The organism is Pseudomonas sp. LAMO17WK12:I10, from assembly GCF_900215185.1.
Lineage (GTDB): Bacteria > Pseudomonadota > Gammaproteobacteria > Pseudomonadales > Pseudomonadaceae > Aquipseudomonas > Aquipseudomonas chlororaphis.
This window is the reverse complement of record NZ_OBDX01000006.1, coordinates 56,366-112,181: the sequence shown is the minus strand read 5'-3', so window position 1 is coordinate 112,181 and position 55,816 is coordinate 56,366. Positions and strand designations below refer to the sequence as shown.

The following is a 55,816-nucleotide window of genomic DNA, read 5'->3' as shown; positions in this document are numbered from 1 at the left end:
GCGCCCGGCCCAGCGGCGAGCCCCAATTGATCAGGCCCTTGGCGACATCGGCCTGATCCTCTCCCACCAGTTGCACACACTGCTCGGTGCCGTGCTCGTCGGCGAAGATGACCCGGCTGCCGATCTGCACTTTCGACCGCGATGTCGCCTGGGGAACCACCTGGGCGCTTTGCAGGCGCTGGTTGAAGTAGCGCAGATCGCGCTCGATATCGGCCAGCTGCTGTGGGTCCGCCTGGTCGCCCAGCGCCGATTGTTCGTTGTGCCGGGTTTGCAGGAACGCGACCTTGGCTTGCAGTTCGCTCAGGCCCTGCGGGGTGACGTAGTTGGGCTGCGTGCTGATCTGCCGTTCCACTGGTTGGTCGGCCTGGGCGGCAGTCAGTTCCTCATTGACGAAGGCTCGGCTCATGGGCGTTTTCCCGTAATGGAGGTTTGGGCCATGGTCGCAGCCTTTTGGTTTCGGGCCATGCCTGAAAGCGACTTACTGTGAGCGATAGGCTCGCGCGGCGTCGCGGTCTTTTTCTTCTTGCCAGGCGCGTTCGCGTTCGTCCCAGTGACGTTCCCGATAATCGTTGCGGTCCTGGTTTTCCAGCATGGCCTGGCACTGGCGAAAGCCGTCGCTCCAGCCCTCGGCGTATTGCGGGTCCTTGAGGTAGCGCGGCACGTTCTTGCGAAATTCGCCGTTGATCGCCCCGGCGGCCTGGCGACCGCTGGCGCAGCCATCATCGAAGCCGTCGGCGAAGGCCGGTGGATAACCCTGCTTGAGCAACTGCTCGTGGGTCGTCTCACAACCGGTCATCAACGCCAGCAACGCTGCCACTACCGCATACCGCCACATCTCTGACTCCCACGCCGCTGAACGGCTGATAGAGAAAGTCTAGAAGGGGATTCGTCAGTGGTCTGTGAAAGCGCGGTAAGAATGCTACCGGGCGTCAGTAGTGGTACCACTTCAGTTCCAGCATCACCTCGTTTTCCGCCGTGGCCAGGTGGCTGAACTCGCGCTGGGCGCTCAGGCGCAGGCCCAGGTTGCGCGACAGCTCCCATTGCTGGTTGAGGCTCAGGCTGCGACGCACCTCGCCATTGGTGAAGTAATCGCCCTTGGCTTCGACGCTGAAGTTGCCCAACGGGTTTTTCCACAGCAGGCCGGTGTTGAAGCCGGCCGCCGGGGTGATGAAGCCGGCGAAATCGGCGTTGTGCTCGACGCGCACGGTGCCCAGGGCGAAGCCGAGCATGTTCTCGCTGAGCTGCCAGGTGCCGCCACCGCCACCGTTGACATGGCTGACCAGGGTTTCATCGTCGTGTTTGCCCGGCACCCGCTCCAGGCCGCCGGTGACCTGCCAGGACCAAGGTTGCAGCAGTTCGTTACGCGGCGTCAGCGAACGGATGGTCGCCAGGTCCAGTTGCTGCAGCTGCCAGTGGTTGCCTTCGTACTGGCGCAGTTTCATTTGCAGGATTTCGATCTGTGCGCCCAAGGGGAAACCTTCGGCGTTGTCATTGAGGTCGTGATAGGCCATGCGCAGCCCGTATTCGCCAAAGGCCTGGTCACCGCGGGTGCCCACGCCGACCTGCCAGGTGCGCGATTCATGGCCGTCTTCCGGCAGGCCAGGGCGCTCGATGGACAGTTCGGGCGGCGGGTTGCGATTGATCGCCCGCAACAGCTCGAAACTGCGCTGCGCCCGTTGCGGATCGCGCTCCTGGCCGTTGGCCCGGTAGCGCTCAAGGCGATAGGCCGCATCGATGATCAACGCCTGGCGGTCCCGTGGCAGGGCCTTGAAGGCGGGCTCCTGCAGCTGTTGCTGGTCGGCGCTGACCTTCAGCACCCATTGCTGTTCGTCGCTGCTCAACGGCTTGGCGCGCTCGAGCAGCTCACGTTCGCGGGACGGGCGGTACTCGATCTTCTCCACCAGGCCGGCTTCCTTCACCGCCTTGACGGTGTCGGTAGGAATCGCCGTCAACGGGAATTGCCCGGTCAGGCGCAGGCTCGGACGGGCTACTTGCAGCAGCTCGAGCAAGCGGTAGGAGCAGTTCTCGTCGAAGAAGAAGTAGTCGAACTTGATCTGCTTCAGTTCCCAGACGTGCTCGACCATGCGTTCGGTTTCGGCCTGGGTCAGGTTCAGCCGGTATTCCCACAGGTCGCGGTTTTCCAGGCTACGGTATTCCGAGAGCTTCTCCTGGTAGGGCACCAGGGCGAACAGGCCGGGATAGCCACCCATCAGGCCTTTCCAGGCATAGAGAATGCTGTTGTCCGAGCCTTCGATGTAGGCGCCGAAGTTGATCGCGTAGCTGAGCAGGGCGGTGTGGTTGCTTTGTACGTCGGCCTGGTCGATGCGCAGCAGGGTATGGCCGAACATCGACGACGGGCTGTTCAGGTAGGCCGCCGGGAAAATCATCACCGTGCTGTGGGGCGAGACGTCCTTGAACCACTGGTTGAACTCATTGCAGTCCACCGCCGGCAGATCGTTCAGGCTCAACTGGGCCTTGAGCCAGCGGGTGCGGGCGGGGTACACGCATTGAGCATGCTGGTTGCCGCTGCCGGCGGGGGCGTAGAGCGCGTCAAGGGTGGCCTTGAGTTCGGCGTCGGGGTGTTCGGCGCCGTCTTTGGCGAGGAAAAATTTCGGGTCGCTGACATAACTGCGCCAGCCACCGAGCTTGGCGGTTTCGTAGTGGCCAAGGGAAATCCAGAACGGATCGCTGGCCAGTTGCTGCAAACGTGAGTGGTCGATGTGTGGCGCGGCGGACAGCGGGGCGCAGACACAGAGCGCCAGGGAGGCAAGGCGTTTGAGCATGGTGGGCAACTTGAGTCGGAAAAAACAAAGACCCGGGAGGGGTCATGTCCGAAAAACAAAAGCCCGCTCCTCGAAAAGAGCGGGCGGGTCGAGATTAAGCCGGGGTGGCGTACTTGGCCAGGCGTGCATCGCTTTTCAGCACGGCCAGGGTGTTGGTGTGCACATCTTCCGCGGTCACGTCGGCTTTGCTGAAGATCTGCTGGAAGTGCTCGTGGGTGACGGCGGCGAAGTGCGCGCGGTCTTCGGGAGCGACGCCCAGGACCACGGCGTAGGTGGTCAGCGCTTCGCCTTCACCTTTGGCCATGTCTTCGGAGAGCTCGTTCATCATGCCATTCATGGCAAACCAGGATTTGCCGCCGTAAGTCAGCGCACTGTTGGTCGAGCAGCCGTTGGTGCCGGAAGTCATACCGAAGGTCGCGTTACCGGAGGTGCCGTTGGTGGTGGAGGCCAGGAAGTGAGCCGGAGTGCCGCGCTGTCCTTCGAACAGCAGGTTGCCCCACCCACAATCCGGACCGCCTGGCGCTTGGGCCATTGCATTGATGGAAACAGCGGTGAAGAGAGTACCGAGAAGAATCCGTTTCATAGCTTTGTTCTCTTTGTGTGCAAACCAATGGACAAGGGTTCTGGCCCATGTCGGCGCCAGTGGGCCGGTTATTAGTCCAGCCGCGCAGCTTGGAGTTTAGGCAGATTCCAAGGGTTCCGTGTTTTTTTGCATGACATTCCTTGAAATAGACGGTTTTTATGCTGTCTGCGTAGGGCCAGGGATCTATCCGCTTTCGCTGCGTAGCGCCTTGCCAGCCGCTGTACCCGGCGCCAGAATGCCCCATCTGCCCCGCCTGATGTAAGGAAGCCCGATGCCTGATCCTGTTGCTGCCAGCTTGCGTCTAGCGCCCGAAGCGCTGACCCGTCCGTTTTCCGCTGAACAGTTCAGCTTCTCGACCACCAATGATTTGGAGCCCTTTCGCGGTGTGCTTGGCCAGGAACGTGCGGTCGAAGCCTTGCAGTTCGGTGTGGCCATGCCACGCCCCGGTTACAACGTCTTTGTCATGGGCGAGCCCGGCACTGGCCGCTTCTCTTTCGTCAAACGCTACCTGAAGGCTGAAGGCAAACGTCTGCAGACCCCGTCCGACTGGGTCTACGTCAACAATTTCGATGAGCCGCGCGAGCCTCGCGCGCTGGAGCTGCCTTCGGGGGCCGCGGGTGCGTTCATCAGTGACATCAACGGCCTGATCGACAATCTGCTGGCGACCTTTCCGGCGGTCTTCGAGCATCCGTCCTATCAACAGAAGAAAAGCGCCATCGACCGCGCGTTCAACCAGCGTTACGACCGTGCCCTGGATGTTATCGAGCGCCTGGCGCTGGAGAAGGACGTCGCGCTGTACCGCGACAGCAGCAATATCGCCTTCACCCCGATGCTCGACGGCAAGGCGCTGGACGAGGCCGAGTTCGCGCAATTGCCCGAAGCCGATCGCGAGCGTTTCCATGAGGACATTTCCGCCCTGGAAGAGCGTCTCAACGAAGAGCTGGCGAGCCTGCCGCAGTGGAAGCGCGAGTCGAGCAACCAACTGCGTCACCTCAACGAAGAAACCATTACCCTGGCCTTGCAGCCGCTGCTGGCGCCGCTGTCCGAGAAGTACGCGGAAAACGCCGGTGTATGCGGCTACCTGCAAGCCATGCAGGTGTACCTGCTCAAGACCGTGGTCGAGCAACTGGTGGACGACAGCAAGACCGACGCTGTGGCCCGCAAGCTGCTGGAAGAACAGTACGGCCCGAGCCTGGTGGTCGGCCACCCGGCCAATGGCGGCGCGCCGGTGGTGTTCGAGCCGCACCCGACCTACGACAACCTGTTTGGCCGCATCGAATACAGCACCGATCAGGGCGCGCTCTACACCACTTACCGGCAGTTGCGTCCGGGTGCCCTGCATCGGGCCAACGGCGGTTTCCTGATTCTCGAAGCCGAGAAGATGCTCAGCGAACCCTTTGTCTGGGATGCCCTCAAGCGGGCCCTGCAATCGCGCAAGCTGAAGATGGAGTCGCCGCTGGGCGAACTGGGGCGCCTGGCCACCGTGACCCTGACCCCGCAACACATCCCGTTGCAGGTCAAGGTCGTGATCATCGGTGCCCGCCAGCTGTACTACACGCTGCAGGACCTGGATCCGGACTTCCAGGAAATGTTTCGCGTGCTGGTGGACTTCGACGAAGACATCCCGATGGTGGACGAGAGCCTCGAACAGTTCGCCCAGCTGCTGAAGACCCGCACTTCCGAAGAAGGCATGGCACCGCTGACCGCGGACGCGGTGGCGCGCCTGGCGACCTACAGCGCCCGGCTGGCGGAGCACCAGGGGCGCTTGTCGGCGCGTATTGGCGATCTGTTCCAGCTGGTCAGCGAGGCGGACTTCATCCGTCACCTGGCCTCGGACGAGATGACCGATGCCGGGCATATCGAACGGGCACTCAAAGCCAAGGCCACCCGTACCGGGCGGGTTTCGGCGCGGATTCTCGACGACATGCTGGCGGGGATCATCCTGATCGACACCGATGGCGCCGCCGTGGGCAAGTGCAACGGACTGACCGTGCTGGAAGTGGGCGATTCGGCCTTTGGCGTGCCGGCGCGGATTTCCGCCACGGTCTACCCGGGGGGCAGCGGTATCGTCGACATCGAGCGCGAGGTCAATCTCGGCCAGCCGATTCACTCCAAGGGCGTGATGATTCTCACCGGCTACCTGGGCAGTCGTTACGCCCAGGAATTCCCCCTGGCGATCTCGGCGAGCATCGCGCTGGAGCAATCCTACGGTTACGTCGATGGCGACAGTGCGTCGCTGGGCGAGGCGTGCACGCTGATCTCGGCCTTGTCGAAAACCCCGCTCAAGCAATGCTTTGCCATTACCGGATCGATCAACCAGTTCGGCGAAGTGCAGGCGGTTGGCGGGGTCAACGAGAAGATCGAAGGCTTCTTCCGTCTCTGCGAAGCTCGGGGCCTGACGGGCGAGCAAGGTGCGATCATTCCTCACGCCAACGTCGCCACCCTGATGCTCGATGAGAAGGTGCTGGCGGCGGTCCGCGCCGGGCAATTCCACGTGTATGCCGTGCGCCAGGCTGACGAGGCCCTGAGCCTGCTGGTCGGCGAGCCCGCGGGCGAGCCGGATGCGGATGGCCAGTTCCCGGAAGGCAGCGTCAACGCGCGGGTGGTGGAGCGCCTGCGGGTCATTGCTGAAATGGTCAGCGAGGAGGACCTAAAGGAAGCGGAAAAAGAGCAGGCGCAAGAGGCATTGGCGCAAACCAAGCCGGCATGAGCCTTGCCGCGACGAGGGCTTGGCCTTCGTCGCGGCGCCGGTCCGCTGGCGTCAACTTTCGCGAATAGACCATTCGGCGCCTGTTCAGCCGGTCAACTTTGCTTCTCAGGCTTTTCTTCCTATTCTCAGGCAAGGAGAACGACAGTCGTCACTGGATCGAAACAGTCTTCACATGAGGGCTGAATACCGGATCTACCGAGGGTCGCCGCCATGTCGCGCAACCTCTGCCTTACCCGCCAGTGTCTTGGCCTGGTTACCCGTATCGAGTGCAGTATCCGCCCGCTGGCGGGAGATAACGGAATGTGGACCCTACTGTTCGCGGCCGGAATGGCCGGCGAGCAACCTTCGGCCATCAAGGCCCAGGGACCTTTCTGTGGTCCCAGCGTGGCCGAGTCCATCCTTGATTCCATCGTCGAAAGCCTGACCACCCATGGTTATGAGTTGGCCGACGATCCGCAGATCTGGTGCTTGCACCTTCAGGCGCAACTACGGCAGATCAATGGCGAGCGCTGCCGTCATTGACGTAATCTCCCGTTAATCCCTACCGCTGAGTCCTACTCGGCGGGTGGTGGGTTCTCCAGCTTGTCGAGCTTGACCTCAAAGCCATATTCGACGGTGTTGAGTTCGCTGCGCTGGTAGGTTTCCAGCTCGGTGGGCTGCCCATAGAAATAATGCACGTCGAACAAGGCCGGGCCGCTTGCCGGCGCCTCATGGCTGACCGCAAGAATCTCCTTCAGGTACTGGCCGCTGGCGTCCTTGGCATAGAAGCGCCAGGCCTCGGACGGGAACTGGCGCTGGTCGACGATCAGCGCATTGCCCCGCAGCTCCAGGCCTTTGGGCAGCTGGCTGACGGGCAGGGCTTTCTTCTCGATGCTGGCCAGGAACAGCGGGATCGAACCGACGGCGTAAGCCGGGGTTTCCGGGAACAGAGTCAGGTCGTAAGTGATCGAGCTGCGCATCGGATCGACCTCGACTGCCTCCGATGGCAGTTCGATGGGCTCGCCACGTTTGCCGTTTTCGTTCTGGGTGAAGAAGGTCACGGGGCTGTCGCTGGTGGAGAAGGACGTGCCCAGCAACTCGTCATTGAAGGTTCTTGGGTGGTCGAACTCGATCCGCGCCGCGCTGGCGTCCTCGGTGGATTGATGAACGACCACGCTTTTCTTCAAGGTTTCTTGGTCGAGGTTGGCGCCCTTGAGGTAGTTCGGTGCCTGGTCGTCATACACCACTACCGGCATGGGCAGGGGCTGGATCTTGCTGTCGGTGGTCAGAGGGTCGAAGCGTCGCACCGGCAGATTGAGGTCTTTGCGGGTGATGGTGGCTGCGGAGAAGTCCAGCACATTGACTTCGAGCTTGTCGATCAGGCCGTTGAAATACACCTTGGTGTAATGGCTGTGCTGTTCGCGCTCGAAGGCTTTTCGCTCATTTTCAAGTTGCTGCTCGAACACTTGGCTCCAGGCCTTCTGTTTCTGCATTTCGCTGAGCTGTTTGGTGTAGAAGGCGATCTGTTGGCTGTTTTCGTTGATCGACCCGGAGCGCGAAAGGATCTGCCCGGTAGTGTCCCGTGCCTGCACCAGCAATGGGTTGAGCGGCGTCTCGCTGAGTTCGGGCGACAGTGGGGCGCTGTTGGTCAACTCGATTTCGGCGCTGTTCTTGTCCAGGGACAACAGTTTCACGCTGACATTCTTGTCGCTGCGTTGCTTGCCGATATCGGCCTTGCCCAGTTCGAAGGTGAGGACCTGACGTGGCGCGATCACTTCGGCCTTGCCTTGCAGCGTCACGGGTTGGGGCTGGTTCTTGTTTTCGACTTCCAGGCCTTCGATGAACGGGTAGGTCACCGTCAGGTCATCCGGGTTGGTCAGGTTGGAACTGGACGGGCTCAACTGGATGCCGGGATCGGTTTCCGACCATTCGGGCTGGAAGGCGATGACCTTGCCGTTGCTCAGGGTCACGGACTGCCATTCCAGGCCGTGGGGGAAGGGGAATTGCGCCGGCATGTTGAAGTTGAAGGGAAACACCGGCTGCAGGTCGGTCAGGTAATCGGAGTTGGAGGTCTTGCGCAGTACGAACAGGCCGTTGAGGTAGGTGTCGACCAGCGCCTGCGGGCTGGGGTAGTGCTGGAGCAGGGCCAGGGCGTCATCGCCGTATTCGGTCTCGATGGGCTTGTTCTGGAGCCGCAGTTGCGCGCGTTCGAGCAGTAAGAGCGAACCGCCCAGGTCAGCGATGGCGTCCTTGAGCTTGGGGTCCTGGATAGCATCCAGGGATTGTTCGAACTGTGCGGTTTTCTGTTCCAGGCTGACTTGCTGCTTCTCGTCGCTGGGCGAGCAGCCGCTGCTGAGCAGTACCGCGATACACAGGCCGGTACCCGCCAAAGGCAATCGCAAATCCATTCTCCAGGCTTCCTGTCCGATGTCATTGAGCTGTTCACGTGCTTGCGACACTAGCAGAAAACGCTTTGACAGAGGCGCAGGTAATGGATTTCGTTGCGGTTTATGGGCTTTTGGGCGGCTGATATACTCGCCGCCGTTTTCAGACCTGTGTGAGATTCAATGGAACGTTTTATCGAGAATGCAATGTACGCCTCGCGCTGGCTGCTGGCGCCGATCTACTTTGGTCTGTCGTTGGGGCTGCTGGCCCTGGCCCTGAAGTTCTTCCAGGAAGTCTTCCACGTCATTCCCAACGTGTTCACCATGGCCGAGTCCGATCTGATCCTGGTGCTGCTGTCGTTGATCGACATGGCGCTGGTGGGCGGCTTGCTGGTGATGGTGATGATCTCCGGCTACGAGAACTTCGTGTCTCAGTTGGACATCGACGAGGACAAGGAAAAGCTCAACTGGCTGGGCAAGATGGACTCCTCTTCGCTGAAGATGAAGGTGGCCGCGTCCATCGTGGCAATTTCCTCGATCCATCTGCTGCGGGTATTCATGGATGCGAAGAACATCGAGCCGCAGTACCTGATGTGGTACGTGATCATCCACATGACCTTCGTGATTTCGGCCTTCGCCATGGGCTACCTGGACAAGCTGACCAAGCACTGATCGGCTGATCACCGCTGTAGCCGCGCCGCCCGGCCGTTGTGAAACGGACGGGCGGTGTCGTTTGTGGCTTGTGCTTTTACGGGTCGAGGCATATCCCTGTAAGGGTCAAGGGCTTGAACTGCGCGAGGTGCACTCATGAACCTGCACGAGTTGAATGCTTATGCCGTCGCCGGAAAAATCGACGAGCTGAACCTGATCTCCCTCGAGGGCGGCATCTATCTGCTCGAGGCGCGGATGCATGGGGCGGCCTATCCGTTGAGCGACGCCCACGGTCAGATGTTGCATCTGCGTTCGGTGGAGCATGCCCGGGAAGTGTTGCACGCCTTTCCCAAGCTGCCCTTCAACCTGATCCATGCTTCAGTGCATGACGAGATGTGCGGCCTCTCGGCCGGTACCGATGACAGCCTGCGGGTGCCCCTCGCCGTCCGCTCGGCCTGACAGGCGGGACGCACGTTCATCATCGCCATGGCATCTGTGCTAGTCTGCTCGCCCTTTTGGTTCCGGGCGTCCCGGGATGCGCTGTGTACGCACGGCGGATATCCGAGCCGTCCGCACAGCGGAGCAGTGTCATGTCCGAAGTAAATCTGTCCACCGACGAAACCCGCGTCAGCTACGGTATCGGCCGTCAGCTGGGCGACCAGCTGCGTGACAACCCGCCACCGGGCGTGAGCCTGGACGCCATCCTGGCTGGCCTGACCGACGCGTTCGCCGGCAAGCCTAGCCGTGTAGGCCAGGAAGAAATGTCCGCCAGCTTCAAGGTGATCCGCGAAATCATGCAGGCCGAAGCCGCTGCCAAGGCTGAAGCCGCTGCTGGCGCGGGCCTGGCTTTCCTGGCTGAAAACGCCAAGCGTGAAGGCATCACCACTCTGGCCTCCGGCCTGCAGTTCGAAGTGCTGACCCAGGGCGAAGGCGCCAAGCCATCCCGTGAAGACAGCGTGCGTACCCACTACCACGGCACCCTGATCGACGGCACTGTGTTCGACAGCTCCTACGAGCGCGGCCAGCCTGCGGAATTCCCGGTCGGCGGCGTGATCGCTGGCTGGACCGAGGCGCTGCAACTGATGAATGCCGGTAGCAAATGGCGTCTGTACGTGCCGAGCGAGCTGGCTTACGGCGCGCAAGGCGTTGGCAGCATCCCGCCGCACAGCGTTCTGGTATTTGACGTCGAGCTGCTCGACGTTCTGTAAGCCTCAGTTGCCGGGTTGAGCTTGCTCGTGATCCATACGCCGTGTTTGCGGTGTACGGATCGCGAGAAGGCTTGCCTTGGCAGAGGGGTCAGGTGGGGTCATAGACGTATTTTTGCGCTCAGGCCTTGCCCTTCAGCTGTTCCAGCAGGGCGCAAGGCCCGCGCATAGCAGAACAGAAACAGGTTGCGCACCAGTTCCTTGAGCACCACCGGCTCGCTGGAACTCAGGCCGTTGAGGTCCAGGTCGCCCTGATCCTGCAGCTCGTTCAAGGCTTCTTCTTCCAGTACCGCACAAACTTCCCCGGTTTCCCGATGCAGGATTCTCAGGTAAGGGTGTGGGCGGTCCAGCCATGCGTCGATCAAATAAGTCATGAGTCTCATCTCCTTGATGGGTTTCAATGAGAATAATTCTTATTCAATGAATAGCAAGTACCTATTGGCGGTTTCTGCTTTTTTCTGTGTGGAAATTGTTATGGGTCAAAAGGGCTGGCCTTTTGATATATAGCGGGAAATGAGGGGGAGTCTGGCGGGAGCGGGGAGGGCTTCACCCCGTGCCTGGCACGGGGCGATAGCCGGAATATCAGACCTTGCGGACGAACTCGGACTTGAGCTTCATCGGGCCGATACCGTCGATCTTGCAGTCGATGTCGTGGTCGCCATCGCACAGGCGGATGTTCTTGACCTTGGTGCCGACCTTGACCACCAGCGAGGTGCCCTTGACCTTGAGGTCCTTGATCACGGTGATGGTGTCGCCGTCTTGCAAGACGTTACCGACCGAGTCCTTTTTCACGGTTTCATCGGATGCGGCCTCGGCTTCGCCGTTGGCGGACCATTCGTGGGCGCATTCCGGGCAGACCAGTTGGGCGCCATCTTCATAGGTGTATTCGGAATTGCATTTCGGGCAGGGTGGCAACGTGCTCACTAAGACTCCTCGGATTCAGGAAGGCTAAAAAAGCGCACATTATATAGGGTTTTGCCCGGGGAAGGGGTATCGCGGGGGATTGGGCGAGAAAGCATCGCGAACAAGCCTGCTCCTGCGCAGGGCAGGAGCGGGCTTGTGTGCAATCGGATCTTAGTGGGTGCGGGCTACGGCGAATTCGCTCAGTTCCACCAGCGCGTCGCGGTATTCGCTCGGCGGCAGGGCTTCCAGGCAGGCGATGGCACGAGCGACATAGTCGCGGGCCAGTTGCGCGGTGTAGTCCAGGGAGCCGGAGGCTTCCACGGCTGCACGGATGCTTTCCAGGTCTTCGATACCGCCTTTCTGGATCGCCTGGCGCACCAGGGCAGCCTGTTCCGGCGTGCCTTCGCGCATGGTATAGATCAGCGGCAGGGTCGGCTTGCCTTCGGCCAGGTCGTCGCCGACGTTCTTGCCCAGGGTTTCCGCGTCGCCACGGTAGTCGAGCAGGTCGTCCACCAGTTGGAAGGCCACGCCCAGGTGATCGCCGAAGGCGCGCAGGGCTTCGCTCTGCTCTTCGGTGGCGCCGGCCAGGGCGGCGGCGCTGTGGGTCGAGGCCTCGAAGAGCATCGCGGTCTTGCCGCGGATGACTTCCATGTAGGTTTCTTCGGTGGTGCTGGCATCACGGACTTTCGACAGCTGCAGCACTTCACCTTCGGCGATGATGCGGGTGGCCTGCGAAAGGATTTTCATCACCGGCATCGAGCCCAGCTCGACCATCATCTCGAAGGAGCGCGAGTACAGGAAGTCGCCCACCAGTACGCTCGGGGCGTTGCCCCACATTGCGTTGGCGGTCGAGCGGCCGCGGCGCATGCCGGACATGTCGACCACGTCGTCATGCAGCAGGGTGGCGGTGTGCAGGAATTCGATGGTGGCGGCCAGCAGGCGCAGGTCGTCGCCTTCGCGACCCAGGGCCTTGCCACACAGCAGCACCAATAAAGGACGCAGGCGTTTACCCCCGGCCGAGGTAATGTAGTCGCCGATTTTCGATACCAGCGGCACTCGGGAGGTCAGCTGCTTCTTGATGATGCCGTCGACGGCGCTAAAATCGTCCGCCACCGCGCGATAGAAAGCTTGGGGTTGCATCAGCGACAGGTGCTCCAGAAGGGTTGCGCGGCATGCTAGGACCCACGTCCGGGGCTGTCAAGGCGCGATGGACGGCCCCTTGCATCGCCAAGACAGCTTGCGTACAATCGCGCACCCTGAACTTCCTGGGCAGCACCTGCCTTACGCAATTGCACTTGGGCCGTTCCAGCCCCATGCAGCCATGCCAGCCAATACCTCTTCTTATAAAGAGCTGGGTGAGCAGGATTATCGGAGAAATACCATGTACGCAGTAATCGTTACCGGCGGTAAGCAATACAAGGTCGCTGAAGGTGAATACCTGAAGATCGAAAAACTGGAAATCGCCACTGGCGAATCCGTGACTTTTGACCGCGTTCTGTTGGTTGCCAATGGCGACGACGTGAACATCGGCGCACCTGTTGTTGCTGGCGCAACCGTCAAGGCTGAAGTGATCTCCCAAGGTCGTCACGATAAAGTCCGCATCATCAAGTTCCGTCGCCGTAAGCACCACATGAAGCGTATGGGCCACCGCCAGTGGTTCACCGAGATCAAAATCACCGGTATTCAGGCTTAATTTCAGCCTAATTCCTCACTAGGAGAATTGAACTCATGGCACACAAAAAAGCTGGTGGTAGTACCCGTAACGGTCGCGACTCAGAAGCCAAACGCCTTGGCGTGAAGATGTATGGCGGCCAGGTCATCAAGGCCGGCAACATCATCGTGCGTCAGCGCGGCACCCAATTCCACGCTGGCTACGGCGTTGGCATGGGTAAGGATCACACCCTCTTCGCGAAAATCGAAGGCGTGATCAAGTTTGAAGTAAAAGGCGCCTTCGGTCGTCGTTACGTGAGCGTCGTCGCGGCTTAATTGCGCGATCGCTGGAAAAGCCCTGTCTCGCGACGGGGCTTTTTCGTTTGTGGGGTGAGTCTCTTGCAAAACTGTTTGTATGGGCTGCCAGCGCTGGATGTTACGGCCGTTGATCGGGGTCGCTGCGCTCATTTTTGCAAGAGTCTTATGTCTTAGTGTTTTTCGGCTCGCCCGTGCGGCGAGAGGCGTTTTGTTATGAAGTTCGTTGATGAAGTTTCGATCCGAGTAAAAGCTGGCGACGGCGGCAATGGCTGCATGAGTTTCCGTCGGGAAAAATTCATCGAAAACGGTGGTCCGAACGGTGGTGATGGTGGTGATGGCGGCTCGATCTACATGATCGCCGACGAAAACCTCAATACCCTGGTGGACTACCGCTACACCCGTCATTTCGATGCCGAGCGCGGCTCCAATGGCGGCAGTACCGATTGCACTGGCAAAAAGGGTGAGGATCTCGAACTGCGCGTACCGGTCGGCACCACGGTGATCGATGCCGGGACCCAGGAAGTGATCGGTGACCTGACCAAGGCCGGTCAGCGTTTGCTGGTGGTGCAGGGCGGTTGGCACGGTCTGGGTAACACCCGTTTCAAGTCCAGTACCAACCGCGCACCGCGCCAGACCACTCCGGGCAAGCCGGGTGAGCAGCGTGACCTCAAGCTGGAGTTGAAAGTGCTGGCGGACGTTGGTCTGCTGGGCTTGCCGAATGCCGGTAAGAGCACCTTCATTCGCTCGGTGTCCGCGGCCAAGCCGAAAGTGGCTGACTATCCGTTCACGACCCTGGTGCCGAACCTGGGCGTGGTCAGTGTCGACCGCTGGAAGAGCTTCGTGATCGCCGACATTCCGGGGCTGATCGAAGGTGCTTCGGATGGTGCGGGCCTGGGTATCCGTTTCCTCAAGCACCTGGCGCGTACTCGTTTGCTGCTGCACCTCGTGGACATGGCGCCACTGGATGAAAGCAGTCCGGCCGATGCGGCGGAAGTGATCGTCAATGAGCTGACCAAGTTCAGTCCGTCCCTGGCTGAGCGCGATCGCTGGCTGGTGCTGAACAAGTGCGACCAGATCCTCGAGGAAGAGCATGAGGCGCGGGCCAAGGAGATCGTCGATCGCCTGGAGTGGACTGGTCCGGTGTACGTGATCTCGGCTATTTCCAAAGACGGTACCGAGCGCTTGAGTCGCGACATCATGCGGTATCTGGAGGATCGTGCCGATCGTCTGGCGGCCGACCCGGCCTACGCCGACGAATTGGCCGAGCTCGATCAGCGTATCGAGGACGAGGCGCGTGCCCAGCTGCAGGCTCTGGACGACCAGCGTGCCCTACGCCGCAGCGGCGTGAAGAGCGTGCACGACATCGGCGACGATGATTGGGATGAGGAAGATGTGGATGACGAAGATGGTCCGGAAATCATTTACGTCCGCGACTGATTCGTTGCAGTAAACTACAAGCGCCGCTCACTGAGCGGCGTTTTAGTATCCGGGAAACGTAGCCACGAATAACTTTATGGGCGCGCTCGGTCGCGTGGCTCTCAAGCTAAGGTTGAAGAAGATGCGGAGTAAGGTGACAGGTGCGCAGCGCTGGGTCGTGAAGATCGGCAGTGCGCTGCTGACGGCGGACGGCAAAGGGCTGGATCGCGCGGCAATGGGTGTCTGGGTCGAGCAGATGGTGGCCTTGCATGAGGCCGGTGTCGAGCTGGTATTGGTTTCCTCCGGCGCGGTCGCGGCCGGCATGAGCCGCCTGGGCTGGACCGCACGACCGAGTGCGATGCATGAGCTGCAGGCGGCCGCGGCCATTGGCCAGATGGGCCTGGTGCAGGCCTGGGAGTCGAGCTTTGCCGAGCATGGCCTGCACACTGCGCAGATTCTGCTGACCCATGACGACCTGTCCGACCGCAAGCGTTACCTCAATGCCCGCAGCACCTTGCGTGCGCTGGTCGAGCTGAAGGTGATTCCGGTCATCAATGAAAACGACACCGTGGTTACCGATGAGATCCGCTTCGGCGACAACGACACCCTGGCGGCCTTGGTGGCCAATCTGGTCGAGGCCGATCTGCTGGTGATCCTCACGGATCGCGACGGCATGTTCGATGCGGACCCCCGTAATAATCCCGATGCTCAGCTGATTTACGAGGCGCGTGCCGACGATCCGGCGCTGGACGCAGTGGCGGGCGGCACGGGTGGCGCGCTGGGGCGTGGCGGTATGCAGACCAAGCTGCGCGCGGCGCGTTTGGCAGCCCGTTCCGGAGCGCACACCATCATTGTCGGTGGGCGTCTGGAGCGTGTGCTGGATCGCCTCAAGGCGGGTGAGCGCCTGGGTACCTTGCTGTCGCCTGAGCGCGGCATGCTGGCGGCGCGCAAGCAATGGCTGGCTGGGCACCTGCAAACCCGAGGCACCCTGGTGTTGGATGATGGTGCGGTGTCGGCCTTGTCCCAGGGCAACAAAAGCTTGCTGCCGGTGGGGGTCAAGCTGGTTCAGGGCAGCTTCCGTCGTGGCGAGATGGTGGTATGCGTGGCGCCGGACGGGCGTGAAATCGCCCGCGGCCTGGCCAACTACAGCGCCCTGGAAGCGCAAAAAATCATCGGTCAGTCCTCTGATGCGATTGTCGGTTTGTTGGGGTACATGGCTGAGCCCGAGTTGGTTCACCGTGACAACCTGATTCTGGTCTAAGGAAAAACCAATGCGTGTAGCAAAAGGGTTGTTGGGATTGCTGTTGGCGATGCCGCTGCTGGCCTGCGCTGAAGAAATCGGCCAGGTGTCGACGGTGTTCAAATTTGTCGGGCCTAATGACCGCATTGTGGTCGAGGCCTTCGATGATCCGAAGGTGGAGGGCGTGACCTGCTACCTGTCGCGCGCCAAGACTGGTGGGGTGAAGGGTGGGTTGGGTCTGGCGGAGGATCGCGCCGAGGCCTCCATTGCCTGTCGTCAGGTCGGCCCGATCAGCTTCAAGGGTGGGCTCAAGGATGGTGAAGAGGTGTTCAAGGAGCGCACTTCGCTGGTGTTCAAGACCATGCAGGTGGTGCGTTTCCTCGACAAGAAGCGCAATACCTTGGTGTACCTGGTTTATAGCGATCGGTTGATCGAGGGCAGCCCTCAGAATGCGGTGACGGCGATTCCGATCCTGCCTTGGGCGCAGACTCCGTAACGGTCTTCAGGGCTGGCTCCTGCAGTGGTTATTCCCTGTAGGGGCTGGCGGTCGATGTTCGGTTGCTGGCGATGGCGGTTTGGTGGTCAAGGCAGCAAATCGCAGGCAATAAAAAACCGACCCTGAGGTCGGTTTTTTAATAAGCGTGTCGCTTAGGCTGCAGCAGCAAGGTTCAGAGCCTTGATGTGGCCATTCAGACGACCTTTATGGCGAGCAGCTTTGTTCTTGTGGATGATGCCTTTATCGGCCATGCGGTCGATAACTGGCACGGCCAGAACATAAGCAGCTTGCGCTTTTTCAGCGTCTTTTGCGTCGATGGCTTTAACTACATTCTTGATGTAGGTACGAACCATGGAACGCAGGCTGGCGTTGTGGCTGCGACGCTTCTCAGCCTGTTTTGCACGTTTTTTGGCGGAAGGTGAGTTGGCCACCGTCGAGCTCCTCGAAAGACTTTTTGGGAAATAGCAAACAAAATAGGCCGCGAATCATGCCGATGAGTTGAAGTCTTGTCAAGGGCAGGTGATGCGTTCCGCTGAGTGGTTGGATCTGAAGAGGCGGGATATTTATTTCCGGCGCTTGACCTGTAAACTCGCGAGCTTTGGCTCTGTGCTGTTGCGGCGCGGAGTATCGCACAAGTGGGCGCATTGTTCGCCTGCTGTTTATCTACAGGCAAAAAACCTTTCCATGAACCTGCTCAAGTCGTTGGCCGCTGTCAGCTCTATCACCATGCTTTCCCGGGTTCTGGGGTTCGTGCGCGATACCATCATTGCGCGCACATTCGGCGCTGGAATGGCGACGGACGCCTTTTTCATCGCCTTCAAGCTGCCCAACCTGCTGCGCCGCATCTTCGCCGAGGGCGCCTTTTCCCAGGCCTTTGTGCCGATCCTGGCGGAATACAAAAGCCAGCAGGGTGAGGAGGCGACCCGTACCTTTATTGCCTATGTGTCCGGCCTGCTGACCCTGGTACTGGCGCTGGTGACGGCGCTGGGGATCATCGCCGCGCCCTGGGTGATCTGGGCCACGGCGCCAGGTTTTGTCGACACCCCGGAAAAGTTCACGCTGACCACCGATCTGTTGCGCGTGACCTTTCCTTATATATTGCTGATCTCGTTGTCCTCCCTGGCGGGGGCGATCCTCAATACCTGGAACCGCTTTTCGGTCCCGGCGTTCGTGCCGACGTTGCTGAACGTCGCCATGATCGTGTTCTCGGTATTCCTCACGCCTTATTTCGATCCGCCGGTCATGGCCCTGGGCTGGGCGGTTCTGGCGGGTGGCCTGGCGCAGTTGCTGTATCAGCTGCCGCACCTGAAAAAGATCGGCATGCTCGTGCTACCGCGCCTGAACCTGCGCGACACCGGGGTCTGGCGGGTGCTGAAGCAGATGCTGCCGGCCATTCTCGGGGTCTCGGTGAGCCAGATCTCGCTGATCATCAACACCATCTTCGCCTCGTTCCTGGTGGCTGGCTCGGTGTCCTGGATGTATTACGCCGATCGCCTGATGGAGCTGCCTTCAGGGGTTCTGGGGGTGGCGCTGGGCACGATCCTGCTGCCGACGCTGGCCAAGACTTACGCCAACAAGGATCGGCATGAATATTCGCGGATTCTCGATTGGGGCCTGCGCCTGTGCTTCATGCTGGTGCTGCCTTGCGCGCTGGCCCTGGGGATTCTGGCGGAGCCATTGACGGTGTCGCTGTTCCAGTACGGCCAGTTCAGCGCCTTCGACGCCTCGATGACCCAGCGTGCGCTGGTCGCGTATTCGGTCGGTTTGCTCGCGATCATTGTGATCAAGGTGCTGGCGCCGGGTTTCTATGCCCAGCAAAACATCCGTACCCCGGTGAAAATCGCGATTTTCACGCTGATCGTCACGCAACTGCTGAACCTGGCGTTCATCGGCCCGCTGAAGCATGCGGGCCTGGCGCTGGCGATCAGCGCCGGGGCCTGTATCAACGCGGGTTTGCTGTTCTATCAGCTGCGCAAACAGCAGATGTTCTTGCCGCAGCCTGGCTGGGGCAAGTTTGCGATCAAGCTGGTCGTTGCGGTGAGCGTGATGTCGGCGGTGTTGTTGGGGCTGATGCAGTTCATGCCGGCCTGGGATCAGGGGAATATGCTCGCACGCTTCCTGCGTCTGGGTGTGCTGGTGGTGGCGGGCGTGGTGGCCTACTTCGGCATGTTGGCGTTATTCGGCTTCCGTCTGCGCGACTTCAATCGCAAGGCGTTGCACTGAGGTCCTGAGGCACTTGGACGCCGGCGAGGCAGTGGTTTTGTCGGTTCGATCACTTTGGCGCGTGCTGTTGCCTGTCACCGGCCGTCGGGTGTGGTTATAATCGACCACTTTATGAGCAAGAAGCGCGTTATGCAGCTGGTCCGAGGCCTCCACAACCTGCGCCCCCAGCATCGGGGCTGTGTCGCCACTATTGGCAACTTCGACGGTGTTCACCGTGGCCACCAGGCTATCCTGGGCCGGCTGCGTGAGCGTGCGCTTGAGTTGGGCGTGCCCAGCTGCGTGGTGATATTCGAGCCGCAGCCGCGCGAATTCTTCGCTCCGGATACCGCCCCGGCCCGCCTGGCACGCTTGCGCGACAAGCTGCAGTTGCTGGCCGAGGAGGGCGTCGACCGGGTTCTGTGCCTGGCGTTCAACCAGCGCTTGAGCAAGCTCAGCGCCAGTGAGTTCGTCGAGACCATCCTGGTCGACGGCCTGGGTGTGCAGCACCTGGAAGTCGGCGATGATTTTCGTTTTGGCTGCGACCGGGTCGGTGACTTCGATTTCCTGCAAAAGGCCGGTATCACCCACGGGTTTACCGTCGAGGCCGCGCAGACCGTCGAGCTGGATGGCCTGCGCGTCAGCAGCACCCAGGTCCGCAATGCGCTGGCGGCGGCCGATTTCGTATTGGCCGAGCGTCTGCTCGGTCGCCCGTTCCGCATCGCCGGGCGGGTCCTGCACGGGCAGAAGCTGGCGCGCCAGTTGGGTACGCCAACCATCAATGTGCAGCTCAAGCGCCGTCGCGTACCGTTGTCCGGGGTGTACCTGGTCGATGTCGATATCGACGGCAAGACCTGGCCGGGCGTCGCCAATATCGGCGTGCGGCCGACGGTAGCAGGTGATGGCAAGGCCCACCTGGAAGTCCATCTTTTAGATTTTGCCGGCGATCTGTATGACCGGCGTTTGACGGTGGTTTTCCACCACAAGCTGCGTGAAGAGCAGCGTTTCGCCTCTCTGGAGGCGCTGAAGACGGCGATCAACGCGGATGTCGCCGCCGCCCGTGCCGAAGTTGCACGTATCCATAGCGCCAATCGCTAATGAAGAGCCTTAAATGACCGACTATAAAGCCACGCTAAACCTTCCGGACACCGCCTTCCCAATGAAGGCCGGCCTGCCTCAGCGCGAACCGCAGATTCTGCAGCGCTGGGACAGCATTGGCCTGTACGGTAAGTTGCGCGAAATTGGCAAGGATCGTCCGAAGTTCGTACTTCACGACGGTCCGCCCTACGCCAACGGCTCGATTCACATCGGTCATGCGGTCAACAAGATTCTCAAGGACATGATCATCCGCTCGAAGACCCTGGCGGGCTTCGACGCGCCTTATGTTCCGGGTTGGGACTGCCACGGTCTGCCGATCGAGCACAAGGTCGAGGTCACTCACGGCAAGAACCTGTCCTCGGACAAGACCCGTGAGCTGTGCCGTGCCTACGCCACCGAGCAGATCGAAGGCCAGAAAGCCGAGTTCATCCGCCTCGGCGTGCTGGGCGACTGGGCCAACCCGTACAAGACCATGGACTTCGCCAACGAGGCCGGGGAAATCCGTGCCCTGGCGGAAATGGTCAAGGGCGGTTTCGTGTTCAAGGGCCTCAAGCCGGTGAACTGGTGCTTCGACTGCGGCTCGGCCCTGGCTGAAGCGGAAGTCGAGTACCAGGACAAGAAGTCCTCGACCATCGACGTGGCCTTCCCGATCGCCGACGAAGACAAGCTGGCCGCCGCCTTTGGCCTGGCCAAGCTGAGCAAGCCGGCTTCGATCGTGATCTGGACCACCACTCCGTGGACCATCCCGGCCAACCAGGCATTGAACGTTCACCCTGAGTTCAACTATGCCCTGGTCGACGCTGGCGACAAGCTGCTGGTGCTGGCCGAGGAGCTGGTGGAGTCCTGCCTGGCTCGCTACAACCTGGAAGGCTCGGTCATCGCCACCGCCCCGGGTTCGGCGCTGGAGCTGATCAACTTCCGTCACCCGTTCTACGATCGTCTGTCGCCGGTGTACCTGGCTGAGTACGTCGAGCTGGGCGCTGGTACCGGCGTGGTTCACTCCTCGCCAGCCTACGGCGAAGACGACTTCGTGACCTGCAAGCGTTACGGCATGGTCAACGACGACATCCTCAACCCAGTGCAGAGCAATGGCGTGTACGCCACCTCGCTGGAGTTCTTCGGCGGCCAGTTCATCTGGAAGGCCAACCCGGCCATCGTCGACAAGCTGACTGAAGTCGGTGCGCTGCTGCACACCGAAACCATCAGCCACAGCTACATGCATTGCTGGCGCCACAAGACCCCGCTGATCTACCGCGCCACCGCGCAGTGGTTCGTCGGCATGGACAAGCAGCCAACCAGCGGCAACACCCTGCGCCAGCGTGCGTTGCAGGCCATCGAAGAGACTCAGTTCGTGCCGGCCTGGGGCCAGGCGCGCCTGCATTCAATGATCGCCAACCGTCCGGACTGGTGCATCTCCCGTCAGCGCAACTGGGGCGTGCCGATCCCGTTCTTCCTGCACAAGGAAAGCGGCGAGCTGCACCCCCGCACCGTCGAGCTGATGGAAGAAGTTGCCAAGCGTGTCGAGCACGAAGGCATCGAGGCCTGGTTCAAGATGGACGCGGCCGAGTTGCTGGGTGACGAAGCCCCGCAATACGACAAGATCAGCGACACCCTGGACGTCTGGTTCGACTCCGGCACCACTCACTGGCACGTACTGCGCGGCTCGCACCCTATGGGCCACGCCAGCGGCCCGCGTGCCGACCTGTACCTGGAAGGTTCCGACCAGCACCGCGGCTGGTTCCACTCGTCCCTGCTGACCGGCTGCGCGATCGATGGCAATGCGCCGTATCGCGAACTGCTGACCCACGGTTTCACCGTCGACGAGAACGGTCGCAAGATGTCCAAGTCCCTGGGCAACGTGATTGCGCCGCAGAAGGTCAACGACACCCTGGGCGCCGACATCATGCGCCTGTGGGTCTCGGCTACTGACTACTCCGGTGAAATGGCGGTTTCCGACCAGATCCTGCAGCGCAGCGCCGACGCCTACCGGCGTATCCGCAACACCGCGCGCTTCCTGCTTTCCAACCTGAGCGGTTTCAACCCGGCCACCGATATCCTGCCGGCCGAAGAAATGCTTGCTCTGGACCGTTGGGCCGTGGACCGTACCCTGCTGCTGCAGCGCGAGCTGGAACTGCACTACGGCGAGTACCGCTTCTGGAACGTCTACTCCAAGGTGCACAACTTCTGTGTGCAGGAGCTGGGCGGTTTCTACCTGGACATCATCAAGGACCGCCAGTACACCACTGGCGCCGACAGCAAGGCCCGTCGTTCGTGCCAGACCGCGCTGTTCCACATCTCCGAAGCGCTGGTGCGCTGGATTGCGCCGATCCTCGCCTTCACCGCCGACGAGCTGTGGCAGTCCCTGCCGGGCGAGCGCAACGAGTCCGTGATGCTCAACACCTGGTACCAGGGCCTCAGCGAGCTGCCGGAAGGTTTCGAACTGGACCGTGCCTACTGGGAGCGGATCATGGCGGTCAAGGTCGCGGTCAACAAGGAAATGGAAATCCAGCGCGCGGCCAAGGCCGTCGGTGGCAACCTGCAAGCCGAAGTGACCCTGTACGCCGAAGAGGCGCTGAGCGCCGACCTGGCCAAGCTGAGCAACGAGCTGCGCTTCGTGCTGATCACCTCCACCGCCAGCGTCGCGCCTTTCGCGCAGGCACCGGCGGATGCGGTGGAAACCGAAGTCGCCGGCCTCAAGTTGAAAGTGGTCAAGTCGAGCTTCGCCAAGTGCGCCCGTTGCTGGCACTGCCGTGAAGATGTCGGCGTGCACCCCGAGCACCCGGAAATCTGCGGTCGCTGCGTCGACAACATCAGCGGCGCAGGCGAGGTTCGTCACTATGCCTAATGCCACGGGCCGTTTCGGCCGTTTCGGCCGTCTGGGCTGGCTGTGGTTGAGCGTGCTGGTCCTGGTCATCGACCAGGCCAGCAAGCTGCACTTCGAAAGCTCGCTGTCGATGTATCAGCAGATCGTGGTGATCCCGGATTACTTCAGCTGGACCCTGGCCTACAACACCGGCGCGGCATTCAGCTTCCTGGCGGACAGCTCGGGCTGGCAGCGCTGGTTGTTCGCCCTGATCGCGGTGGTGGTCAGCGCGGTGCTGGTGGTCTGGCTCAAGCGCCTGGGGCGCAACGAAACCTGGCTGGCGGTCGCCCTGGCACTGGTGCTGGGCGGCGCGCTGGGCAACCTGTATGACCGCATCGCCCTGGGCCATGTGATCGATTTCATCCTGGTGCATTGGCAGAACCGCTGGTATTTCCCGGCGTTCAACTTTGCCGACAGCGCCATCAGCGTGGGTGCGGTGATGCTTGCGCTGGATATGTTCAAAAGCAAGAAAACCGGAGAAGCCGTTCATGACTGAACAGGTATTGGCTGAACAACGCATCGGCCAGAACACGGAAGTCACTTTGCATTTCGCATTGCGCCTGGAGAACGGCGACACGGTGGACAGCACCTTCGACAAGGCCCCGGCGACCTTCAAGGTCGGTGACGGCAACCTGTTGCCAGGTTTTGAAGCGGCCCTGTTCGGCTTCAAGGCGGGTGACAAGCGTAACCTGACTATCGAGCCGGAAAACGCCTTTGGCCAGCCGAACCCGCAAAACGTGCAGATCATCCCGCGTTCGCAGTTCCAGGATATGGAACTGTCCGAAGGCCTGCTGGTGATCTTCAACGATGCGGCGAATACCGAGCTGCCAGGCGTGGTCAAAGCTTTTGATGACGCCCAGGTGACCGTTGACTTCAACCATCCGTTGGCCGGTAAAACCTTGACCTTTGATGTCGAGATCATCGACGTTAAAGCGCTTTAAAGGCATCGCGAGCCGACTCGCGTCTACAGTCTCCATAAGGTTCCTGTAGGCGCGAGCAGGCCAGCGAGCAATCGCGAAGCGGTTGCACCGAATATTCCTTGCCCGCAAGACACGAGGCACAGCATGCAAATCAAACTCGCCAACCCCCGTGGCTTCTGCGCTGGCGTGGACCGCGCGATCGAAATCGTCAATCGCGCCCTGGAGGTCTTCGGGCCGCCGATCTACGTGCGTCATGAAGTGGTGCACAACAAATTTGTCGTCGAAGACCTGCGCGCTCGCGGCGCGATCTTTGTCGAGGAGCTGGACCAGGTGCCGGATGACGTCATCGTGATCTTCAGCGCCCACGGCGTTTCCCAGGCCGTGCGCAGCGAAGCGGCGGGCCGTGGCCTGAAAGTCTTCGATGCGACCTGCCCGCTGGTGACCAAGGTGCATATCGAAGTGGCGCGCTACAGCCGCGACGGTCGCGAATGCATCCTGATCGGCCATGCCGGCCACCCGGAAGTCGAAGGCACCATGGGCCAGTACGACGCCAGCAATGGCGGCTCGATCTACCTGGTGGAAGACGAGCAAGACGTCGCCGAGCTGCAGGTGCGCAATCCTGAAAAGCTGGCGTTCGTTACCCAGACCACCTTGTCGATGGACGACACCAGCCGGGTCATCGATGCCTTGCGCCAGCGTTTCCCGGCGATTGGCGGGCCGCGCAAGGACGACATCTGCTACGCCACGCAGAACCGTCAGGACGCGGTCAAGCAACTGGCCGACGAGTGCGATGTGGTACTGGTGGTGGGCAGCCCGAACAGCTCCAACTCCAACCGCCTGCGTGAGCTGGCCGAGCGCATGGCCACCCCGGCGTACCTGATCGACGGCGCCGAGGACATGCAACGCAGCTGGTTCGACGGCGTCGAGCGCATCGGCATCACCGCCGGGGCTTCGGCTCCCGAGGTGCTGGTACGGGGGGTGATCGAGCAGCTGCACGCCTGGGGCGCCACCGGCGCCGACGAACTGGCCGGCCGCGAAGAAAACATCACTTTCTCCATGCCCAAAGAGCTGCGCGTTCGCTCCCTGCTCTGATCAGCCCTGCCTGTCGCATAACGCCTGCGCGGCCTTGTCGCTGCGCAGGCTGACCCGCCCACTGCGGGAAAGCACCACCTGGTGCTGGCTCGTTCCCGGATCGGCCGCGCAGATGTGCAGCGTTCCGGCCTGAAAGGCGCCGCTGGGCAGCTGCGGATCACCCAGGCCACTGAAGCGCACGAAATGCTCCACCGGACGATTGCCGACAATCGCCACCCGGGCGTCCCCCCGGCGTTCAAGCAGTACCGGGTTATCGCTGTCCTGCGAGCCCTCGCCGCTGATATCCAGAATGATCCGCCAGCCTTGGCTCCAGTCATCGTTCAACCCGTGAATCACGGTCCGCTGCTGACGCAGGATGGCTTCGGTGCGCGCATTGCGAATGCCGCTGGCAAGCATCTGTGCGGCATCCAGCCGGCGTGTCGACTGGAACAACTCCCCGAATGAGGCGGTGGCGAACAGCATCAGCAGGCTGGCAAGCGTCAGGCCCACGATTATTTCGATCAGGCCGAAACCCTTCTGCGACATGGTTCTCCCTCCATGGAGTGCGCCAGGTCCGGACAATCCTTGCCCGACCATTGAGCAAAACCTCAAACCCTCGGTCTATGAAGGTTCGAAGTGCCAGAGCCAGTTATAGCCGCTGGCCGCTCAAGGGGATGGCATGCGTCACCGTACAGAAGGCTTCACGCTGATCGAATTGCTGGTGACCCTGGCAGTTTTGGCGGTTTTGTTGACCCTGGTGGTTCCCGCGTTCAGTCAGATGGCGCAGCGCTCCAAGGCCGACAGCGACATCAGCGAACTGCTGCGCAGCTTGAATTACGCGCGTCTGGAGGCGATCGACAGCGGCTTGCCGGTTCACCTGCGCCCGGCCGCGGTCGATTCGGACTGGAGCCGGGGGCTGTCGATTTATCAAGGCGACGGACCGGCGACGAATGTATTGCGGGTTGTTCCCGCGGTCAGTCGCGGCGCCCGGCTGACGCTAACCTCTGAATTCGACAGCATTGGCTTCAACGCGTTGGGCGGTGTATCGGCAGCGGTCCCGCCGGTCATGACTTATGTGCTGGGCGAGCAACACAGGACGATCACGCTGTGCCTGAACGGACGGATAGCGGTAAACGGGGAGTGCAAATGACGGGCAGGAGCGTGCAGGCCGGAATGACGCTGATCGAGGTGCTGGTGGCGGTGCTGATTCTCGGCGTCGGCCTGCTCGGTGCGGCGGCGGTCCAGCTCAATGCCCTGCGCTACACCGACAGTGCATTGATGACCAGCCAGGCCAGCTTCATCGCCTATGACATGCTCGATCGCATCCGCGCCAACAGCGCTGCGGACTACACCGTGGCAGCTCCCGAGGCCGGCAATTTCGGCGTGGTTCGGGACCAGGACCTCTATGACTTCAAGCGCAATGTCGAGAGTTTTGGTGGGCCGACCGCCGAGGGCCATATCAGCCTCAAGCAGGGCGTGTTCACCATCAGCATCACCTGGGACGACGCCCGTGCCGCCCATTCTTCTGGCGAGCCTGCTGAAGGCTCCCGCAGTTTTGTCCTGAGCAGCCGGGTGGCAGTGGATCCAGGGAGCAAGCCATGAGACGCGGGAACAGCGGCTTCGGCCTGATCGAAATGCTGGTGGCGCTGGCGTTGAGCCTGATCGTGGCCTTGGGCGTGACGCAGATTTTCATCTCGGCCAAAGACACCTATGTCAGCCAGAACGCCTCGGCCAGCCTGCAAGAGGATGCGCGCTTCGTGCTGAGCAAGATGATCCAGGAAATACGCATGGTCGGCATGTTCGGCTGCCTGCAGAGCATCGCCGATGCCAGCATTGCCGCGGACTTCGCCGGTCATGCGCAAACGCCTATCCGCTGGGACAACGCCAACCACCGGCTGACGCTGGTCACGGCCGATATCGGCGACAGCGGTGGCACCCCGACCTGGACCGTGCTGAGCGATTGCCGCAATAGTGCCACCGCCTATACCGGTGCCCGCAAGGCCCCCTCGGGGCAGCAGGCGTTTGCGGTGCGGCGCCTGGTGTACAGCTTGAAGGACGATCAACTGCTGATGGGTACCGGCACTGGCTCCGGCCAGGCGGTGCTGGTGAACAATGTCAGCGCGTTCGACGTGTCGTTCGGCATCGCCAGCACCGCCACCGATGTCGCGGCCTCCAGCTATAGCCGTGATCCCGCAGACCCGGCACGGATTCGCAGCGTGCGCTTGAGCCTGACCCTGAGCGATCCCCAGGCGCGAGTGCGGCCGCAGACGTTCAATGTGGTGGCCGCCTTGCGCAATCGCCTGTTGTGAGGGAGTTGCCGATGACTTCGTATCGAACGGCTCCCGGGGCGCAGCGCGGCATGGCGCTGTTGATGAGCCTGGTGTTCCTGTTACTGCTGACCTTGATCGGCATTTCGTCGATGCAGAACGCGACCTTGCAGGAAAAGATGGCCGGCGGCCTGTGGCTGCGCAATCAATCGTTCCAGGCGGCGGAGATGGCCCTGCGTATCGGTGAGAGCGCGGTGCAGCAGGATAGTTATGTATTGGCGGCCTGTAGCGGCGGCCAGTGCGCGCCGCCCGGCGAGTCCGCGGCTGTCAGCGCCGCGGGCCACAACAGCCATTCGGGCGTGACCTGGATCGCCACCGATAACGGTTTTTACGCTGTGCAGAACCTCGGTACGACGCTGGGGGCAGTCCATGTGCCGAGCAACACTTCCGCGACCCTGTACCGGGTGACTGCTGTCGGGCTGGCCGGCCACTCGCGCAGCGTGCTGGAGAGCATTTATGCCAAGTATTGAAAGGCCTGGGGGATTGCTGGCTGGCGCTTTGCTGGGCCTCTATCTGAGTGCTCCGGCCTATGGCTTCAGCCCGGCGCAGGCACCTTTGGCGAATTCGGCGGCGGTGGCACCGAATGTGATGCTGCTGCTCGACGATTCGCAGAGCATGAACAGCATTGTCTATGCCCCGGGTTTCGATCCCGGGCTGGCGCGGGCGCCGGTCAGGCCGTGCCGGATGCAGGCGGGCGAATGCCTGGCCGGAGCCAGTCCGAGCGCGGATTCGCTTGCTCTTTCAACGCTGAGCCAGGCGGGCTGCGCCAGCGGTTATGTCGGTTTCTACCGCGACAGTGCCCGGCCAGAGTGCCTCAAGCTGCCTGATCCCGCGGGGAACGGCCGCACCCGCTATTCGGCTGCCTATTTGGCTTACCTGCTGGCCCTGGCCGACGGTCGCGACCGGGATTTCACCGATGGCTCGATTCCCGTTCAAGACCGGATGACCCTGGTGCGTGAGGCCGCCAGCAAGCTGGTGGCTGACAACCGCGCGCTGCGCATTGGCCTGGCGAGCTTCAACCCGCCAGCGGGCGGCGATTTGGCGCCGGGTGGGCGTATCGTGCGTGCCATCAGCGATCTGGCTCCGGTCGGCGATCAGGTCAGCCCGGCTCAGGCTGACGCTAACTACCAGGCATTGCTGTCCGCCATCGGCGGGCTCAGGGCCTCGGCCGAGGCGCCGCTGGCGGAAACCTATTACGAGATCAGCCGTTATTTTCGTGGCCTGACGCCTTACTACAACAGCACGCCCTCTACCTATGGCAGCCCGATCCAGTATCGCTGCCAGCGCAATTACGGCCTGGTGGTGACCGATGGCCTTCCCAGTTACGACCACAGTTTTCCCTCCCGTGAACCCCAGGGGGCGGGCAGCCTGCCAGATTGGGATGGGGTGCCCAATGACGGCATTGATCCTGGCGGCAACGAGGAGGGCAGCAGCCTGTATCTGGATGACATCGCCAAGCTGGCGGTGGATATCGACATGCGCGTGGCAGGCATGGATATCGCGGGGAAAAGCTGGGATTCGGCGGGCTTCGCGCAGCAGCACATGAACACTTACACCATCGGTCTCAACGCGCAGTACCCCATGCTGGCGGATGCGGCGAACTATGGCCGGGGCAAGTTCTACCCGGTGACCGACAAGGCGGGGCTCGACGCCGCACTGGCCTCGGCCCTGGGCGAGGTTTCGGCTTCCGCCGCCGAGGCGGGGAGCGCCACGGCGGGGGCCGCCGGGCTGGCCAGCGGTTCGAGTTATTTCCAGGCGTCTTATGACCCCGTCGATTGGCACGGCACCATCAGGGCGTATGGCATCAGCCCCGCTGGTGCGGTCGACACCCGTACGCCGCTGTGGAGCACGGACTCGACCCTGGTTGCCGATGCGTCGCTGGGGATCTTCCAGACCTGGAACAGTGCCTCCCGAACCGCCGTTGCCTTGCGCCATGACCAACTGTCCGGCGCGCAGCAGGCCGCGCTCGCCCAGAACCTGCCGCCCGGCACCACCGCGGCCGATCTACTGGCCTGGAGCCAGGGGAGTAACCGGGCCGGGCTCAAGGTGCGTACCCGATTGCTGGGGGACATCGTCAACTCGCCGCTGGTCATGGCGACGCCGACCGCGCAGGACGCCGCCGACCTGCAGGGCGACAGCGACTATAGCGCCTACCTGGCGAGCAAGGCCCAAGGCATGACCCCGAGCCTGCTGGTCAACGCCAATGACGGCCTGCTTTCGCTGATCGACCCTGAGAATGGCCGGCGCCGCTACGCCTATATGCCCTCCAGTGCCTTGCCGCTGCTGCATCACATCGCCGACCCCGGCTACGTCAACGGGGAACGTCACCGGTTTTTGGCCGATGGCCCGGTGGCGGTCTTCGATGCCCAACTCGGCACAGCCTGGGCAACCCTGGCGCTGGCGGGCACCGGGGCCGGCGGCAAGGTGTTTTACGCGGTGCAGCTGTATGGCCAGGCCGGCAATACGCCGCAGGCGCTGTGGGAAATCGCCGCGCCTGAGGTTGCCGATAACAGCCACCCGTTCAATGACCTGGGTTATGCCTACGCCCGTCCGGAAGTGGCACGCTTGGCCGACGGGCGCTGGGCGGCCTTTATCGGCAATGGCTATGGCAGCCATTCCGGGGTCGCTGCCCTGTATGTGGTGGATATTCGCGATGGCTCGCTGATCAGGAAAATCCCGGTCGATGGCAATGGGCAGGAGAACGGCTTGTCCTCGGTGAAGGTGTGGGTGGACAGCCAGAATGTGGTCCAGGCGGCCTATGGCGGCGATCTCCAGGGCCATCTGTGGAAGTTCGATTTGAGCGGTTCGGCGCCGGACAGCTGGGGCCCGGCCTTTGGCGGTGCTCCGTTGTTCAGCGCTCCGGGTGGCGCGAGCCAGCCGATCACCGCGCAGCCGTTGCTGGTGGATCATCCCGAGGGCGGCAAGCTGGTGCTGTTCGGCACCGGCAAGCTCAGCGAGCTGGCCGACAAACGCAGCAAGGATGCCCAGGGCTTTTACGCGGTCTGGGATGCCCCGGCTGGTACGGGCAGCATCACCGTGGCTGACCTGCAGGCGCAAGCGATCACCGGGCTGTTTGCCGGTAGCGCGGGCTCCTATATCACCAGCACCCAGGCGGACGTCAGTTATCCGGCCGAGCAGGGCTGGTACCTGCCGCTGGGGGAGGCGTCGAGTGGCGAGCGGGTCATCAATCAGGCCACGCTGGTGGCGGGTCGCATTGTCTTCAGCACCGCCGCTGTCGAGGCGGGCGACCCTTGTTCCAGCGCGGGCAACGGCAAATTGGTCGAGCTGGACGCATTCAGCGGTAAGATGCAGGGCGACGCGGTGCTCGACACCAATGGCGATGAAGTGGTCGATGGCCTGGATACGCCTTCCAGCGGTGTCATCTTTACCGGCGGCATTCCTGCGTTGAGCGCTGTGCTTAACCGCGCTACCCGCAAAATCGTCAGCGATTCCGGCGGCGGTATTGCCTCCCTGGTCGAGAAACCGGGCGGTGGCAGCCGTCGCATCATGTGGCGACAAATACAGTAAGTGAGAGTGAGGCATGCGTAGATCCAACCAAGGTTTTACCCTGATCGAAATCATGATCGTGATTGCGATCATCGGGCTCGTCGTCACCCTGAGCCTTCCCAGCATCACCGAGTACGTGAAGAAAACCCACCGCACGCAAATCGCCGGCCTGCTGTCGGAACAGGCGCAGAGCCTCGAGCGGTTTCATTCCAAGGGCGGTGTCTACAGCAACGCCCCGGGCCTCAGCGCCGGCAACGACGACTACAGCATCACGCCAGTCCTGGCCGACCAGAGCTTTACCCTGACCGCGACGCCGAAAACCGAGAGCATGATGGCCGGCGACAAATGCGGCGAGTTCACCCTTAGCCACACCGGTGCCATGGGCAACAACAATATGGCCGACGGGGTGACCAGCAAGGATTGCTGGGGGCGCTGAACAACCTTCTCGGGCGCTGGCGGCGCCCGGTGTTTTCATTTCCTGGACTGGACTATGGCAAAGCAACAGCAAGTGGTGATTGTCGGCGGTGGAGTGATCGGCCTGCTGACCGCGTTCAACCTGGCATCCGCCGGGCAGCAGGTGGTGCTGCTCGAACGCTCGAATGTCGGCCAGGAATCCTCCTGGGCCGGCGGCGGGATCGTCTCGCCGCTGTACCCCTGGCGCTACAGCCCGGCGGTCACCGCGCTGGCGCATTGGTCGCAGGATTTTTATCCACAGCTGGCCGAGCGCCTGTTTGCCACGACCGGTGTCGATCCCGAAGTGCACACCACCGGCCTGTACTGGCTGGACCTCGACGACGAGGCCGAAGCGCTGGCCTGGGCCCGGCGGGAACAGCGGCCATTGAGCGCTGTGGATATCTCGGTGGCTCATGACGCGGTGCCGGTGCTGGGCGGCGGTTTTTCGCGGGCGATCTACATGGCCGACGTGGCCAACGTGCGCAATCCGCGCCTGGTCAAATCGCTGAAGGCCGCCCTGTCGGCCCTGCCGGCGGTAACCCTTCACGAACAGTGTGAAGTCAGCGGGTTTATCCGCGAAGGTGAGCGAGTGCTCGGGGTGCAGACCTCCCTGGGCGAAATCCGTGGCGATCAGGTGGTGCTGGCGGCAGGGGCCTGGAGCGGCGAATTGCTCAAGAGCCTGGGGCTGGCGTTGCCGGTGGAGCCGGTCAAAGGCCAGATGATCCTCTACAAGTGCGCGTCGGATTTTCTTTCCTGCATGGTCCTGGCCAAGGGGCGTTACGCGATTCCCCGGCGCGACGGCCACATCTTGATCGGCAGTACCCTGGAGCACGAAGGCTTCGACAAGACCCCGACCTCGTCGGCCCTGGAAAGCCTGAAGGCTTCGGCCATCGAGTTGATCCCGGCGCTGGCGCAGGCCGAGGTGGTGGGGCATTGGGCGGGCTTGCGTCCGGGCTCGCCCGAGGGCATTCCCTATATCGGCCCGGTCCTGGGGCTGGAGGGGCTGTGGCTGAACTGCGGGCATTACCGCAATGGGTTGGTCCTGGCGCCCGCGTCCTGCCAGCTGTTCGCCGACCTGATGCTGGGCCGAGAGCCGATCATCGACCCGGCGCCTTATGCGCCCAGTGGGCGAATTTAATCCAGGCCGAGTTTCTTCAGCCGGTAGCGCATAGAACGAAACGACAGGCTCAAGCGCTGGGCCGCCGCCGTGCGGTTCCAGCGGGTGTGCTCCAGGGCCTGGAGGATCAGCCGGCGCTCGACTTCTTGCAGATATTTCTCAAGGTTGATTACCTGTGCCGGTCCGGGCGTGATGGCCGGGTGGGCGCCGTTTGGCGTCAGGCGCAGGTCGCGTGCTTCGATCCGCCGGTTCTCGCACAGGGTGTGCGCCCGTTCGAGCAGGTTCTCCAGTTCGCGCACGTTACCGGGAAAGTCGTAGCCCTGGAGCGCTTGCAGCGCGCTTGGCTGAAGCCGTGCCAGTTGTTGGCCGTTACCCTGCGCCAGGCGCTCGAGAATGGCGGTGGCCAAGGGTTCGATATCAGCCTTGCGCGCCCGTAGCGGTGGCACCGGCAACTCGATCACGTTCAGGCGGTAGTAGAGATCCTGGCGAAAGCGCCCGGCATGCACTTCCGCCAGCAACGCCTTGTGGGTGGCGCAGAGAATGCGTACATCGACCTGGACCTCCTGTTGCCCGCCGACGCAACGTACCGCCTTCTCCTGCAGCGCGCGGAGCAATTTGACCTGCATCGCCAGCGGCAGATCGGCCACCTCATCGAGAAACAGCGTGCCGCCGTGCGCCGCCTGGAACAGGCCGGGCTTGTCTTCGATAGCGCCGCTGAAGCTGCCTTTGCGATGGCCGAAAAACTCGCTCTCCATCAGTTCCGGTGGGATGGCTCCGCAATTGACCGGCACGAAGGCGTGTCTGGCCCGAGGACCCAGGTCGTGGATCGCGCGGGCGACCAGTTCCTTGCCGCTTCCGGACTCTCCGCTGATATAGACCGAGGCCTGGCTCCGGGCCAGTTTGCCGATTTGTCCGCGCAGTTTGTGCATGGCGGCCGAATCGCCGAGCAATGGACCGGTAGCAGGGTTCGGTGGTATCGATCCAGGCAGGGCGCCATTCAGCAGCTCGCGCAAGCGTGCCAGGGCCACGGGTTTGCTCAGGAAGTCGATGGCGCCGGCCTTCAGGGCGTGGATCGCGGTTTCCTGGCGGGCGCAGGTGCTGAGTATTGCCAGCGGCATTCGCAGCTGGCGGCACTGGATATGCTCGAGTAATTCCAGCCCCGTGCCGTCGGGCAAATGCAGGTCGCTCAGGCACAGGTCGAAGCCTTCCCGCGCCAGCCAGTGACGCGCTTCGCCCAGGGTGCGGGCGCTGCGGGTATGGCGTTGCATCCGGCCGAGGCTGATTTCCAGATATTCGCGGATGCCTGGATCGTCATCGACGATCAGGACTTTTTGTCGTGGGCTCATGCCGCTTACTGCTTCATCCGTGAGCGAAAGAGGTGCGGGAGCACCCGCCATCCTGGCGTGTCGTGAAGTCTAGGCAGGCTTGAAGTCGTTCGCCCCACTCAAGGGCGGGTAGGGCGGGGTCGTTTGGTCGGGTTCAGGATGATGCGCAGGGTAATAGCCCCGATTTGCCGAGGGTTGCCGGCCGGAAGTGGGACGATGCTGAAATGGTGGATTTTTTGTAGCGAGTTATTCAGCGGTGCAAACCATGTGCTTTTGGCGTCATGTGCACCGCTGTCGGTCGAGGTTCAGCGATCGCGGGAGATCGGACCTTGCTCCAGGTGCGCCTGGCTGCAATACCACTGCTGCTCGAGGGGCAGCGCCCGGTCGCGGGGCAGGTGCACGCCGCAATGGGCACAACGCACCATGGGCGTGGTGCTGGGTTCGCGGGGCGCAGCGGTGCCGGAGGCGGGCTGCTTGAATTTGCGCCAGAGCCATACCGCAGCGGCAATCAGGGCGATCCAGAACAGTAGACGAAGCATGGTAGCCAGCTATGTGAGTGAGGAACCGGCAGTTTAGCCAAGGTCATGCCGGGCGCACAGTGCAATCAGCGCTGAAATCCACGGACAAAAAAAGGGAGACTCGAAAGCCTCCCTTTTTTGTAACCGCGGCGGTGTCAGTCGAACACGCCGAAGGTCATGTAGCTGAACCACGAGCGGTCGCTGTTGTTGCCTTCGGCTTCGTGCTGCTCTTCTTCGACAGCGTCGCCATTGGCGTCTTTAGGCTTGAGCTCGGCCGGAATCGCGTCCTTGGCATCCTGGTATTGCTTCATCACGTCCTGGTTGGCGCGGGTTTCTCCCGGCGGCAGCGGTGGACGGGACTCGATCAGGCCCAGGGTGGCCTTGCTCAGCCAGGAGCGGTTGTCCGCCTCGGCGACCCGTGGCACGAACTGGCCGTCGACCAGGGTCGGGTGATCGGGGTAGTTGAGCTTCAGGGTTTCCAGGCTGGTGGCGGCCAGCTCGTCCAGGTGCAGACGCTGGTAAGCCTCGGTCATCACCGCCAGGCCATCGGCCACCGACGGGGTTTCCTGGAAGTTTTCCACCACGTAGCGGCCACGGTTGGCGGCGGCTACATAGGCCTGACGGGTCAGGTAGTAGTCGGCCACGTGGATTTCGTAGGAGGCCAGCAGGTTGCGCAGGTAGATCATGCGCTGCTTGGCGTCCGGCGCGTAGCGGCTGTTCGGGAAACGGCTGGTGAGCTGGGCGAACTCGTTGTAGGAGTCGCGCGCGGCACCCGGGTCACGCTTGGTCATGTCCAGCGGCAGGAAGCGCGCCAGCAGGCCGACGTCCTGGTCGAAGGAGGTCAGGCCCTTGAGGTAGTAGGCGTAGTCCACGTTCGGGTGTTGTGGGTGCAGGCGGATGAAACGCTCGGCGGCGGACTTGGCGGCCTCCGGCTCGGCGTTCTTGTAGTTGGCATAGATCAGTTCGAGCTGTGCCTGATCCGCATAGCGACCGAACGGATAACGCGACTCCAGGGCCTTGAGCTTGGCGGTGGCGCTGGTATAGCTGTTGTTGTCCAGGTCGGTCTGCGCCTGCTGGTACAGCTCGACCTCGCTCAGGTTTTCGTCAACGACTTCCTTCGATGAGCAAGCAGCGGTCAGTGCGAGGATGGCGATCAGCAGCAGGTGTTTCACTTGCATGGCGGCTTGCGTCCCTATGACGGCCGCTGTCTTGGGCGGGGCCGTCCTGTTATGATGAGCGCCCCGTTGAAAAGCCTCGGGGCAAAAGACGCCGTATTTAACCACAAGCGCGCAGCCGAAACCAAAGGCTGTGCCGACGCCTAGTCTGAGCATGTCCGATAAAATTGAACTTCGCGCAGAGGTGCCGTCCGAACTGGGCGGCCAACGCCTCGATCAAGTCGCCGCCCAATTATTCGCTGAGCACTCGCGCTCGCGCCTTTCCGCCTGGATCAAAGACGGCCGCCTGACTGTGGATGGAGCGGTTATCCGCCCGCGAGACATCGTCCATGGCGGCGCGGTTCTTGAGCTGACCGCCGAGCAGGAAGCTCAGGGAGAATGGATCGCTCAGGACATCGAACTGGATATCGTCTATGAAGACGACGACATCCTGGTGATCAACAAGCCTGCCGGCCTGGTGGTCCACCCCGCCGCCGGTCACGCCGATGGCACGCTGCTCAATGCCCTGCTGCACCATGTCCCGGACATCATCAACGTGCCGCGCGCCGGCATCGTCCATCGTCTGGACAAGGACACCACCGGTCTGATGGTGGTGGCCAAGACCATCCAGGCGCAGACCCAACTGGTTGCCCAGTTGCAGAGCCGCAGCGTCAGCCGCATCTATGAATGCATCGTGATCGGCGTGGTCACCGCCGGCGGCAAGATCAACGCCCCGATCGGCCGGCATGGCCAGCAACGCCAGCGCATGGCGGTGATGGAAGGCGGCAAGCCGGCCGTCAGCCACTACCGCGTGCTGGAGCGTTTCCGTTCCCACACCCACGTCCGGGTGAAACTGGAAACCGGGCGGACCCACCAGATCCGTGTGCACATGGCCCATATCAACTATCCGTTGGTCGGCGATCCGGCCTACGGTGGTCGTTTCCGCATTCCGCCCGCCGCGAACCCGACCATGGTCGAATCCCTCAAGCACTTCCCGCGTCAGGCGCTGCATGCGCGGTTCCTTGAGCTGGACCACCCGACCACCGGCGAGCGCATGAGCTGGGAATCGCCGCTGCCGGAAGATTTCGTCTGGCTGCTGACCCTGCTCAAGCAGGATCGCGAGGCTTTTGTCGGATGAGTGACTGGCTGATTCCTGACTGGCCCGCGCCGGCCGGGGTCAAAGCCTGCGTCACCACCCGTGCGGGCGGCGTCAGCCTGGCGCCGTTCAACAGCCTCAACCTGGGCGATCATGTCGATGACAACCCAGAGGCGGTGGCCGAAAACCGCCGTCGCCTGACCGATCGCTTCTCTATAAAGCCAGCCTGGCTGAAACAGGTTCACGGTATTGATGTGGTCGAGGCGGATCCGTCCGTCGTCGCCACCGCCGATGCCAGCTGGAGCGCCACGCCCGGCATTGCCTGTAGCGCCATGACCGCCGATTGCCTGCCAGCGCTGTTCTGCGACCGTGCCGGTACTCGGGTGGCAGCGGCCCATGCCGGTTGGCGTGGGCTGGCGGCCGGGGTGCTGGAAGCGACGCTCGATAGCCTGAAGGTTGCACCTGAGGATGTACTGGTCTGGCTGGGGCCGGCCATTGGTCCGCAAGCCTTCGAGGTCGGGCCGGAAGTGCGTGAGGCTTTCGTCCGGCACTTGCCACAGACCGAGCAGGCCTTTGTGCCGAGCCACAACCCTGGCAAGCTCATGGCTGATATCTATATGCTGGCCCGCCTGCGCCTGGCGGCATGCGGCGTCACCGCCGTGTATGGCGGCGGTTTCTGCACCGTGAGCGACCCGCGTTTCTATTCCTACCGGCGCAGCCCGCGCACCGGGCGCTTCGCTTCCCTGATCTGGCTGGAACGCTAGACTCTTCTGACCTGTGTCAAGCTCGCAAGGCTTGAATCTTCCAGAATCGACCGCATCTACAGGGGTATCTGGCAGGTTTCTCTATTTAGGTGTGTCCATCGCTCCGACCTGCTCAAAAGGAAGGTGACTAATGCGTATAGACCGATTAACCAGCAAGCTTCAGCTGGCGTTATCCGATTCTCAATCCCTGGCGGTCGGCCTCGACCATCCGGCCATCGAGCCGGCGCACTTGATGCAGGCGCTGCTCGAACAGCAGGGCGGCTCGATCAAGCCGCTGCTGATGCAAGTGGGCTTCGACGTGAACAGCCTGCGCAAGGAGCTGAGCAAAGAGCTCGACCACTTGCCGAAAATCCAGAACCCCACCGGCGACGTGAACATGTCGCAGGATCTGGCGCGCCTGCTGAACCAGGCCGATCGCCTGGCGCAACAGAAAGGCGACCAGTTCATCTCCAGCGAGCTGGTGCTGCTGGCGGCCATGGACGAAAACAGCAAGCTCGGCAAATTGTTGCTGGGGCAGGGCGTCAGCAAAAAAGCGCTGGAAAACGCCATTAATAACCTGCGAGGCGGCGAGGCGGTGAATGATGCCAACGTCGAGGAGTCGCGTCAGGCCCTGGATAAATACACCGTCGATCTGACCAAGCGCGCCGAAGACGGCAAGCTCGACCCGGTGATCGGCCGTGACGACGAAATCCGCCGGACCATCCAGGTGCTGCAACGTCGGACCAAGAACAACCCGGTGCTGATCGGTGAGCCTGGCGTGGGTAAAACCGCGATTGCCGAAGGCCTGGCCCAACGCATCATCAATGGCGAAGTGCCGGACGGCCTGAAAGGCAAGCGCCTGCTGTCCCTGGACATGGGCGCGCTGATCGCTGGCGCCAAATACCGTGGCGAGTTCGAAGAACGCCTGAAATCCCTGCTCAACGAGCTGTCCAAGCAGGAAGGGCAGATCATTCTGTTCATCGACGAACTGCACACCATGGTCGGCGCCGGCAAGGGCGAAGGTTCGATGGATGCGGGCAACATGCTCAAGCCAGCCCTGGCTCGGGGTGAGCTGCACTGTGTCGGCGCCACCACGCTCAACGAGTACCGCCAATATATAGAGAAGGACGCGGCCCTCGAGCGGCGCTTCCAGAAAGTCCTGGTGGACGAGCCGAGCGAAGAAGACACCATCGCCATCCTGCGCGGCCTGAAAGAGCGTTACGAGGTGCACCACAAGGTGGCGATCACCGACGGCGCGATCATTGCCGCGGCCAAGCTCAGCCATCGCTACATCACCGACCGGCAACTGCCGGACAAGGCGATCGACCTGATCGACGAAGCCGCCAGCCGTATCCGCATGGAGATCGACTCCAAGCCGGAGGTCCTGGACCGCCTGGAACGGCGCCTGATTCAACTGAAGGTCGAATCCCAGGCCCTGAAGAAAGAAGACGACGAAGCGGCGATCAAGCGCCTGGAGAAACTCCAGGAGGAAATCACCCGCCTGGAGCGCGAATACGCCGATCTGGAAGAAGTCTGGACCTCGGAGAAAGCCGAAGTGCAGGGTTCGGCGCAGATCCAGCAGAAGATCGAGCAGTCCCGCCAGGAGCTGGAAGCCGCGCGCCGCAAAGGTGACCTGAACCGCATGGCCGAGTTGCAGTACGGGGTGATCCCGGACCTGGAGCGCAGCCTGCAGATGGTCGACCAGCATGGCCAAAGCGAGAACCAGCTGTTGCGCAGCAAGGTGACCGAAGAGGAAATCGCCGAAGTCGTGTCCAAGTGGACCGGTATTCCGGTGTCGAAGATGCTCGAAGGCGAGCGCGACAAGCTGCTGAAGATGGAAAGCCTCCTGCACCAGCGTGTCATTGGCCAGGACGAAGCCGTGGTGGCGGTAGCCAACGCAGTGCGGCGTTCTCGCGCCGGGTTGTCCGATCCGAACCGGCCAAGTGGTTCGTTCATGTTCCTCGGCCCGACTGGTGTGGGTAAGACCGAGTTGTGCAAGGCGCTGGCCGAATTCCTTTTCGATACCGAAGAGGCGATGGTACGGATCGATATGTCCGAGTTCATGGAGAAACACTCCGTGGCTCGCTTGATCGGTGCGCCTCCAGGCTACGTCGGCTACGAGGAGGGCGGTTACCTGACCGAGGCGGTGCGGCGCAAGCCTTATTCGGTGATCCTGCTGGACGAGGTCGAGAAGGCCCATCCGGACGTGTTCAACATCCTGCTGCAGGTGCTGGAAGACGGTCGCCTGACGGACAGCCACGGGCGTACCGTGGACTTCCGTAATACGGTGATCGTCATGACCTCCAACCTGGGCTCGGCGCAGATCCAGGAGCTGGTGGGGGATCGCGAAGCACAGCGGGCGGCGGTGATGGATGCGGTGTCGACCCATTTCCGTCCGGAGTTCATCAACCGGATCGACGAAGTGGTGATCTTCGAGCCGTTGGCCCGGGATCAGATCGCCGGCATCACCGAAATCCAGCTGGGACGCCTGCGCAGCCGCCTGGCCGAGCGCGAGCTCAAGCTGGAACTGAGTGGCGAGGCCTTGGACAAACTGATTGCCGTGGGTTACGACCCGGTCTATGGCGCACGTCCGCTGAAACGGGCGATCCAGCGCTGGATCGAGAACCCATTGGCGCAGTTGATTCTGTCCGGCAGTTTCCTGCCGGGGGCCACTGTGACGGCCAAGGTGGAAAACGACGAAATCGTCTTCACCTGAGCCCGATAGGGCGTCGTTGTGAAGGAGGCCTCGCATTGCGAGGCCTTTTTTTGCATAGGGCGTTGAACTGTAAGGCAAAGGCTTGTAAAGTGCGCCCCGCAGTACGTCGCCCCAAGGCTTTTTCCTCCCTGAGGAAAAAACTGAAATAAGTTGCAAATCATTGTCTTGAAAGCAATTTAGGGGGTTGACAGGGGTTTTTAAGATTGTAGAATAGCGCGCCTCAGAGACATGAACGTAGCGATACGGACCAGGTCGACGAGGAGGCTTCTAGAGATAAAAGCCTGCTGTAAAGGTTGTAAAATTGAAATGTTCAGTTCCGTGATAGCTCAGTCGGTAGAGCAAATGACTGTTAATCATTGGGTCCCAGGTTCGAGTCCTGGTCACGGAGCCAATTTCAAGCCGGGGTATAGCGCAGTCCGGTAGCGCGCCTGCTTTGGGAGCAGGATGTCAGGAGTTCGAATCCCCTTACCCCGACCATATTTGGGTCGTTAGCTCAGTTGGTAGAGCAGTTGGCTTTTAACCAATTGGTCGTAGGTTCGAATCCCACACGACCCACCATTTTTGAAACCAGTTCGCTGGAATCGAATCTTAAGATCAGACGCCAAAAGCTCTGTTCGCAGAAGGCGCCTTTAAAAGGTGCCTTTTTTTTACCGGGGTATAGCGCAGTCCGGTAGCGCGCCTGCTTTGGGAGCAGGATGTCAGGAGTTCGAATCCCCTTACCCCGACCATACTGAAAATCCTCGTATCGAAAGATACGGGGATTTTTTTTGCCCGGAATTTGGTGCCGGTTGTGTCTTGTCGGTTCTGCCCAGGTTCGACAGCAGCTCCGCGCCCCAGAACCCTTTGTCGAGCAGCGTCACCGAGTGGTCGGGAATCCGCTGCAAAACTCGTCGGCCAAACGCATTTCACTGCGTCGGTAAGGGCTCATTGTGCATCCAGGATCACGTGCGAACGCACGTTCATCAGCGCCACCAGGCGCAGCATAGGAAACGGTGTCTGATGGTCGCTTGCAGTGTTCCCGAGCCGAAGTGATCTCAACGCTCGGGCGTCCACAATGCGCAGCAGCGCACCGTCCACTACAAAGACCGGCAGGTCATGCCTGGCATCATCGTTATAGCGCTCTACGCCCCAATGGTTGCCCGGTCTTGCGCAATAACCACTCAACAGGACCGGCGCCGAGCCGTTTACGAGCTTCGGTTGCCCGCTGCGAGCCAGCAAATGGTCAGAAGCCAGGCCTTGGGCGCGGATATTCAAATGTCTGGCCACCTCATGAACCGGCTCGTCACGAAATAACGCCACGCCGAGCACCCGCCAAAGCACTTGATCGGTGGGCAGAGAATATCGGCGAAGGGTTGCCTGGCTGGAGAGATTCAGCGCAGACGCCATTCACTCTATGGGGATATGTCGCAGACGTTGAAAAGGTCGCCGAGGTCGAGCAGGTCCTGTTGAGCAGATATAAAAAATCCGATGCCAGAAGTCTGGCATCGGATTTTCTAGAAAGCCCGGCATGAGCTCAAATGCTTAAGTGAAGGGCATTACGATAATTCGGGGCATTTTTATTGGGGGATTTGGATTGGCCCCTTCCCCTTGCCGGCCCTCATTTCGCCGCCATCCGCTGTCTGGTGGGCATATTCGGTATAGATGAGGTGAGTAGAGGGTTCTGGGTCATGTATTGGCTGAGAGCACTGGCTTGGCCAGGCTCATGCCAATTAACCTGATGTGGGAGTGATCGCCTATGTCCGTGGCCAGCCCCTCGTTGCGAAGGGCGTTTACGGTACTCACAAGACCCGGCAAAGGCCGTCCACGCGTTCGTAAGCCAGCTCCTTGTTTGTTGGGGGGAGCTTGTAGTCCACCATGCAGCTGCCTTCGGCCCAGCGAATCTCCAGCCGGCCCTGGTCGGGAACGCCAAAGACCAGCAGGCGCGACAGGTTGTCGACCATGCCCAGGGGGTTGCCTTGTTCGTCGTAGCCTTGGGCGCCGAAGGGGATTGGATCGCCCTTGTCCGCGCGCAGCACGAATTGCAGGCGACGACCGGTTTGTGCGGCATAGGTGGCCTTGACGATGGCGCCACGGGTTGGCACCAGCACCTTGGAGGTTTCGTTGATCTCGGTGTCGGTACCCAGGGTCTGGGTATCCAGGTTCAGCCAGTTGTAGCGATAAGGCTGCATATAGGGCACCACCGCGTAACCCTTGCCATTGGTGCGTACGGCGTTCCAGCCGGATACACCGACGCCGTCGACGTCCGGGACTTCCAGCAGGCCGAAAGTCTCGCCAAGCGGCTGGCCGAGGGTAACGCCGCCGCTGTGCACCAGCAGCGAGCCAGACGCGCCCAGGTCGATATGCTTGTCGTCACGGCCCTGGTTATAGCCACCACGCAGCTTGGCGACGGGGGTGTCCCAGTCCAGGCTGGCGCCGGCCGTACTGCCGTTTCTTTTGCTGTGGCCTGCCTGTGCCGAGTAGCTGAGGGTCGCCTGGTCGTCCAGGTAGCCGGACACATTCGACTGCAGCGAGGAATCGCCTTTGCTCGAGCTGATGGCGTTGCTGGAGAGGCGGTGAGAACTACCCCGGCCTCCCAGCGGCATGCTGACACTGGCGGTGAGTTGCGTATCCGAACCACCGTTCATGGGATCGCTCTGGGTGCGTGACACCGCCAGGTTGTAGCTGACGCTGGCAATGCTGCTGCCATAACCAAATTGCCAGTTACGCGTACGGCCCTGCTGATTCCAGTAGTTGGTTTCATCCATGCTGAGGTACAACGAGCCTCGTTGTGACAGGCTCTGGTTCACCCGGAGGTTGATTCGGCTCTTTTGGGCGCTGAAGCCGGCACGGTTCTGATACATGAGGTCGTCCACGTGCTGGCTGAAGCTGCGATAGCCTTCGGTGGAATAGCGGTAGCCGGCCATGGTGAAGGTGGTATCGGTGGCGTTCAGCGTCTTGGAGTACAGGAAGCGCGCACTGTGACCCTTGTTGCTCCTGCCGTTCTGGGTCTTCGATTCACTGCTGGTGACGTCGAAGGAAATACCACCGAGGCTGGAGTTCACGCCTGCACCAATGTTGACGGCGCGATAGTCTTGCGCGAGCAGCGCGCCGCCATAACCGGTGAGGTTATCGGTCACACCGTAGACGGCTGTGCCCTGGGTGAACGACGGCGACGGTTGGTCGTTGGAGCGATATTCACCGGCGGTGACGCTATAGCGAAGGTTGCCGCGTCGGGTCATGACCGGCTGGTAGGCATAGGACTGCTGATATTCGCGTACCCGGCCATCCGCTTCGATGATCTTGATCTGCAGGTCGCCGTTGGAACCGCTGGGATAGATGTCAGTGAACTCGAAGGCGCCAGGCGGCACCGACGCGGAATAGATCACGTAGCCGTTTTGCCGTACTTCCACGGTGGCATTGGTTTCAGCTATGCCGCGGATCACGGGCGCGTAGCCGATCTCGTTGTCGGGCAGCATACCGAGGTCCGAAGCGATCTGTGCACCGCGAAAACGCACGCTGTCGAAGATCTCGCCAGGTGTGTACAGCTCGCCCAGGGAAAGCTTGCCTTTCAGGCGCTGGACGTCGCGCTCCAGATAGTTGCGGTTGCTCTTGAATTCGCTTTTTGTACCGGTACCGCCGGTCAGGGCGGATTCGTTGCGAAAGCGCCAGCCGGCGATATTGAAACCGTTGCGCAGGTTCAGGTTGTGGTAGTCGCTTTTCGTTCCCCGGTTAGTGTTGCGGTTGAAGTTGGCCTGGTAGTCGCTATAGAAGGCGGTGATGCCTTCGTCCCAAACCGACGGGTCGACGTAACCACGGGAATAGCGCTGGACGTACGCCTGCGGAATGCTGAACTGCAATGCCAGGTTGGTGACGTCGAAGTCCACCGCGGCGCCGGCGATCTGGGCGCTGACGTCGAACGGCTGCTCATCCTTGGCGTCCGCGGCGATGAGTCCATCCTGCTGGGCTTTGCCCGCGTTGAGTCCAAGCTCTTTGAGCAGCCCGAGCGAGATGGCGGGTTTGACCTGCCCGGAGGCGTCGGCGGCGAAGGTAACTTCCTGGCGCTTGATCAGCACATTGTTCAGGTAGAGGTCGACGCTGTAGGTACCTGGCGGAACGGCACTGCCTTTCTCAAAAAACTTGAGGTCCACCGGAGTGCCCTCCATTTTCAGAAAGGAGTCGGCGAACTCGGCTTCTGCGGCCGACAGCTTCGAGGCCAGTCCCAGGGCCACGAGGCAGGTCGCGCACGCCCGTCGGGCGATCCTGAAACTGAGCTCTCTCTGGAAAATGGGCATGCGGAATCCTTTCGATCATGCATCGGATGCCCGAGGCACTGACCTGATTAAAAAGTCGGATTAGGTAAAGCGATGCGCTCTAGCGAGCGACACGAGTGATGACTGTTTCCGTTAGTTGGAAAGTTTGCTGGTGACTCGGTCCAGCCCGCCGTAATCGTTGATGCTGTCGAATTCCACTGTTGTGGCTCCGGACCTCATGCCAGTCGAGCCTTTGATCTCGACTGTGCGTGTTGCCCCAGGTGCCAGCATTTCCACGGTGGCGGTGCTCGCTTCCTTACCATTGCGCAGCGTCACGCTGCCCCCGGCAAGGGTCACATGGAACGCGGAGGGGTTGGTCACTGAAAGCGCGGCCTTGCCGCCTTGTTCCACCAGCTTCCATTGCAGGCTCTTGGCTGCATTGGCGGTAGTGTCCGGCAGGTTGGCCGGGCGGTAGAACAGCTTCACGCGCTGGCGTATGGCAATTTGCAGTGCGTTCTCGGTCTTGGCTTTTTGCGGGATCTCCTGCACGGCCAGCCAGAACACGGATTCCTTGTCGGTCGGCAGCCCCTGGCCTTGATAGAGGATGCGCAGGACCTGCTGCTTGTTGCCTCCCAGGCGAACCAGAGGAGGGGTAATGGCGAACGGTACGTCGGTATTGGCCCCGTTTTTGTCTGGCTCGACCCAGGACTGGATCATGATGTCGTTCGAGCCCTGGTTTCTGACGAGGACGGATGTTTCCTTGGCTGGCGCAGCAAAGACGACGCGGGTGCCATCCAGCGTAATACCGGCACTGGCCATCGACGCGGAGAGTGTCATGGCGCTGGCAATTGCAATGCGCGCCAATAATGAGATTTTCATAGCGGCTCCAGGTCGGAGGGAGGGGGCAGGCCCCTCCCTTTGGTGCGGGTTACTCGTAGGTCAAGGTAAACGGCAGGGTGCCGTTCGCAGTACCTGGCTTGAGCGTATCGCCGTTCGCCACATAACCGGCGCGCAGGTCCAGTTTGGCGGTGTAGGTTTCTTTCCCTTCTTCGCCGGCTTTCACCAAGTCACCCGAGATGGTTTCGTTCGCGGCGATGTTCACCAGCTTGTTGCTGCCGTTAAAAATGCCGATGCCCACGCCCGTTGCGCCACCAGGAGTGAGTTTCAGCAGCGAGTTGTTCTTGCTGTCGATACCGGAACCACTGTTCGGGTCGAACTGCATTCTCACGGTCTTCAGGCCGTTCGCGGTGCCACCGCAGTCCAGGGTCAGGTTGATGCTCTTACCGCCAACGATGGTAGAGCCACCAGCATTGCCGGTGAGCGAGTCGGTGCTGACCTTGCCGAGGTCGACAGCGATGCTCTGCTTGCCCTTTTCACCGCCAACGCTGGTGCCGGTGCCGCCGTTGATGGCGCAGGATGCCGCGATGATTTCGCCCTTGAAGTCGATGGTGCCATCTGCCGCGAGAGCGGAAGTGCTGACCGCGCCAGCGATAGCCATGGAGACGATGCTTTTGAGAAGTTTGGACATTTTATGTACCTGCTAAAGTTGGAGGTGCAATCTTGTATCTTCACTTCGGTCGTTACAATAAGACCATTCTTAAAGTATTGAATGTTCTATGGCTTTGAATGGCGGCTAATACTTTTTTGCCTGATAGGATTTCAATAAGAAGATTCTTAAAAATTGATCGGGTGGGCATGAAGTTGTCGGAATGCCTGTCGGCAGCTAAACGGGATGGTCGCCGCAAAAATCTTCGATCCTTGTACATAAGTGACTGTTTTTCATAGGTTGATTCTTAGAGGTTTCAGGTTGGAGTCGAAGGTTTAAGCGTGTAGGGCAAACTATCAATGCAACTAGATAGAGCATGAGTGGCGTCTTGAATACTATCGGGTCAGCTATCTATATGCCGCAATAAGAGGTGGCGCGGAGGCAGGCGTATGTATTCGGTACGCCCGGGGGAGAGCAACTTTCGGATGTGGGGGCTAAGTCAGGTGGCTCTTCTATTTTAAAATTAAGACTAATCTTAAAGCTGCGTGGAAAGTTGGAAATTGAGTGTGAGAAGTCTCTGGGTACTTCGATCTTTAACTGCCTACCTGTTTGCCTGAGTCCGTGTTGAACAGGGCGCAAAAAAATGCCCCGATCGCTCGGGGCACTCTTGTCTTGGCCTACAGGCTCAGATTCAGTGCAGCTTGAGGCGTGGCTCGGTGCCGCGGCCGATCCGGCTGCCGAGCATCAGCATGGCGGTACGGAACGGGCCGTAGAGCGCCATCTGGTGCATGCGGTACAGCGACACATAGAACATCCGCGCCAGCCAGCCTTCGAGCATCACGCTGCCGGTCAGGTTGCCCATCAGGTTGCCCACCGCGGAGAAGCGCGACAGCGAGATCAGCGAGCCATAGTCGGTGTATTTGTACTCCGGCAGGGCCTTGCCTTCGATACGCAGTTTCAGTGACTTGGTCAGCAGCGATGCCTGCTGGTGAGCCGCCTGCGCCCGCGGTGGAACGTTGCGGTCGGTGCCCGGTTGCGGGCAGGCGGCGCAGTCGCCAAAGGCGAAGATGTTTTCGTCGCGGGTGGTCTGCAGGGTTGGCAAGACCTGCAGCTGGTTGATGCGGTTGGTTTCCAGGCCGTCGATGTCCTTGAGGAAGCCCGGGGCGCGAATGCCCGCGGCCCAGACTTTCAGGCTGGCGGCAATCACCTGGCCATCGGCGGTGATCAGGCTGTCGGCGGTGACTTCGCTGACCGCGGCATTGGTCATGACCTTGACCCCGAGTTTCTCCAGGGTCTTGTGCACCGGGCCGCCGATCCGCTCCGGCAGGGCCGGCAGTACCCGTGGGCCGGCCTCGATCAAGGTGATGTGCATGTTTTCCGGTTTGATCCGGTCCAGGCCGTAGGCCGCCAGCTCATGGGCGGCGTTGTGCAGCTCGGCGGCCAGTTCGACGCCCGTGGCGCCGGCACCGACGATGGCCACGCTGATCTGCTCCACCACATCGGTCTGCCCGGCATGGGCGCGCAGGTAGTGGTTGAGCAGTTGCTGGTGGAAGCGTTCGGCCTGTTTGCGCGTGTCGAGGAACAGGCAGTGCTGGGCGGCGCCCTGGGTGCCGAAGTCGTTGGTGGTGCTGCCCACGGCAATCACCAGGGTGTCGTAGCCCAGTTCACGAGCCGGCAGCAGTTCCACGCCGTTTTCGTCGTAGGTGGCGGCCAGCTGGATTTTCTTCTGTTGGCGATCGAGCCCGCTCATGCGGCCCAGCTGGAACTCGAAGTGGTTCCATTTGGCTTGGGCGACATAGTTGAGTTCGTCTTCGGAAGAGTTCAGCGAGCCGGCGGCCACTTCATGCAGCAAGGGCTTCCAGATGTGGGTCAGATTCGCGTCGACCAGCATCACACTGGCGGTACCGCGCTTGCCCAGAGTCTTACCCAGACGGGTAGCCAACTCCAGACCGCCGGCGCCGCCGCCAACGATGACAATACGATGAGTCATGGGGATATCTCGCAAGGCTAAAAGAAATCGGTACGGTTACCCGAGCGAGCGCGATGCAGCTCATAGCGTCAGGTAACTGATAAGTCGGCTCAGCAGGCCCAGGCCAATGGTGACGCTCACGACTATCACGAGGAGCATCCACGGCCGGAAGGGCCGGCGCTCGACTCGGTGCTGGGCCAGTTGCAGGTATTCTTCGACATGGCGTTGGTCGTCGGGGTTCAGGCGGCTGGTCATAAAAAGCCTCGTCAGCTAGACGTTGCGAAAAGTATGAAGGTTACAGCGCAGTGCCATCTTGTCGGGCTATGCGACATGGAGCGAAGCATAGCTGCTCGCGGATGCCGGCCTTGTCATCCCGTGAGCGATTGCGCTTTGTAACACTCGCGCGGTGTTTGCGCCATGCCACGAATGGCCGGGAAGGACCCGGGAAATTCCGCTCCAGCTGGCTTACAGGCTGATACCGACATCGAAGACGATGCTGCGCCCCAGGTTGCCACGCAGGAAGTCCGGCGCGTCGGGGTGGGCGAACAGCACGCGGGCGAAGGTCGGCCCGACCAGCGACAACGAGCGCCAGCCCTGGCGCAGGTATTCGGTCGGCGGCGGGAAGTGGCTGTTGAGGTCGAGCACTTCGCGCTTGAGGCTGGCGAAGGCGATGATGTCCAGCTCCCCCAGGTCCATGCCGCGTTCCTTGTAGTTGTGGGCTTTCTTGCGCAGGGTCGGGGCCAGCCTGAGCAACAGTTCGTTGGCCGGAATGCGCTTGGGCTTGGCCTCTCGCCGTACCAGCTGGCTGAGGGAGAAGGCACTGCGGCGCCGTTGCAACTCGTCGCGCCATTCGTCGTTGAGGCGGCGGCCTTCGTCCAGCACGAAGAACACCTCGAAACAGGCCTCGCGAAACAGTACGTCCGGCGGCTCCTGCCCGGCGGGCGTGAACTCGTCGGCACGGTAGGGGATGTTCAAGCCTTGCAGCAGGCGTTGGCAGACCCAACGCTCACGCTCCCATTTGCGCGCATTGGACAGGAACGCGTTGGCTTGTTCGGCCTGAATGGTGAGCAGGCGCAAGTAATCTGAGTCATCCATAGTCCAAGCTTAGCGTCCAAACGCTGATCCAAGAAATACACTCTGCCGGGTCGGCGGGGGCTGACTGCACTTATAACGGATAAGTGTGACATCAGGTCAACCCTCTGCCGCTCGTTCAGGCCCGCCAGGGTTTCAGCCAGAGCCCCAGGGCGATCAGCAGGAGCAGACCGGCCACTGTGCTGAGCCCCAGTTGCAGCCAGACATTCAATAGCGGATGCAACAGTAGCGCCGCCGCGCTCAGCAGAACGGCGCTGACTGCCCAGCGCACCGGCCAGTTGATGAGGGTGAGCAATTGCTGGCGCTGCATCAGCAACAGGTTGGTCAGGAGCACGCCGCCGAGGGCCGCCAGAGGAATTGCGGTCAGCCCCAGAACCAGCGGCAGGCCCGCCAGCAACAAGGCGTTGAGCAGGCTGCCGAGCAGTTCGCAATGCAGTGGCGTGCTGGTATCACCGGCGGCATAGGCATAACGCGCGAGCATGGCGTTCCAGGCACCAAATACCAACGACACGGCGAACCATCCCAGCAGCGTCGGCAGCGGGCCGTCGGCGCTCTGGGCGGGCAGCAGCCAGTGGATCAGCGCCGGGCTGGCGCCCACCAGGCCGAGCGCGGCTGGCAGGCTCAGCAGGGTGGCGGCGTCGAGCCCACGATGCAGCAGCCCCAGGCGCTGATCGCCGGACTTGCCGCTCATCAAGCCAAGCAGGACCTGGTTCAGGCTCATCAAGGCAATCAGCGGCAGGTTGATCAGCTTGCGCGCCAGGTTGACCCAGGTCACCACGCCTTCGCCCAGGTAGCTAGCGACCAGCCGTTCCACCAGTGCCAGGCCCTGGCTGGCCAGGTTGCTGGTCAACAGCGGGCCGAGGCGGCCGAGCAGTTCCCGGCCGGCACCGGCATCCCCGCGGACTTGCCAGGGGCGCCAGCCGGTCTGCCAGACCGCCGGCACCAGCGACAGGCACATCAGCAGGCTGCCGAGAAAGAACGCCAGCGAAAGGCCGGAACCAAGGCTCGCCTGGCCGTAGAAAAACAGGTAAAGCACCGGTGGCAGGTTGAACAGCAGCGAGCCTAGCCCCGGCAGGACAAAACGTTGCCGGGCGTGCAGCGGGATGCTGAACAGCGCGTGCATGAGCAGGCCGGGGATGCAGGCGGCCAGGCTGCGCAGGTTGGCGGCGGCTTCGGCCTGGGCTTCGCTGTCGAGCCCGGGGCCGATCAGGCGGATCCACAACGGCGCGCTCAAGGCCAGCAGGGCATACAGCCCCAGGCCCAGGCCCAGCAGGCGTGGGCACAGGCCGGCCAGCCAGGCGTGCTGGCGCTGGGCGTCGCGTTCCTGATAGAGCGGCAGGGCCGCGGCCGCGAGAATGCCGGCGGCCAGGGTCATGCGCAGGGCTTCGGGAATGAATACCGCGACCAGGAACGCATCGCTGCGGCTGCCCGCGCCCCAGGCCGCCACCAGCAGCCATTCGCGGGCAAAACCGGCGAGCAGCCCGGCGAGGGTCGCCAGGGTCAGCAGCAGGGTGCTGCCGAGCATCAATAGAACAGGGTGAACAGGCCTTTGCCACCCACCTTGTAGTTCAGGTCGTGAGGGCGCTCGCCCATGGGTTTGGCACCGCTGCCGCCAATGATCTTGTAGGGGGCAACGGCCTTGGCCACGAGGGTGTTGGCGGTCACTACGGCCCCGCGACCGATATGCGAGCCATGGGCGAGCAGCGCCCGGGTGGCGATCCAGGCGTAGTCATCGATGTAGATGGGCGCGGACACCGACCAGAACTCGGGGCTCATCGGGTCATGGCCGCCGGCGAGAATCAGCACGTGGGAGGCGATCGTCACATGATCGCCGATGATCAGCCCGGCCCGGGCATCGATCTGACAATGCCAGGCGATCACGCTGTCATCGCCGATCACCAGGTTTTCCACCCCCAGCACCTCGGTGTTGCGCCAGATGCTCGAGCCCTTGCCGATTTTCGCGCCGCCCAGGCGCAGCCAGGCGATGCGCACGTGATGGCTGGGGATCTTGTTGATCAGGATGTTGTAGGCCTGCTCCCAGGCCCGCAGCCAGCGGTCCTTGAGGGTGGCCAGGTTCTTGCCGTAGCGCGGCACCAGGGTGGTGGGGATGTCCCGCTTCAAACGGCCAAACAGGCGTCGGGCCAGGGGATGCTCGATGATCGGTTCGATATCCACCGCACAGATGCTGTAGCGCGCCTGCTCGCCGTCGCCCTCGACGAACAGCACGTCGTTGTTCAGCCCCCAGCTATAGGCCTCGAGCAGTTCATCGTGGCTGACGCCCAGCTCCGAGGCCAGGGCAGGCAGGCGTTCCGGCAGATCCGCAGAATGGAAAATACGATGTTTCATGCTTGGCGATCCTTGGGGTTGATGAGGGGGAGAGTGATGGCCGGGCGCAACCGGACCTGTTGCAGGCTCATGCCCATCAACAGCCAGAACAGACCGATCAACACGAAAGTGAAGCTGAAGTAGTGGTCGAACAAGCCCGTCAGCAAGGCCGCCAGCAGGCCGGAAATGCACCCCAGCCACAACGCGTTGTCGGCGGTCACCTGACGGATCGGCGCCAGCGGGCGCACCTCGCGCCACCACAACAGGGTGACGGCGATGAACAGCAGCATCCCCGGAATGCCGATCTTGTAGATGAAGTTCAGCCACAGGTTGGAGATGCCCGGCAGGTCGGTGCCCGGTACCGGCGGGTCGACCTTGAAGCCGATGCCCAGCGGGTAGCGCATCATCGCCTCGGGGAATTTCGCGTACTCCTCGAAACGCACTTCGGTACTGGCGTTGGTCGCCGAGAACATGGTCATCAGGCGTTCCTGCAGCGGCGGGTAGAACATCACCAGGGCCACTGCGAAAGCCGCCCCGAGGCCGATGATCCGGCCGCTGTAGGGCACGCGTTTGTAGGTCAGCCAGATCAGCACCAGGGCCAGGGCCAGGATCGCCCCGCGGGAAATACTCAGCAGCAGCCCCGCGCAACCCAGGATCGCCACCGCCAGCCCCAGGGCCCGGCGTGCACCGGTGCGGGTCCAGCCATAGAGCAGCGCCAGGGGAATGAACAGCACCAGCACGCCGCCAGTGAGGTTGGGGTGAACCCAGGGCGACGCCATGCGCTGGTAGTTGGCGGAGAAGATGTCCTTCACTGCTTCCGGGTGGGCGTACTTGAGGTCGGTGAGGATCGGGATCATTGACATCGCGTTGCGCGACTTGATGAACATGCCGATCGACAACAGCAGCATCAGCAGGGTGCCCAGCAGCAGGGCGATCACCAGTTTGTCGCGGTCGGCATCGGTACGCAGCAGCAGCGGCACCATGAACAGCAGCGACAGGTTCATCAGCCAGCGCACCCAGTTCACCGGGCCGTTGCCTTCGGCGTGAATGATCAGCATGCCCCAGACAAAGGGAATGGCGCTGAACAGCATCAGCCAGACCATGGCCCGCTCGGTGGGACGCCAGAGCATGAGATTGCGGGTCTTGCCGATGAACGATTGCCAGAACAGCCCGACCCACGTCAGGCCGAGCACCGCTTCACTGACCGTGGTGCGAATCCCCAGCTGCAGCGTGGTGTAGGGAATGCAGGTGGCCAGCACGGCGAAGATCAGCAGGCCCCACAGCGGCTTGCGGATCAGTGTCAGGGTCACGGCCAGGCCGATCACCACGAAGATGACTTTTGCCGGTGGCAGGGCCCACAACAGGATCCCGAAGATCAACCCCAGGGTCAGGCCAATGAATTTTCCTGGCAGCATCAGTGAAAGAGCCCTGTGAGCAAGGTATCGAGGCGCTGGCGGTGGGCCGGCTCGGCAAATTGCCGGGCCCAGTCGCGCAGGGTATCCGGATCGGGTCTGGCGCTGTCCTGCGCCTGCTCGATCAGCGCGTTGCGCAGGCTGGCGCGATCGCGGGCATTGAAGCGTCGCGCGCCGGGTGGCGTGACCTCGTCGAGCGCCGAACCCCTGGCCACCGCGACCGGCGTGCCCTGCCACAGCGCCTCGACCACCGGCAGGCCGAAGCCTTCGGCGTAGGAGGGCTGCCACAGGCAGTCGGCATGCCGGTACAGGGCCTGCAGCTGCTCGTCGCTGACGCCATTGACCCAATGCAGGCCGGGCAACTGGCTCAGGTTCGCGGGCAGGTCGCTGGCATGGCCGACCAGGACCAGCTCCGGTACTTGCGGGTTTTCCTGGCGGCAGCGCTGCCACTGCTCGATGAAGAGCGGCATGTTCTTGCGCGGCTCCCGTGTCCCGACGGCCAGCCAGTAACGCTCGGGCAGGCCCGTCGGCAATGGGCCGATGACGCCCTGGAATTCCGGTACCAGGTTGTGCAGCACGCGGAATTTCGGCCGCGCCCAGGGAAACAGTCGGGCCGCCTCGCTGCAGGAAAACCGCGAAGGGCACCAGACCTCATCGGCAATCCAGATCGACCAGGCGATCGACACGGCGTCGATCAGCCGATAGGCCATGGCCTTGAGCTGCGAGCGGTGGAAGTTGCGCTGGGTCAGCTGGAACAGGTCATGCAGGATCAGCACATAACGGGTGCCCGCCGGCTTGTGGCCGATGGGCAGGCCCATGTTGGCGGTGGCGATATACAGGTCGACCGACTGCTCGCGAATGGTCGCCGGCAAGAATTTGCGTTCGAAGCGCAGGCGCACGCCGGGGCGTTGCACGCCATCGAGAGGGCTCGGCCAGGCCGGGCAGAAGGCGGTCTGGCGTTGTTCATGCTCCAGTGGCGCTTCGCTCACCAGCAGCAATTCGGTGTCTTCACGGGCACGCAGGGCCTGTTCCAGGGCCTTGACCTGACGGGCGATGCCCGAGGAGGGAGCGACCGTGGCCGGACGATAATCGAGGGCTACACGCATGCGGGATGCTCCTGTGTGGAGGGCAGAGTCCGGTAGATCTGTTCCAGTTCGTCACCGGCCACGGCCCAGTCGTGATGCTGGCGGGCATACAGGCGGGCGGCGCCGGCCAATTGGGCGGCGAGGCTCGGCTCGCTCAACAGGCGAATCACGGCATCGGCCAGGGCCTGGGCATTGTCGCCTGCCAGGTAATGTTCCTCGGGGCGGATGGCCAGGCCCGAGGCGCCTTGCGCGGTGCTGACCAGCGGCAGGCCGGCGGCCATGGCTTCGAGCACCTTGAGCTTGGAGCCGCCGCCCTGGCGCAACGGCGCGATGAACAGCGCGCAACGCCGTTGCAGATCGGGCAGGTCCGGCACGAAGCCAACCCATTCGATGCGGCTGTCGGTCCAGCGTTCGGCCCAGTTGCTCGGCAAGGCATACCCGGCCACCGCCAGGCGCGCCTCGGGGCAGAGGCTCCAGACCCGCGGGAAAATCTCGTCGAGCATCCACTGCACGGCGTCCAGGTTCGGCGCGTATTCGTAGTTGCCGACAAACAGCACCCGCTGGCTCTGCGGGTCGGCCGAGACCGCGGCAAAGCTGCGGCTGTCGACGCCGTTGACCACCACCTCGACCGGGGTGCGGGTCAGCTGGCGCATGGTCCGGGCGTCGCTTTCGGTCACCGCGACCACCTGGCGGGCCGTGTCGAACGCCTTGCGTTCCCACTGTCGGCAGCGCCATTGGTCGTAGCGCACGAAGAGGCTGGCCCAGGCCGGGAAGCGGTCATAGGTCGCGCCGCCCAGGCTGGATTCGAGGTTGTGCTCGGTGAGCACGAAGTCCCGGCCGGCCCGCCGCAGCGGTTGCAGATAGGGTTGCAGGCTGTAGCTGTGCTCGACCTGGATCACATCCCAGGGCTCCTGCAGCAGGCTGTCGAAGCGCTCGCGCAAGGGGCGCGACACGCCGTTGACCGTGGTCAGCAGCGGCCACGGCGCGAACAGTCCGGCCAGTACCGTGACCGGGTGTTTCAGCGGGCGCCGGGGCACCACGATCAGGCGTTCCAGCCAGGGCTCGAGGGCGGCGCGGGTGGCGGCATCGGCCTCGGTCTTCGACTGCACCAGCAAGGTGATGCGGTGGCCCCGCTCGCTCAAGGTCCGCAGCAAGTGAAACTGGCGAGTCTTGCCACCGCTGGTCATGGGCCAGGGCAGGTAGGGGAGAATCCAGAGAATCTTCACGTACGGCACTCCAGGTCGAGATCGATTACCACACGAGAATCTGCAGGGACGATTTCACGGTCGGCTGGATGCCGTCCGCGGCCTCGAGACTGGCCCGGGTTCCGCTGAGCGGATCGTAGAGCTCGGCCTGGTGCACCTGGGGCAAGCGGATAGTGCCGCCCTTGGCGCTCCAGAACATCAGCAGGCGCTTACCGTCGTCGCGGGTCCAGGACACGCTGTAGAAGGTGTCGGGCAGGTTTGTAAGCTCTGGCGTCTTGCCGGGTTTGAGGCGCGCGCCGGTAATCTCGAGAAACCGCGCGAGCGCCTTGTACACCGGCTTGGGTTCGCCGTTGAGATCGAGCAGGCCGTAATGCTGGTCGCGGGCCGAGGCGCGCGAGTCGAGATCGGAAAGGGCGAAGAGAAAGATCCGCTCGTAGTCCTGGTCGCTCATCAACGCCAGGCGACGCAGGGTGTAGTCGGCCTGGCCGTCGACGCCGATCAGCCGCTGCATCTCCTTGGGCCCGGCGTAGCTCGACCAGCCCCACTCGGTGGCCCAGACCCTCTTCAGGCCGGCGCCGTGCAGCATGTCGTTGAGCTGCTTGCCGCGCAGCAGCACTTCGTTCTTGCCCGGCTCATCAGTTTCCGGGGTTTCCGAATACGGGTGGTAGGCGGCGACCATGCCCAGGCTCTGCACGCCCAGTTCGCCGAGTTTCTCGAACATCAGCGCGTTGCGCTGGGTCGGCATCTGGCTGTAGTAGGCCATGCCGCCCATGACCTGGATCTTGTCCGGCGCCACTTGGTTCAGGGCCTGATGGGTCGCCAGCAACAGCTCGCCGTAGCCCTTGGCATCGGGTTTCGGCCGCCAGTTGTTGGGTATGTTCTGCTCGTTCCACACCTGCCAGGCGTCGATGTCGGGGTAACGCTGGGCCAGCATGGCCATGCGCGTGGCGAAGACTTTCGGATCGCGCGGCGGGTACTGATCCTGGAACGGCCCGCCCTTGGGGGCGGTGGTCACGAAGGGCGCCGAGCCTACGAGGTAGAACAGCGACTTGAGTTTCGAGTCGCTCAGGGTCCGGTCCAGTTCGTCGAGGGTGCTGAGTTGATAACCCTCTTCGGTGGGTTCGAGCCGATCCCAGTGCAGGTCGACCCGCACCCATTGCAGGCCGAGCTGCTTATAGGCGGCGATCTGTTTGCGGTATTGCTGCGGGGTGAACCACAGGAAGTGCGCATTGACCCCCAGGTAGTCCTTCCACACCAGGGTGCGATCGGGGGCCAGGTTGATCGGCGTGGCATCGACCTGTTCGCTGAGCAGCAGGGCGCCGCCTACCGCCAGCGCGGCGACCAGTGGCAGATAGCGCAAAAGAGGGCGACGTTTAAGGCCTGCTCGGGTCTTCATTTCGATCGCTCCTTGCACACTTCATTGAACAGTTCGGCAAAACGGCGCGCGGTCGCGCTCCACTCGCGTTGTTGCCCGGCCTCGCTGGCCCGCGCGGCCCACTGGCGGGCCAGTTCAGGCTCCAGCACCAGGCGGCTCAGGTGCTGGCTCAGCGCTTCGACATCGCCTTGCTGATAGGTCACGCCATTACCG

The 55,816-nt window shown here is 62.1% G+C and carries 52 protein-coding genes, 4 tRNA genes and 1 pseudogene (2 of these 57 cut by a window edge); 30 read left to right on the top strand and 27 right to left on the bottom strand.

The features are described 5' to 3' along the window. The 4 genes from CRO75_RS09405 to CRO75_RS09390 form a co-directional block, all read right to left on the bottom strand. Positions 1–406, bottom strand: partial view of a GreA/GreB family elongation factor gene (locus tag CRO75_RS09405; protein WP_097135066.1) — the 5' portion only. The gene continues 89 nt to the left of window position 1, outside the view; 406 of the gene's 495 nt are visible here — the first part of the coding sequence; it begins with the start codon at positions 404–406; the stop codon falls past the left edge of the window. Between the two features lie 72 nt (positions 407–478). After that, positions 479–835, bottom strand: a complete 357-nt coding sequence (locus CRO75_RS09400) for a hypothetical protein (protein WP_009045718.1) — start codon at positions 833–835, stop codon at positions 479–481. 94 nt (positions 836–929) lie between these two features. Further along, complete coding sequence (locus CRO75_RS09395) at positions 930–2,783, bottom strand: DUF4105 domain-containing protein (protein WP_097135065.1); 1,854 nt, start codon at positions 2,781–2,783, stop codon at positions 930–932. 94 nt (positions 2,784–2,877) lie between these two features. Beyond that, the gene (locus tag CRO75_RS09390; protein WP_007924760.1) at positions 2,878–3,366 is read right to left on the bottom strand and encodes a DUF3015 domain-containing protein; all 489 of its coding nucleotides are present in this window, start codon (positions 3,364–3,366) and stop codon (positions 2,878–2,880) included. A 271-nt stretch (positions 3,367–3,637) separates the two neighbouring features. Here CRO75_RS09390 and CRO75_RS09385 point away from each other — a divergent pair, with 271 nt between their 5' ends. Both CRO75_RS09385 and CRO75_RS09380 read left to right on the top strand, forming a co-directional pair. Further along, a complete protein-coding gene (locus CRO75_RS09385) occupies positions 3,638–6,076 on the top strand; it encodes an ATP-binding protein (protein ID WP_009045716.1) in 2,439 nt (812 codons plus the stop codon). 210 nt (positions 6,077–6,286) lie between these two features. After that, positions 6,287–6,598 (top strand): hypothetical protein, encoded by a 312-nt coding sequence (locus tag CRO75_RS09380; RefSeq protein WP_007924756.1) that lies wholly within the window; start codon positions 6,287–6,289, stop codon positions 6,596–6,598. A gap of 32 nt (positions 6,599–6,630) precedes the next feature. On the opposite strand, the gene CRO75_RS09375 is transcribed toward CRO75_RS09380, so the two are convergent. Further along, positions 6,631–8,463: a hypothetical protein gene (locus CRO75_RS09375; RefSeq protein WP_097135064.1), complete on the bottom strand. Its 1,833-nt coding sequence runs from the start codon at positions 8,461–8,463 to the stop codon at positions 6,631–6,633. Between the two features lie 159 nt (positions 8,464–8,622). Here CRO75_RS09375 and CRO75_RS09370 point away from each other — a divergent pair, with 159 nt between their 5' ends. The 3 genes from CRO75_RS09370 to CRO75_RS09360 all read left to right on the top strand — a co-directional run bounded on the left by CRO75_RS09370 (position 8,623) and on the right by CRO75_RS09360 (position 10,298). Further along, the gene (locus CRO75_RS09370; RefSeq protein ID WP_062824539.1) at positions 8,623–9,111 is read left to right on the top strand and encodes a TIGR00645 family protein; all 489 of its coding nucleotides are present in this window, start codon (positions 8,623–8,625) and stop codon (positions 9,109–9,111) included. Positions 9,112–9,246: 135 nt separating this feature from the next. Continuing rightward, entirely contained in the window at positions 9,247–9,549 is a 303-nt protein-coding gene (locus tag CRO75_RS09365) for a DUF6482 family protein (protein WP_009045713.1), read from the top strand. Positions 9,550–9,680: 131 nt separating this feature from the next. Further along, on the top strand, positions 9,681–10,298 hold the full coding sequence (locus CRO75_RS09360) for an FKBP-type peptidyl-prolyl cis-trans isomerase (protein ID WP_007924751.1): 618 nt from the start codon (positions 9,681–9,683) through the stop codon (positions 10,296–10,298). 98 nt (positions 10,299–10,396) lie between these two features. Here the strand turns inward: CRO75_RS09360 and CRO75_RS09355 are convergent, their stop codons facing one another. From CRO75_RS09355 to CRO75_RS09345, 3 genes are all read right to left on the bottom strand, one after another. Further along, entirely contained in the window at positions 10,397–10,669 is a 273-nt protein-coding gene (locus CRO75_RS09355; RefSeq protein ID WP_009045712.1) for a hypothetical protein, read from the bottom strand. Positions 10,670–10,877: 208 nt separating this feature from the next. Further along, complete coding sequence (locus CRO75_RS09350) at positions 10,878–11,219, bottom strand: zinc ribbon domain-containing protein YjdM (RefSeq protein ID WP_007924748.1); 342 nt, start codon at positions 11,217–11,219, stop codon at positions 10,878–10,880. A 150-nt stretch (positions 11,220–11,369) separates the two neighbouring features. Then, positions 11,370–12,338, bottom strand: coding sequence for a polyprenyl synthetase family protein (locus CRO75_RS09345; protein ID WP_097135063.1), 969 nt, complete (start codon positions 12,336–12,338; stop codon positions 11,370–11,372). Between the two features lie 241 nt (positions 12,339–12,579). Here CRO75_RS09345 and rplU point away from each other — a divergent pair, with 241 nt between their 5' ends. The 5 genes from rplU to CRO75_RS09320 all read left to right on the top strand — a co-directional run bounded on the left by rplU (position 12,580) and on the right by CRO75_RS09320 (position 16,318). Further along, positions 12,580–12,891 carry a 50S ribosomal protein L21 gene (rplU, locus tag CRO75_RS09340; protein WP_007924746.1) on the top strand — a complete coding sequence of 104 codons (312 nt, stop codon included), beginning with the start codon at positions 12,580–12,582 and terminating at the stop codon, positions 12,889–12,891. 35 nt (positions 12,892–12,926) lie between these two features. Beyond that, positions 12,927–13,184: a 50S ribosomal protein L27 gene (gene rpmA, locus CRO75_RS09335; RefSeq protein ID WP_003228360.1), complete on the top strand. Its 258-nt coding sequence runs from the start codon at positions 12,927–12,929 to the stop codon at positions 13,182–13,184. A gap of 195 nt (positions 13,185–13,379) precedes the next feature. After that, on the top strand, positions 13,380–14,603 hold the full coding sequence (gene cgtA / locus CRO75_RS09330; protein WP_097135062.1) for an Obg family GTPase CgtA: 1,224 nt from the start codon (positions 13,380–13,382) through the stop codon (positions 14,601–14,603). 121 nt (positions 14,604–14,724) lie between these two features. Then, positions 14,725–15,843 (top strand): glutamate 5-kinase, encoded by a 1,119-nt coding sequence (gene proB / locus CRO75_RS09325; RefSeq protein ID WP_007924743.1) that lies wholly within the window; start codon positions 14,725–14,727, stop codon positions 15,841–15,843. 10 nt (positions 15,844–15,853) lie between these two features. Then, on the top strand, positions 15,854–16,318 hold the full coding sequence (locus tag CRO75_RS09320) for a CreA family protein (RefSeq protein WP_097135061.1): 465 nt from the start codon (positions 15,854–15,856) through the stop codon (positions 16,316–16,318). Positions 16,319–16,470: 152 nt separating this feature from the next. On the opposite strand, the gene rpsT is transcribed toward CRO75_RS09320, so the two are convergent. Further along, the gene (gene rpsT / locus CRO75_RS09315) at positions 16,471–16,749 is read right to left on the bottom strand and encodes a 30S ribosomal protein S20 (RefSeq protein WP_007924739.1); all 279 of its coding nucleotides are present in this window, start codon (positions 16,747–16,749) and stop codon (positions 16,471–16,473) included. A 253-nt stretch (positions 16,750–17,002) separates the two neighbouring features. On the opposite strand from rpsT, the gene murJ reads away from it, so the two are divergent. From murJ to ispH, 6 genes are all read left to right on the top strand, one after another. Then, entirely contained in the window at positions 17,003–18,541 is a 1,539-nt protein-coding gene (murJ, locus tag CRO75_RS09305) for a murein biosynthesis integral membrane protein MurJ (RefSeq protein ID WP_062824545.1), read from the top strand. A 129-nt stretch (positions 18,542–18,670) separates the two neighbouring features. Further along, the gene (gene ribF, locus CRO75_RS09300; RefSeq protein ID WP_007924736.1) at positions 18,671–19,615 is read left to right on the top strand and encodes a bifunctional riboflavin kinase/FAD synthetase; all 945 of its coding nucleotides are present in this window, start codon (positions 18,671–18,673) and stop codon (positions 19,613–19,615) included. Between the two features lie 13 nt (positions 19,616–19,628). Next, entirely contained in the window at positions 19,629–22,460 is a 2,832-nt protein-coding gene (gene ileS / locus CRO75_RS09295) for an isoleucine--tRNA ligase (RefSeq protein WP_097135060.1), read from the top strand. Then, positions 22,453–22,974, top strand: a complete 522-nt coding sequence (gene lspA, locus CRO75_RS09290; protein WP_097135059.1) for a signal peptidase II — start codon at positions 22,453–22,455, stop codon at positions 22,972–22,974. The genes ileS and lspA overlap by 8 nt, the downstream gene beginning before the upstream one ends. Before the next feature lie 7 nt (positions 22,975–22,981). Then, positions 22,982–23,419, top strand: a complete 438-nt coding sequence (gene fkpB, locus CRO75_RS09285) for an FKBP-type peptidyl-prolyl cis-trans isomerase (RefSeq protein ID WP_172833189.1) — start codon at positions 22,982–22,984, stop codon at positions 23,417–23,419. A gap of 123 nt (positions 23,420–23,542) precedes the next feature. Continuing rightward, positions 23,543–24,490, top strand: a complete 948-nt coding sequence (ispH, locus tag CRO75_RS09280; RefSeq protein ID WP_085534619.1) for a 4-hydroxy-3-methylbut-2-enyl diphosphate reductase — start codon at positions 23,543–23,545, stop codon at positions 24,488–24,490. On the opposite strand, the gene CRO75_RS09275 is transcribed toward ispH, so the two are convergent. Beyond that, positions 24,491–25,015 carry a GspH/FimT family protein gene (locus tag CRO75_RS09275; protein WP_097135058.1) on the bottom strand — a complete coding sequence of 175 codons (525 nt, stop codon included), beginning with the start codon at positions 25,013–25,015 and terminating at the stop codon, positions 24,491–24,493. Between the two features lie 133 nt (positions 25,016–25,148). Here CRO75_RS09275 and CRO75_RS09270 point away from each other — a divergent pair, with 133 nt between their 5' ends. From CRO75_RS09270 to thiO, 7 genes are read left to right on the top strand one after another with little or no spacing between them, the layout of a single operon-like run. After that, positions 25,149–25,619: a GspH/FimT family protein gene (locus CRO75_RS09270; protein ID WP_009045702.1), complete on the top strand. Its 471-nt coding sequence runs from the start codon at positions 25,149–25,151 to the stop codon at positions 25,617–25,619. Then, positions 25,616–26,071 carry a type IV pilus modification protein PilV gene (pilV, locus tag CRO75_RS09265; protein ID WP_085534622.1) on the top strand — a complete coding sequence of 152 codons (456 nt, stop codon included), beginning with the start codon at positions 25,616–25,618 and terminating at the stop codon, positions 26,069–26,071. The genes CRO75_RS09270 and pilV overlap by 4 nt, the downstream gene beginning before the upstream one ends. Continuing rightward, entirely contained in the window at positions 26,068–26,778 is a 711-nt protein-coding gene (locus CRO75_RS09260; protein ID WP_097135057.1) for a prepilin-type N-terminal cleavage/methylation domain-containing protein, read from the top strand. The genes pilV and CRO75_RS09260 overlap by 4 nt, the downstream gene beginning before the upstream one ends. Before the next feature lie 11 nt (positions 26,779–26,789). Continuing rightward, complete coding sequence (locus CRO75_RS09255; RefSeq protein WP_239694141.1) at positions 26,790–27,266, top strand: PilX N-terminal domain-containing pilus assembly protein; 477 nt, start codon at positions 26,790–26,792, stop codon at positions 27,264–27,266. Next, positions 27,253–30,324 carry a PilC/PilY family type IV pilus protein gene (locus CRO75_RS09250; RefSeq protein ID WP_097135056.1) on the top strand — a complete coding sequence of 1,024 codons (3,072 nt, stop codon included), beginning with the start codon at positions 27,253–27,255 and terminating at the stop codon, positions 30,322–30,324. The genes CRO75_RS09255 and CRO75_RS09250 overlap by 14 nt, the downstream gene beginning before the upstream one ends. 13 nt (positions 30,325–30,337) lie before the next feature. Next, positions 30,338–30,739, top strand: coding sequence for a type IV pilin protein (locus tag CRO75_RS09245; protein WP_007924724.1), 402 nt, complete (start codon positions 30,338–30,340; stop codon positions 30,737–30,739). Positions 30,740–30,793: 54 nt separating this feature from the next. Further along, on the top strand, positions 30,794–31,894 hold the full coding sequence (gene thiO / locus CRO75_RS09240; RefSeq protein WP_097135055.1) for a glycine oxidase ThiO: 1,101 nt from the start codon (positions 30,794–30,796) through the stop codon (positions 31,892–31,894). Here the strand turns inward: thiO and CRO75_RS09235 are convergent. The 3 genes from CRO75_RS09235 to CRO75_RS09225 form a co-directional block, all read right to left on the bottom strand. Further along, positions 31,891–33,219, bottom strand: coding sequence for a sigma-54 dependent transcriptional regulator (locus tag CRO75_RS09235; RefSeq protein WP_097135054.1), 1,329 nt, complete (start codon positions 33,217–33,219; stop codon positions 31,891–31,893). The two genes, thiO and CRO75_RS09235, sit on opposite strands and share 4 nt — an antisense overlap. A 284-nt stretch (positions 33,220–33,503) precedes the next feature. After that, the gene (locus tag CRO75_RS09230; protein ID WP_062824555.1) at positions 33,504–33,737 is read right to left on the bottom strand and encodes a PP0621 family protein; all 234 of its coding nucleotides are present in this window, start codon (positions 33,735–33,737) and stop codon (positions 33,504–33,506) included. Between the two features lie 134 nt (positions 33,738–33,871). Beyond that, positions 33,872–34,894, bottom strand: coding sequence for an outer membrane protein assembly factor BamD (locus CRO75_RS09225; protein ID WP_007924720.1), 1,023 nt, complete (start codon positions 34,892–34,894; stop codon positions 33,872–33,874). A 151-nt stretch (positions 34,895–35,045) separates the two neighbouring features. On the opposite strand from CRO75_RS09225, the gene rluD reads away from it, so the two are divergent. The 7 genes from rluD (at position 35,046) to CRO75_RS09190 (ending at position 40,153) form a co-directional block, all read left to right on the top strand. Continuing rightward, a complete protein-coding gene (gene rluD, locus CRO75_RS09220; protein ID WP_007924719.1) occupies positions 35,046–36,008 on the top strand; it encodes a 23S rRNA pseudouridine(1911/1915/1917) synthase RluD in 963 nt (320 codons plus the stop codon). Next, on the top strand, positions 36,005–36,730 hold the full coding sequence (pgeF, locus tag CRO75_RS09215; protein WP_097135053.1) for a peptidoglycan editing factor PgeF: 726 nt from the start codon (positions 36,005–36,007) through the stop codon (positions 36,728–36,730). Before rluD ends, pgeF begins: the two co-directional genes overlap by 4 nt. A 130-nt stretch (positions 36,731–36,860) precedes the next feature. Then, positions 36,861–39,425 (top strand): ATP-dependent chaperone ClpB, encoded by a 2,565-nt coding sequence (gene clpB, locus CRO75_RS09210; RefSeq protein WP_009045693.1) that lies wholly within the window; start codon positions 36,861–36,863, stop codon positions 39,423–39,425. A gap of 315 nt (positions 39,426–39,740) precedes the next feature. Further along, positions 39,741–39,816 (top strand) — tRNA-Asn (locus tag CRO75_RS09205). A 9-nt stretch (positions 39,817–39,825) separates the two neighbouring features. Beyond that, positions 39,826–39,902, top strand: a tRNA-Pro gene (locus tag CRO75_RS09200). A 5-nt stretch (positions 39,903–39,907) separates the two neighbouring features. After that, positions 39,908–39,983, top strand: a tRNA-Lys gene (locus CRO75_RS09195). A 93-nt stretch (positions 39,984–40,076) separates the two neighbouring features. Then, positions 40,077–40,153, top strand: a tRNA-Pro gene (locus tag CRO75_RS09190). Positions 40,154–40,234: 81 nt separating this feature from the next. On the opposite strand, the pseudogene CRO75_RS09185 reads toward CRO75_RS09190, so the two are convergent. The 14 genes and pseudogenes from CRO75_RS09185 to CRO75_RS09120 form a co-directional block, all read right to left on the bottom strand. Next, positions 40,235–40,882: pseudogene (locus tag CRO75_RS09185) on the bottom strand (transposase domain-containing protein); the annotation flags it as partial. A gap of 321 nt (positions 40,883–41,203) precedes the next feature. After that, positions 41,204–43,696 (bottom strand): fimbria/pilus outer membrane usher protein, encoded by a 2,493-nt coding sequence (locus CRO75_RS09180; protein ID WP_097135052.1) that lies wholly within the window; start codon positions 43,694–43,696, stop codon positions 41,204–41,206. Between the two features lie 111 nt (positions 43,697–43,807). Then, positions 43,808–44,533 (bottom strand): molecular chaperone, encoded by a 726-nt coding sequence (locus CRO75_RS09175; RefSeq protein WP_097135051.1) that lies wholly within the window; start codon positions 44,531–44,533, stop codon positions 43,808–43,810. A 49-nt stretch (positions 44,534–44,582) separates the two neighbouring features. Beyond that, positions 44,583–45,182: a fimbrial protein gene (locus CRO75_RS09170; protein ID WP_097135050.1), complete on the bottom strand. Its 600-nt coding sequence runs from the start codon at positions 45,180–45,182 to the stop codon at positions 44,583–44,585. A 649-nt stretch (positions 45,183–45,831) separates the two neighbouring features. Continuing rightward, positions 45,832–47,130: an NAD(P)/FAD-dependent oxidoreductase gene (locus tag CRO75_RS09165; protein WP_009050927.1), complete on the bottom strand. Its 1,299-nt coding sequence runs from the start codon at positions 47,128–47,130 to the stop codon at positions 45,832–45,834. Between the two features lie 60 nt (positions 47,131–47,190). Next, on the bottom strand, positions 47,191–47,364 hold the full coding sequence (locus CRO75_RS09160; RefSeq protein WP_009045687.1) for a DUF3094 family protein: 174 nt from the start codon (positions 47,362–47,364) through the stop codon (positions 47,191–47,193). A gap of 210 nt (positions 47,365–47,574) precedes the next feature. Next, positions 47,575–48,204 (bottom strand): DUF1780 domain-containing protein, encoded by a 630-nt coding sequence (locus tag CRO75_RS09155; protein WP_025807520.1) that lies wholly within the window; start codon positions 48,202–48,204, stop codon positions 47,575–47,577. Positions 48,205–48,319: 115 nt separating this feature from the next. Beyond that, a complete protein-coding gene (locus CRO75_RS09150) occupies positions 48,320–49,726 on the bottom strand; it encodes a lipid II flippase MurJ (RefSeq protein ID WP_097135049.1) in 1,407 nt (468 codons plus the stop codon). Then, a complete protein-coding gene (locus tag CRO75_RS09145) occupies positions 49,726–50,547 on the bottom strand; it encodes an acyltransferase (RefSeq protein ID WP_009045684.1) in 822 nt (273 codons plus the stop codon). The genes CRO75_RS09150 and CRO75_RS09145 overlap by 1 nt, the downstream gene beginning before the upstream one ends. After that, complete coding sequence (locus tag CRO75_RS09140; RefSeq protein WP_062824560.1) at positions 50,544–51,941, bottom strand: O-antigen ligase family protein; 1,398 nt, start codon at positions 51,939–51,941, stop codon at positions 50,544–50,546. The genes CRO75_RS09145 and CRO75_RS09140 overlap by 4 nt, the downstream gene beginning before the upstream one ends. Next, positions 51,941–53,044 (bottom strand): glycosyltransferase family 1 protein, encoded by a 1,104-nt coding sequence (locus CRO75_RS09135; RefSeq protein ID WP_097135048.1) that lies wholly within the window; start codon positions 53,042–53,044, stop codon positions 51,941–51,943. The genes CRO75_RS09140 and CRO75_RS09135 overlap by 1 nt, the downstream gene beginning before the upstream one ends. Continuing rightward, positions 53,035–54,249, bottom strand: coding sequence for a glycosyltransferase family 4 protein (locus CRO75_RS09130; RefSeq protein WP_097135047.1), 1,215 nt, complete (start codon positions 54,247–54,249; stop codon positions 53,035–53,037). Before CRO75_RS09130 ends, CRO75_RS09135 begins: the two co-directional genes overlap by 10 nt. A gap of 25 nt (positions 54,250–54,274) precedes the next feature. Beyond that, the gene (locus tag CRO75_RS09125) at positions 54,275–55,624 is read right to left on the bottom strand and encodes a beta-xylosidase (RefSeq protein ID WP_097135046.1); all 1,350 of its coding nucleotides are present in this window, start codon (positions 55,622–55,624) and stop codon (positions 54,275–54,277) included. Then, positions 55,621–55,816 carry the 3' portion of a glycosyltransferase gene (locus CRO75_RS09120; RefSeq protein ID WP_097135045.1) on the bottom strand. Its footprint extends 986 nt past the window's final position, so only the last 196 of its 1,182 coding nucleotides appear in the window; its start codon lies beyond the right edge, outside the window; the stop codon is at positions 55,621–55,623. The genes CRO75_RS09125 and CRO75_RS09120 overlap by 4 nt, the downstream gene beginning before the upstream one ends.

Excerpts from the sequence above, each read along its gene's own strand:
- CRO75_RS09140 (WP_062824560.1), bottom strand. The coding sequence starts at position 51,941 with ATGCTGCCAGGAAAATTCATTGGCCTGACCCTGGGGTTGATCTTCGGG.
- cgtA (WP_097135062.1), top strand. The coding sequence starts at position 13,380 with ATGAAGTTCGTTGATGAAGTTTCGATCCGAGTAAAAGCTGGCGACGGC.
- CRO75_RS09180 (WP_097135052.1), bottom strand. The coding sequence starts at position 43,696 with ATGCCCATTTTCCAGAGAGAGCTCAGTTTCAGGATCGCCCGACGGGCG.
- CRO75_RS09375 (WP_097135064.1), bottom strand. The coding sequence starts at position 8,463 with ATGGATTTGCGATTGCCTTTGGCGGGTACCGGCCTGTGTATCGCGGTA.
- CRO75_RS09150 (WP_097135049.1), bottom strand. The coding sequence starts at position 49,726 with ATGCTCGGCAGCACCCTGCTGCTGACCCTGGCGACCCTCGCCGGGCTG.
- CRO75_RS09255 (WP_239694141.1), top strand. The coding sequence starts at position 26,790 with ATGACTTCGTATCGAACGGCTCCCGGGGCGCAGCGCGGCATGGCGCTG.
- rplU (WP_007924746.1), top strand. The coding sequence starts at position 12,580 with ATGTACGCAGTAATCGTTACCGGCGGTAAGCAATACAAGGTCGCTGAA.
- ribF (WP_007924736.1), top strand. The coding sequence starts at position 18,671 with ATGCAGCTGGTCCGAGGCCTCCACAACCTGCGCCCCCAGCATCGGGGC.
- CRO75_RS09360 (WP_007924751.1), top strand. The coding sequence starts at position 9,681 with ATGTCCGAAGTAAATCTGTCCACCGACGAAACCCGCGTCAGCTACGGT.
- rluD (WP_007924719.1), top strand. The coding sequence starts at position 35,046 with ATGTCCGATAAAATTGAACTTCGCGCAGAGGTGCCGTCCGAACTGGGC.
- CRO75_RS09160 (WP_009045687.1), bottom strand. The coding sequence starts at position 47,364 with ATGACCAGCCGCCTGAACCCCGACGACCAACGCCATGTCGAAGAATAC.
- CRO75_RS09260 (WP_097135057.1), top strand. The coding sequence starts at position 26,068 with ATGAGACGCGGGAACAGCGGCTTCGGCCTGATCGAAATGCTGGTGGCG.
- CRO75_RS09345 (WP_097135063.1), bottom strand. The coding sequence starts at position 12,338 with ATGCAACCCCAAGCTTTCTATCGCGCGGTGGCGGACGATTTTAGCGCC.
- ispH (WP_085534619.1), top strand. The coding sequence starts at position 23,543 with ATGCAAATCAAACTCGCCAACCCCCGTGGCTTCTGCGCTGGCGTGGAC.
- CRO75_RS09230 (WP_062824555.1), bottom strand. The coding sequence starts at position 33,737 with ATGCTTCGTCTACTGTTCTGGATCGCCCTGATTGCCGCTGCGGTATGG.
- CRO75_RS09125 (WP_097135046.1), bottom strand. The coding sequence starts at position 55,624 with ATGAAGACCCGAGCAGGCCTTAAACGTCGCCCTCTTTTGCGCTATCTG.
- CRO75_RS09275 (WP_097135058.1), bottom strand. The coding sequence starts at position 25,015 with ATGTCGCAGAAGGGTTTCGGCCTGATCGAAATAATCGTGGGCCTGACG.
- pgeF (WP_097135053.1), top strand. The coding sequence starts at position 36,005 with ATGAGTGACTGGCTGATTCCTGACTGGCCCGCGCCGGCCGGGGTCAAA.
- murJ (WP_062824545.1), top strand. The coding sequence starts at position 17,003 with ATGAACCTGCTCAAGTCGTTGGCCGCTGTCAGCTCTATCACCATGCTT.
- CRO75_RS09270 (WP_009045702.1), top strand. The coding sequence starts at position 25,149 with ATGCGTCACCGTACAGAAGGCTTCACGCTGATCGAATTGCTGGTGACC.
- pilV (WP_085534622.1), top strand. The coding sequence starts at position 25,616 with ATGACGGGCAGGAGCGTGCAGGCCGGAATGACGCTGATCGAGGTGCTG.
- CRO75_RS09385 (WP_009045716.1), top strand. The coding sequence starts at position 3,638 with ATGCCTGATCCTGTTGCTGCCAGCTTGCGTCTAGCGCCCGAAGCGCTG.
- thiO (WP_097135055.1), top strand. The coding sequence starts at position 30,794 with ATGGCAAAGCAACAGCAAGTGGTGATTGTCGGCGGTGGAGTGATCGGC.
- rpmA (WP_003228360.1), top strand. The coding sequence starts at position 12,927 with ATGGCACACAAAAAAGCTGGTGGTAGTACCCGTAACGGTCGCGACTCA.
- CRO75_RS09165 (WP_009050927.1), bottom strand. The coding sequence starts at position 47,130 with ATGACTCATCGTATTGTCATCGTTGGCGGCGGCGCCGGCGGTCTGGAG.
- CRO75_RS09355 (WP_009045712.1), bottom strand. The coding sequence starts at position 10,669 with ATGACTTATTTGATCGACGCATGGCTGGACCGCCCACACCCTTACCTG.
- CRO75_RS09395 (WP_097135065.1), bottom strand. The coding sequence starts at position 2,783 with ATGCTCAAACGCCTTGCCTCCCTGGCGCTCTGTGTCTGCGCCCCGCTG.
- CRO75_RS09400 (WP_009045718.1), bottom strand. The coding sequence starts at position 835 with ATGTGGCGGTATGCGGTAGTGGCAGCGTTGCTGGCGTTGATGACCGGT.
- CRO75_RS09135 (WP_097135048.1), bottom strand. The coding sequence starts at position 53,044 with ATGCGTGTAGCCCTCGATTATCGTCCGGCCACGGTCGCTCCCTCCTCG.
- CRO75_RS09155 (WP_025807520.1), bottom strand. The coding sequence starts at position 48,204 with ATGGATGACTCAGATTACTTGCGCCTGCTCACCATTCAGGCCGAACAA.
- CRO75_RS09365 (WP_009045713.1), top strand. The coding sequence starts at position 9,247 with ATGAACCTGCACGAGTTGAATGCTTATGCCGTCGCCGGAAAAATCGAC.
- CRO75_RS09145 (WP_009045684.1), bottom strand. The coding sequence starts at position 50,547 with ATGAAACATCGTATTTTCCATTCTGCGGATCTGCCGGAACGCCTGCCT.
- proB (WP_007924743.1), top strand. The coding sequence starts at position 14,725 with ATGCGGAGTAAGGTGACAGGTGCGCAGCGCTGGGTCGTGAAGATCGGC.
- clpB (WP_009045693.1), top strand. The coding sequence starts at position 36,861 with ATGCGTATAGACCGATTAACCAGCAAGCTTCAGCTGGCGTTATCCGAT.
- ileS (WP_097135060.1), top strand. The coding sequence starts at position 19,629 with ATGACCGACTATAAAGCCACGCTAAACCTTCCGGACACCGCCTTCCCA.
- CRO75_RS09390 (WP_007924760.1), bottom strand. The coding sequence starts at position 3,366 with ATGAAACGGATTCTTCTCGGTACTCTCTTCACCGCTGTTTCCATCAAT.
- CRO75_RS09175 (WP_097135051.1), bottom strand. The coding sequence starts at position 44,533 with ATGAAAATCTCATTATTGGCGCGCATTGCAATTGCCAGCGCCATGACA.
- CRO75_RS09320 (WP_097135061.1), top strand. The coding sequence starts at position 15,854 with ATGCGTGTAGCAAAAGGGTTGTTGGGATTGCTGTTGGCGATGCCGCTG.
- lspA (WP_097135059.1), top strand. The coding sequence starts at position 22,453 with ATGCCTAATGCCACGGGCCGTTTCGGCCGTTTCGGCCGTCTGGGCTGG.
- CRO75_RS09380 (WP_007924756.1), top strand. The coding sequence starts at position 6,287 with ATGTCGCGCAACCTCTGCCTTACCCGCCAGTGTCTTGGCCTGGTTACC.
- CRO75_RS09225 (WP_007924720.1), bottom strand. The coding sequence starts at position 34,894 with ATGCAAGTGAAACACCTGCTGCTGATCGCCATCCTCGCACTGACCGCT.
- CRO75_RS09170 (WP_097135050.1), bottom strand. The coding sequence starts at position 45,182 with ATGTCCAAACTTCTCAAAAGCATCGTCTCCATGGCTATCGCTGGCGCG.
- CRO75_RS09370 (WP_062824539.1), top strand. The coding sequence starts at position 8,623 with ATGGAACGTTTTATCGAGAATGCAATGTACGCCTCGCGCTGGCTGCTG.
- CRO75_RS09245 (WP_007924724.1), top strand. The coding sequence starts at position 30,338 with ATGCGTAGATCCAACCAAGGTTTTACCCTGATCGAAATCATGATCGTG.
- CRO75_RS09235 (WP_097135054.1), bottom strand. The coding sequence starts at position 33,219 with ATGAGCCCACGACAAAAAGTCCTGATCGTCGATGACGATCCAGGCATC.
- CRO75_RS09250 (WP_097135056.1), top strand. The coding sequence starts at position 27,253 with ATGCCAAGTATTGAAAGGCCTGGGGGATTGCTGGCTGGCGCTTTGCTG.